Origin of the sequence: Pantoea sp. MT58, from assembly GCF_014495885.1 — a bacterium.
In the GTDB taxonomy this organism is placed as follows: Bacteria; Pseudomonadota; Gammaproteobacteria; order Enterobacterales; family Enterobacteriaceae; genus Pantoea; species Pantoea eucalypti.
In genome coordinates this window covers 1,428,090-1,485,760 of sequence record NZ_CP061083.1, presented here as the reverse complement: position 1 = coordinate 1,485,760, position 57,671 = coordinate 1,428,090, and the positions used below count along the sequence as shown (strand labels likewise).

40 protein-coding genes (1 of these 40 only partly in view) are annotated in these 57,671 nt (G+C 51.4%); 13 read left to right on the top strand and 27 right to left on the bottom strand.

What is annotated here, in order from left to right:
• Positions 1-34 precede the first annotated feature (34 nt).
• From IAI47_RS07030 to wbaP, 22 genes are all read right to left on the bottom strand, one after another.
• The gene (locus IAI47_RS07030) at positions 35-2,068 is read right to left on the bottom strand and encodes an HAD family hydrolase (protein ID WP_008926068.1); all 2,034 of its coding nucleotides are present in this window, start codon (positions 2,066-2,068) and stop codon (positions 35-37) included.
• Positions 2,069-2,075: 7 nt separating this feature from the next.
• The gene (locus tag IAI47_RS07025) at positions 2,076-3,266 is read right to left on the bottom strand and encodes a glycosyltransferase (protein WP_008926069.1); all 1,191 of its coding nucleotides are present in this window, start codon (positions 3,264-3,266) and stop codon (positions 2,076-2,078) included.
• A 64-nt stretch (positions 3,267-3,330) separates the two neighbouring features.
• Entirely contained in the window at positions 3,331-5,235 is a 1,905-nt protein-coding gene (locus IAI47_RS07020) for a hypothetical protein (RefSeq protein WP_187961246.1), read from the bottom strand.
• Between the two features lie 4 nt (positions 5,236-5,239).
• A complete protein-coding gene (locus IAI47_RS07015) occupies positions 5,240-6,643 on the bottom strand; it encodes an ABC transporter ATP-binding protein (protein WP_008926071.1) in 1,404 nt (467 codons plus the stop codon).
• The gene (locus tag IAI47_RS07010; protein ID WP_008926072.1) at positions 6,633-7,445 is read right to left on the bottom strand and encodes an ABC transporter permease; all 813 of its coding nucleotides are present in this window, start codon (positions 7,443-7,445) and stop codon (positions 6,633-6,635) included. The genes IAI47_RS07015 and IAI47_RS07010 overlap by 11 nt, the downstream gene beginning before the upstream one ends.
• An 11-nt stretch (positions 7,446-7,456) precedes the next feature.
• Positions 7,457-8,581, bottom strand: a complete 1,125-nt coding sequence (locus IAI47_RS07005) for a glycosyltransferase family 4 protein (RefSeq protein ID WP_187961245.1) — start codon at positions 8,579-8,581, stop codon at positions 7,457-7,459.
• 277 nt (positions 8,582-8,858) lie between these two features.
• On the bottom strand, positions 8,859-9,872 hold the full coding sequence (gene galE / locus IAI47_RS07000) for a UDP-glucose 4-epimerase GalE (protein WP_008926074.1): 1,014 nt from the start codon (positions 9,870-9,872) through the stop codon (positions 8,859-8,861).
• A 42-nt stretch (positions 9,873-9,914) separates the two neighbouring features.
• Positions 9,915-10,817, bottom strand: coding sequence for a UTP--glucose-1-phosphate uridylyltransferase GalF (galF, locus tag IAI47_RS06995; RefSeq protein ID WP_008926075.1), 903 nt, complete (start codon positions 10,815-10,817; stop codon positions 9,915-9,917).
• A 278-nt stretch (positions 10,818-11,095) separates the two neighbouring features.
• A complete protein-coding gene (locus tag IAI47_RS06990) occupies positions 11,096-12,436 on the bottom strand; it encodes a lipopolysaccharide biosynthesis protein (protein ID WP_008926076.1) in 1,341 nt (446 codons plus the stop codon).
• Entirely contained in the window at positions 12,433-13,656 is a 1,224-nt protein-coding gene (locus tag IAI47_RS06985) for a glycosyltransferase (protein WP_004571291.1), read from the bottom strand. The genes IAI47_RS06990 and IAI47_RS06985 overlap by 4 nt, the downstream gene beginning before the upstream one ends.
• Positions 13,657-13,660: 4 nt before the next feature.
• Positions 13,661-14,923, bottom strand: coding sequence for a colanic acid biosynthesis pyruvyl transferase WcaK (wcaK, locus tag IAI47_RS06980; protein ID WP_008926077.1), 1,263 nt, complete (start codon positions 14,921-14,923; stop codon positions 13,661-13,663).
• A gap of 161 nt (positions 14,924-15,084) precedes the next feature.
• On the bottom strand, positions 15,085-17,301 hold the full coding sequence (locus IAI47_RS06975) for a phage tailspike protein (RefSeq protein WP_008926078.1): 2,217 nt from the start codon (positions 17,299-17,301) through the stop codon (positions 15,085-15,087).
• Positions 17,302-17,383: 82 nt separating this feature from the next.
• Positions 17,384-18,418: a glycosyltransferase gene (locus tag IAI47_RS06970; RefSeq protein ID WP_008926079.1), complete on the bottom strand. Its 1,035-nt coding sequence runs from the start codon at positions 18,416-18,418 to the stop codon at positions 17,384-17,386.
• Positions 18,419-18,464: 46 nt separating this feature from the next.
• Positions 18,465-19,217, bottom strand: coding sequence for a glycosyltransferase family 2 protein (locus IAI47_RS06965; RefSeq protein WP_008926080.1), 753 nt, complete (start codon positions 19,215-19,217; stop codon positions 18,465-18,467).
• Between the two features lie 70 nt (positions 19,218-19,287).
• Entirely contained in the window at positions 19,288-20,205 is a 918-nt protein-coding gene (locus IAI47_RS06960; protein ID WP_008926081.1) for a glycosyltransferase family 2 protein, read from the bottom strand.
• A 74-nt stretch (positions 20,206-20,279) separates the two neighbouring features.
• Positions 20,280-21,458: an acyltransferase gene (locus IAI47_RS06955; RefSeq protein WP_008926082.1), complete on the bottom strand. Its 1,179-nt coding sequence runs from the start codon at positions 21,456-21,458 to the stop codon at positions 20,280-20,282.
• 33 nt (positions 21,459-21,491) lie between these two features.
• Positions 21,492-22,196 carry an SGNH/GDSL hydrolase family protein gene (locus tag IAI47_RS06950; protein WP_008926083.1) on the bottom strand — a complete coding sequence of 235 codons (705 nt, stop codon included), beginning with the start codon at positions 22,194-22,196 and terminating at the stop codon, positions 21,492-21,494.
• Between the two features lie 14 nt (positions 22,197-22,210).
• Complete coding sequence (locus IAI47_RS06945) at positions 22,211-23,347, bottom strand: EpsG family protein (RefSeq protein ID WP_008926084.1); 1,137 nt, start codon at positions 23,345-23,347, stop codon at positions 22,211-22,213.
• 278 nt (positions 23,348-23,625) lie between these two features.
• Positions 23,626-25,803: a tyrosine-protein kinase Wzc gene (gene wzc, locus IAI47_RS06940; protein ID WP_008926085.1), complete on the bottom strand. Its 2,178-nt coding sequence runs from the start codon at positions 25,801-25,803 to the stop codon at positions 23,626-23,628.
• 12 nt (positions 25,804-25,815) lie between these two features.
• The gene (locus tag IAI47_RS06935; RefSeq protein ID WP_008926086.1) at positions 25,816-26,250 is read right to left on the bottom strand and encodes a protein-tyrosine-phosphatase; all 435 of its coding nucleotides are present in this window, start codon (positions 26,248-26,250) and stop codon (positions 25,816-25,818) included.
• A 9-nt stretch (positions 26,251-26,259) separates the two neighbouring features.
• Positions 26,260-27,399, bottom strand: a complete 1,140-nt coding sequence (locus tag IAI47_RS06930) for a polysaccharide export protein (RefSeq protein WP_008926087.1) — start codon at positions 27,397-27,399, stop codon at positions 26,260-26,262.
• Between the two features lie 294 nt (positions 27,400-27,693).
• Entirely contained in the window at positions 27,694-29,127 is a 1,434-nt protein-coding gene (gene wbaP, locus IAI47_RS06925; protein ID WP_008926088.1) for an undecaprenyl-phosphate galactose phosphotransferase WbaP, read from the bottom strand.
• Between the two features lie 793 nt (positions 29,128-29,920).
• Between wbaP and IAI47_RS06920 the strand changes: the two genes are divergently transcribed.
• On the top strand, positions 29,921-31,492 hold the full coding sequence (locus IAI47_RS06920; protein ID WP_008926089.1) for a TerC family protein: 1,572 nt from the start codon (positions 29,921-29,923) through the stop codon (positions 31,490-31,492).
• A gap of 30 nt (positions 31,493-31,522) precedes the next feature.
• On the opposite strand, the gene asmA is transcribed toward IAI47_RS06920, so the two are convergent.
• The 3 genes from asmA to udk form a co-directional block, all read right to left on the bottom strand.
• Positions 31,523-33,346, bottom strand: a complete 1,824-nt coding sequence (asmA, locus tag IAI47_RS06915) for an outer membrane assembly protein AsmA (RefSeq protein ID WP_008926090.1) — start codon at positions 33,344-33,346, stop codon at positions 31,523-31,525.
• Positions 33,347-33,358: 12 nt separating this feature from the next.
• Positions 33,359-33,940, bottom strand: coding sequence for a dCTP deaminase (dcd, locus tag IAI47_RS06910; RefSeq protein ID WP_004571280.1), 582 nt, complete (start codon positions 33,938-33,940; stop codon positions 33,359-33,361).
• 83 nt (positions 33,941-34,023) lie between these two features.
• Complete coding sequence (udk, locus tag IAI47_RS06905) at positions 34,024-34,665, bottom strand: uridine kinase (RefSeq protein WP_004571279.1); 642 nt, start codon at positions 34,663-34,665, stop codon at positions 34,024-34,026.
• Between the two features lie 283 nt (positions 34,666-34,948).
• On the opposite strand from udk, the gene IAI47_RS06900 reads away from it, so the two are divergent.
• The 3 genes from IAI47_RS06900 (at position 34,949) to yegD (ending at position 40,496) form a co-directional block, all read left to right on the top strand.
• Positions 34,949-35,563: a phosphatase PAP2 family protein gene (locus IAI47_RS06900; RefSeq protein ID WP_008926091.1), complete on the top strand. Its 615-nt coding sequence runs from the start codon at positions 34,949-34,951 to the stop codon at positions 35,561-35,563.
• Positions 35,564-35,726: 163 nt separating this feature from the next.
• On the top strand, positions 35,727-39,068 hold the full coding sequence (locus IAI47_RS06895) for a diguanylate cyclase (protein ID WP_008926092.1): 3,342 nt from the start codon (positions 35,727-35,729) through the stop codon (positions 39,066-39,068).
• Positions 39,069-39,143: 75 nt separating this feature from the next.
• A complete protein-coding gene (yegD, locus tag IAI47_RS06890) occupies positions 39,144-40,496 on the top strand; it encodes a molecular chaperone (RefSeq protein WP_008926093.1) in 1,353 nt (450 codons plus the stop codon).
• Positions 40,497-40,868: 372 nt separating this feature from the next.
• On the opposite strand, the gene IAI47_RS06885 is transcribed toward yegD, so the two are convergent.
• Together IAI47_RS06885 and IAI47_RS06880 are read right to left on the bottom strand one after the other, a co-directional pair.
• Complete coding sequence (locus IAI47_RS06885) at positions 40,869-42,209, bottom strand: carbohydrate porin (protein ID WP_008926094.1); 1,341 nt, start codon at positions 42,207-42,209, stop codon at positions 40,869-40,871.
• Positions 42,210-42,415: 206 nt separating this feature from the next.
• Complete coding sequence (locus tag IAI47_RS06880; protein WP_008926095.1) at positions 42,416-43,375, bottom strand: aldo/keto reductase; 960 nt, start codon at positions 43,373-43,375, stop codon at positions 42,416-42,418.
• A gap of 240 nt (positions 43,376-43,615) precedes the next feature.
• Between IAI47_RS06880 and IAI47_RS06875 the strand changes: the two genes are divergently transcribed.
• From IAI47_RS06875 to manD, 9 genes are all read left to right on the top strand, one after another.
• Entirely contained in the window at positions 43,616-44,854 is a 1,239-nt protein-coding gene (locus tag IAI47_RS06875) for an MdtA/MuxA family multidrug efflux RND transporter periplasmic adaptor subunit (protein WP_008926096.1), read from the top strand.
• Positions 44,854-47,976, top strand: coding sequence for an MdtB/MuxB family multidrug efflux RND transporter permease subunit (locus tag IAI47_RS06870; RefSeq protein ID WP_008926097.1), 3,123 nt, complete (start codon positions 44,854-44,856; stop codon positions 47,974-47,976). Before IAI47_RS06875 ends, IAI47_RS06870 begins: the two co-directional genes overlap by 1 nt.
• Positions 47,973-51,044, top strand: coding sequence for a multidrug efflux RND transporter permease subunit MdtC (gene mdtC, locus IAI47_RS06865; protein WP_004571271.1), 3,072 nt, complete (start codon positions 47,973-47,975; stop codon positions 51,042-51,044). The genes IAI47_RS06870 and mdtC overlap by 4 nt, the downstream gene beginning before the upstream one ends.
• Before the next feature lie 54 nt (positions 51,045-51,098).
• On the top strand, positions 51,099-52,505 hold the full coding sequence (gene mdtD, locus IAI47_RS06860) for a multidrug transporter subunit MdtD (RefSeq protein ID WP_033743226.1): 1,407 nt from the start codon (positions 51,099-51,101) through the stop codon (positions 52,503-52,505).
• Entirely contained in the window at positions 52,502-53,890 is a 1,389-nt protein-coding gene (gene baeS / locus IAI47_RS06855) for a two-component system sensor histidine kinase BaeS (protein ID WP_004571269.1), read from the top strand. Before mdtD ends, baeS begins: the two co-directional genes overlap by 4 nt.
• A 6-nt stretch (positions 53,891-53,896) precedes the next feature.
• Entirely contained in the window at positions 53,897-54,604 is a 708-nt protein-coding gene (baeR, locus tag IAI47_RS06850) for a two-component system response regulator BaeR (RefSeq protein ID WP_004571268.1), read from the top strand.
• A 120-nt stretch (positions 54,605-54,724) separates the two neighbouring features.
• The gene (gene yegQ, locus IAI47_RS06845) at positions 54,725-56,107 is read left to right on the top strand and encodes a tRNA 5-hydroxyuridine modification protein YegQ (protein WP_033743228.1); all 1,383 of its coding nucleotides are present in this window, start codon (positions 54,725-54,727) and stop codon (positions 56,105-56,107) included.
• Between the two features lie 222 nt (positions 56,108-56,329).
• Positions 56,330-57,229: a lipid kinase YegS gene (yegS, locus tag IAI47_RS06840; protein WP_004571266.1), complete on the top strand. Its 900-nt coding sequence runs from the start codon at positions 56,330-56,332 to the stop codon at positions 57,227-57,229.
• 205 nt (positions 57,230-57,434) lie between these two features.
• Positions 57,435-57,671: the 5' end (the start) of a D-mannonate dehydratase ManD gene (gene manD / locus IAI47_RS06835; protein WP_008926100.1), read on the top strand. Its footprint extends 978 nt past the window's final position; only the first 237 of its 1,215 coding nucleotides appear in the window; its start codon is at positions 57,435-57,437; its stop codon lies beyond the right edge, outside the window.

The window sequence follows — 57,671 nt, the reverse complement described above, 5'->3', positions numbered from 1 at the left end:
GGCAACTTGTAAATATTTAATTAAACTAAAATAACTAACGCCGCTTAACCTTTCTCTTATAAAAAACCGCGAGATCGATTATGGATGCCAGCACATGGCGATGAATAAAGGTTAAATCTCTTCTCCTTCTAATTCCATCACTCCATTGATTGGCTATAATAAAATCTATCAATTCTCGACGCTTATTCCAGTCGAAAACGGATCTGAAAATATCCTTTAAGGTAGGAGTGTGATTTTTTGATACATAACCTCCTAAACCAAATGTTTCATTATGGTTGAGATTACTAAATGCATTATTTAGGGATTCATTAACCCCAGTAATTAAATCGCCCCATATTTTTAAGGAGACAGGCTTTAAATCATCACTAGTTATGAGATAGAGAGAAGTACCACTGACCCACTTTTTAAGTGCAAACAGAATACCATTCTGAAAATCTTGAGTAAAAGAAATCCAGGCTTTATTTTCCCCTTCATCGATTTTCCTGACAGCTTTGATGCTCTCCCCGATTCTCTCGTAGCCTACTACGCTACCTGAAGGAGAGTTAGTGATCATTTCAATAGGCGCAACAGAATCTAAATAATGAGGCAGATCTTGAGAGATATTTAAATCAGGCCCATAGGCATATTTTCTGCTATTATCAGGTTGTGGATTCAGGAATTTTGCCAGTCCTAAATAGATACCATGAAAATTAACTTCGGGCAGACATAGTGCTATATTATCCTGAATTGTCCCTCGCCAGCCGACATCGACAACGCAGACATTTTCAGAGGCATTATCAAGCCCTTTTATTTTTAAATAAGAGGTCAGCAACTCTCTTTTTTCATCGCGATGGGCTGTAAGAATTTTAATAAAATTCACATCAGAAAACAATGCCTGAACTCTGGAGTCTTGCCATGGATACCTTATGACTTCTTCAGCCGGGATTTGATACTTATAAAGTAATGAATTTAGTTTTCCCTTGTCAATGTCCAGCGTTTTGAAAAATGCATCCATTGACTGCGAAGAATAAAGATTCCATATCCTCATCATTTCTAGGGTAGAAACTTCATTAATTGATGCAGCAAAAGTAGCAAGTCGACTCACTTCAAGAATATTGAATTCTGGAAATTTTATGTCTGGAAGGTTACTTTTCAGACTTGATAAAAGTAAATTAAAAGCCTTAATGAAAAACTCACCTTCACGAGTAAAGAAGTAAATTTTTTTACAGTCAAACTCAATTGCTTTTTCAAGTATAAATAACGAATAGCCAACTATAAAGGGAGATACATTGACCCCATGTCGAAAGTTTTCATTATCTTTTACATGAGATTTATATTCTTCAGGAATCGAATTCAGAACACTATTAATTTCATTTTGAAAAAGCTTACCTTTATCATGGAAAAGTAACTCAAGTTCCATTCTCTCATTATGCGCTTCCTTTGGAACATAATGAATGCAGTTAATCCCTCTTTTACCTGGCTGGCTTACATCAGACCACTCATTATCGCCAATATGTAACCATTCGGATGGCTTTATGTCTAGTTTATCTTTAACATAGTCAAAGAGCCTGCCAGACCTTTTATTAAGCTTGATATCAGCAGAAGAAATGCCATCTGGAACATAAGCATCAAGACCATTTTTAGCTATCAACTTTCTTAAGCGGTCTTTTGACATATAAAAATCAGAAAGGAATAAAGTCTGTTGTGATGGGTTATTATTTAATAGTTCAACAATTTTCGCATCAGCAGATGTGAGGGCCATTTCCAGACCGAATTCATATTTGCAAAGTTCATCGGCAGCAACCTTTAAATCTTCTTCCGTATATCCTTTTATGAAAAACTCACACCACGTATAAATTACACTTTCAAACAAATATTCATCATCATATCCACTAGCAGTGGTTTCACGCCCGATATCTCTTTCAATTTCAACTCGTTTATCAAAAAGAGTTTTTATATTTTTAATACCATGAAATTTGAAAAACTTAAAATAAAAATATTTTGCAGTAGCATATTTGATAGTATCAGGATGGCATTTTCTTCTTAAAAGAGTATCCCAGACATCCACTGTTTTTAGTTTAAATTTCATTATGAAATTACCTTTTAACAATTCGGTATATTTTTTTTAATGGGCCTTGCAGTCCTAAAGGCAGCAGCATTGCCAATTTTCGCAATCTGGAAGGTGATACTATATGCAACGCTGCAAGCGTAGCTTGCCTCGTAATGGCAGCCTCAATCAACTGTCCTTGGTACATCTTCTCTGGGGGCCTGGAGTCAGGTACTCCCCCTTTTAAAAATTTCTCAAGAGCACAGGAAAATTGCTCTGTCTCAACAGACAGGTTTCGCGATTCCATGAAATCTATACCGGCTTGTGACATGTCATTACAACGAGCAGGGTCATTCAATAACTGAATAAGGGCTTCTGCAAGACTCTCAGGCGTCTGCTTAGCTAATAATGTGGCTGAGTCTGGCAAGTCGTAGAAATTATTTTCTCGCCATAATTCAACCACAGGTAAGCCTGATGCCATCATTTCAAACGGTATTCGAGAAGGATTGGAGGAACTAAGGCACAGACCTACCGTGCATTTATTATATAATTCATTACATTCATTGAGATTGATTAATCCAAGATTCTCATGTTCAAACCAAACATTCTCTTTAGCTTCGGAACCATAAAGATATATTTTTACATCTGGAATTCTATGTTTAACTATCCCAAGTGCTTCAAGCCCTATTCTTGAACAACGGCGAGGCTTATCAGGCTGATAAATAAAACATATAGCCTTTTCTTTCACTATGAGTGCATCTTTTTTATAGATGTCATGATTTGCACCAAACTCAAAATGGTAGCCTGCTACATTGAAACGCTCCCAAAGAGTATGTTTCAGCCAGCGGCCAATCGTTATAGGTGTAAGACCATACTGATAAGAATTTTCAGCCATAAGATATGCATCACCCATTGGATTAAACCAGGCTTCATAATCTTGAACCAAATAAGCTTTCTTGCATTCAAATGGAAGAGATGCCACAAAAGCGGCCGAGTACCAGACTGTCGCTATCGCCACATCGGATACAAGAGCATTTTTCCATCCATAGACAACGTGGCTAAACTTCATATTAAAAAGAGAAAGTATTTTATCTGCAGGGTTTCCTATACCATGTTCATCTTCTAGATATATGGTGCATTTATGACCCTTACTTTCAAGGTAATGTGCATGCTGCAGAATAGTACGATGCCCGCCCGAGCCTTTTATCAAGCTAGGTATAAACCAAGAGATGGTCGACATAATCAATTAAAGACCTAATAATGATGTAAAATAAGAAAAGCAAACGGATGCCCTTCGTCGTCATTTAAATTAAATTTTTAAGCTCAGAAATTGTGTTATCTCTTTCAATAATCATCTTTTCCATTTCTTGCATAGCCTCCCATCGTTCTTCAATGAGCCTTTGCTGTGCATGTATTACTAATTCAAGTTCATTAATACCGTTCATGCGCTCTTCAAGCATACCTCCCTGTGTTGATATAGTGTTATCTCTTTCTTTAATCATACTATTCATGTTTTTAATAGCATCCATGCGTTCTTTAAGTAAGATTGACCAGACATTACTGTTTAAAGATGGTATTAGATTATCATGAAAGCCTAAATGATTTTTCAAATAAATGATCTTTATCATCCAGTCAATTATGTCATGGTATATGAACAGAGTGAATACAAGGGGTTTTTCTTTCTTCCCTAAAAGCTCTTCATACGATACATTCAAAATATCTATGCCTTTTTCAAGCCCCTCTGAAAGGTAGTTAATGCTACTTATTTTATCCCCAGACATATAAAGTATCATAGCAATATTGTAATACGCCTGAAGAACTTTAGTTCCTATAGTTGGACTAAATTTATTAAAAGGATAGCTAATCGCCTTAAGATATAACTTCAAAGCTTCATTTTTTTTATTGTTTAACTTTAAAAGTTCTGCACCTAACACTGAGAGAGATATCAGCCATCTCATTTGATGAGCAGATTTCTTTTTTATCTTATCAACATCATGTACATAATGAATAACTTTATCAATAATAAAAGGTATATTTTGTTCGTCTGAAAAAGATTGATAACCGAGAATCGCTATAGCCGCAGCAAAATCAGGTAGCGTATCGTCATATTCTTTGAGGATTTTCTCAGCATATCTTTTAAGTGCAAATTTATTTTTATTTCGTGTTGGAAATTCTACCATTGCTTTAAGGAGCCAAGGATTATGATAATCTCTTTGAAACATAATTAAGTTCATTGGGGGTGAACTATATAAGTATGTTTTTTCTATATATTCAAATTTATCAATATCATTTAGTGGATCTTTCATTACAACGAAATAGCCATCAAGATCATTTTGAATGATATCGCAACCGCAAAAATTATTTGAAATCAGGCGTTCATTATTGGTATATGCAACTTCAACTTCAAAGCGGTTACCAGGTCTTAAATCTTGAAAACTGTCTGAGCTAAATATAATACGACCGCCAGGACTTAAATTTTCAGAATATTTAATTAACGCGTCCAGATTTGTTATTTCACTTGTGCCACTTAGTATAAAAATACAATCAAAATATTTCTTTTTCCCTCTTCCAATCCGTTCATTAACATCATTAATAAAACGAACCCCCTTAAAAAATGACTGGTCGTTTTTAAATTTTTTTATATCCCTAATTATAGAAGTTTGCGATATTAAATCAGAAAAATAATCGCAATTCTCGTATATTACTCCTACAGTTTCATTTGGTCTGACATACTGGGTAAGCTCGCGAAGAGAGTTTTCTTTTTTTATTGCACCATCATGATAGGGTGCCAGAGTTACAGATATTAATGGAATGCATGACTGAGCAGCAGGATATATTGCAAGCAAATCAGTAGTAATAATGTCATGTTTAAATCCATAATTTTTTATTATTGATTGAAACTCAACTGATTGTGATAGCTTCTGCGTTCCTTCATCTATGTTGACTAAAATCTTCTTATAATGATTGTAACATCGAAAATGATTTTCAATGAAATCATTGAATCCTATGTTATCATTTGAGGTTCTAAAGTTAATTATCAGGTAATCATAGTTATTGTCTGCATCAAAAGCTACAGCTTTTTTACAATCCTGGATATCAAATACAGTGTAACCAGCTGACAAAAAATAACTCGAGAATTCACTGCTGCAATTAATTAATACGTAACTACCAACACCATATATTTTATCAATGAATTCAGGGTTCAACATTTCATCACCACTTAGCAATCATTTTCAAATCAGCTATGCCGCCAAAGAAGTAGATATCTCTTAACACGTGAACATGGAAAAAGGCGGCTTCATCTCGCCAATGCAATATGCGTTGTGAAAAATAATCTGGTGTTTCTTCATAACTTACAGACGCCTGAATTTCATATAAGTTGCTACCCAGCGTGCACTCAAACTCAAGGTCGACGAAACCTTTGTAACCATTCTCGAATTTTTTCTGCCAGAATAATTCATCTTTAACACCTGAGCTAATTTTATACATATCTTGGTTTAGGGTACCCCAGGAATATATTTTTACCCCTTCCTTATTTCTAATTCGTATACCAATGTTAAGTTTATCGGTAGGTTGATAAACGGAGAAATGAACTCTTATCGTTATTTTTTCCCCCGGATTAAAGACATTGCTTACTTCATTTTGTGTATTAAATAATTCCACTCCATCTACAACAGCTTCGCCTTCACCAAAAGAAAGTTTATCAGATCGTAATAGATCAGACGTTACTGACGCATTTCCTGTGTCAGTATTTTGTAATTCCGTATTACCAGTAACGATTGTGGTAGATTCAGCATCAGACTTCGTTCTTTCTGCAATATCATTAGCAAGATTCGAGTAAAATTTATTTTCTTCATCATGAAGCAATCTTCTGTACTCCAACAGTACTTCGGAAGACAATCCCGTCATGATTTGATTTCCACGATCTAATAGAACTGATTTGTTTGTAAGTGTTCTAACAGATTCTTGGTCATGTGATACAAAAAGCAGTGTGACACCATTACTAGTAAGTTTTTCTATCTGTCGAAAACAACGTTTTTGAAATAATGCATCTCCAACAGCCAGTGCCTCATCAACGATGAGTATGTCAGGTTCGAGTTGAACTTGGACTGCAAAAGCAAGCCTTACCATCATGCCACTTGAATATGTTTTAACAGGTTGCTCCAGATGTGTGCCAATATCAGCAAAACCTGCAATAGCATCAAATTTATTATCAATATCACTTTTTGTAAGACCAAGTACTGCTCCATTGAGATATATGTTCTCCCTTCCTGTAAATTCAGGGTTAAAACCAGATCCCAACTCCAGTAATGCAGCTATACGTCCTTGAGTTGAAACAGTCCCACTTGTTGGTGTTAAAGTTCCGGTTATTATCTGTAATAGCGTACTTTTACCTGAACCATTACGACCAATAATACCAGCCGACTCACCTTTTTTTATTTCAAAGTTTATATCTTTAAGAGCCCAGAATTCATTGTAAAAGTTCTCGCTTGCATGCCCAAAAATACTTCTAAACTTTGGGTAAATAAACTGCTTTAAGCGGTCACGTGGATTGTCATATATTTGATAGCATTTACTTACATTATCAACAATTATTGCACTTTCATTAAAGGACATCTGCAAACCCTTTTCTTACTTTCTGGAAGAATGAATATCCAACTACACAAATAAGGCCACCAATAACTAAATTTATTACCAGCATTAACCAGTCAGGACTAACTCCCCAAAAAACTACTTTTCGCGCTTCTTCAATCATGAATGCAAGTGGATTTAACATGATCACTTTTTGAAATGTAACTGGCAACGCCGAAATCGGATAGAAAACGGGTGACATGAACATTAACACACTAATAATAATTCCAATTGTTTGTGCTATATCACGCACAAACACACCCAGTGCAGATAGGATCCAACTCAGCCCTAATATGGCAAGCATCAATGGTAAAACGATAATAGGAAGCAAAAGCAAAGTCAGATGAATATGTTGTTTGAAAACTAAGATAGCTAATAAAAGCACAAAAAAGCTCACTAGCGCATGAAACATAGCTGCAAAAAAATTTATAAAAGCCAGAACCTCAAGAGGGAAGACTACCTTTTTGACATAATTTACATTAGATGTAATTAAGCTCGGGGCTCGTCCAATACATTCAGAAAATAAATTAAAAATAATCAATCCAATAAATAAAACAATGGCAAAGTCTGTTTTACCTGCATTCGGGTCACTGCCCCACCTCGTTTTAAATACAACGGAAAATACAAATGTGTACACAACGAGCATCATTAAAGGATTAAACAAAGACCATGCTAATCCAAAAAATGAACCTTTGTATCTACCCATTACCTCTCTTTTAGACATTTGCCAAATAAGCCCTCTATTTTTCTGAAAGCTTTTAAACATGTTTTTAGTAGCAGATAACATTTTCGTTCCTGTCAATCGTGTAAATTATTACTTATTGCAAAGTTATAAACTTCAACCGTTTTACTAATAATTACTTCTTTTGAAAATTTATTCTTTATTTTTTCAGAAGAAATAATACCATATGCTTTACGTAAGTCTGGATTACTGGATAAAAGTGATAAACTATTGCTTAATTCATTAACAGAATGCTCTGCGAGAATCATGCCATTAACTCTATTCTCAATAATACTTCGACAACCTGGCATATTACCAACAATACAGGCTCTTCCAATTGCACATGCTTCTAATATAATACGTGGTATGCCTTCAGCATATTTAGTTGGAAGCACCATAATGTTACACTCTTTTAGAAGAGCATCTACATCATTCCTCGTACCCAACCACTCTATGAGACCTTCATTTTGCCATTCTTTTATTTGTTGCATGGAGATACGATCAGGGTCTTTTTCGTCAACAATGCCTGCAACATATAAAATTATATCTAAACCCTCTGCTTTTAACTTTCTAATACTTTCAACTAGAATTTCCAACCCTTTAGATTTTAGTAATCTACTGGCAAAAAGGACTTTAATACTCTCGGTTTGTATTTCTGGAGTATATGGGAACTTTTCAACATCTATACCTGCACCATCAATTACATGTAAATTACAGGAATCAATAACAACCATGTTTTCTAAAACACGCTTATCCGACTCATGTTCAAAGATCAATTGCACTCTTTTATTTTTGTAAATAACTATTCTGTATAATAAGGTTGCAACCTTTTTTAATAAATTCTCCCTTAAAAATACTCTTCCCAACCCAACCACGCTTATTATTTGTGGAATAGATTTAAATCTTGCAACCATACCCCCAATTATGTTGGGCTTTATTGTTATGGTATGAATCAAATCTGGCTTTATTTTATTAAAAAGCTTAAAAAAAGAGATGAGATTTATTACATTACTGAAAGGATTAATCGAAAATCTATCTATTTCGATGTGCCAGCAATGAATGCCAATATACTGCAGTCTCTTTTTTACTAATTCGTCATTAAAACAGGTTATAAGATGGACATCATAACCATCATTTACAAGTTTGCTTACACGGTCCAACCAGTGAAGCTCAAAATACCAGTCCGTGTTTACAAAATACATAATTCTCATTAAAGCCTCAGTTCATCAATGCTTTGGAACACGCTACCGCCCCTGGCTTAAGCTACCAAATCGCTATCATTCAACCCAGCGTTTAAATTTTAGCCAAAAATCCTCTTGTAGACCGGTTACTTGGAGACTTGTGATAACATTACTATTTTTGACAAATCCTAACATCGACCATAAGTAGGTTAAAGCGATAAATTATTCATAATCTTCCCGTTTCAAAAATGCAAAAAGCCTGTCACTTGACAGGCTTTTACTTTTGTTCAATAAGAGATTATTCAAACCCATCCGGGTTCTTACTCTGCCAGTTCCACGTATCGCGCATCATCTCATCGATGCCGCGCGTTACGCGCCAGTCGAGCGTACTGTTCGCCAGTGAAGCATCGGCCCAGAATGCAGGCAAATCGCCGTCACGGCGTGGTTTGATCTCAAACGGAATCGCTTTACCAGACGCCTTCTCAAACGCCTTGATCATCTCAAGTACAGAGAAGCCTTTGCCACCGCCCAGGTTAAAGGCGGTGTAGCCTTCCACTTTGTTGAGGTGGTCCAGCGCTTTCAGGTGCCCTTCTGCCAGGTCTACCACGTGGATATAGTCACGCAGACAGGTACCGTCTGGCGTATCGTAATCACCGCCAAACACGCCCAGCTTCTCCAGACGGCCAATGGCAACCTGCGCGATGTATGGCAGCAGATTGTTCGGGATACCCGTCGGGTCTTCACCGATTTCGCCAGACTCATGCGCGCCAACCGGGTTGAAGTAACGCAGGGCAATGGCCTTGAACTTCGGCTCTGCTTTAGCAAAGTCGCGCATCACGAACTCTGTCATCAGCTTAGAGGTGCCGTAAGGACTGGTGGTGCCGCCAATCGGGGTGGTCTCAACGTATGGAACCGGTGCATCTGCGCCATAGACGGTCGCTGATGAGCTGAAGATGAAGTTCCAGACGCCGGCGTTGCGCATCTCTTCCAGCAGCACCACGGTGCCTGCTACGTTGTTCTCGTAGTATTCCAGCGGCATGCGGGTTGATTCACCCACTGCTTTAAGGGCTGCGAAGTGGATGACGGCTGAAATGCTGTTTGACGCGAACAGATCACGCAAGCAGGCACGGTCACGGATATCGCCTTCAACGAAGGTCGCTTTTTTACCCGCCAGTTTCTCAACGCGGTTAATCGCTTCGCGAGAGGCATTGCAGAGGTTATCCAGAACCACAACATCATCACCGCGCTGCAACAGCGCCAGTACGGTATGGGAGCCGATATACCCTGCTCCGCCCGTTACTAAAATTGCCATGTGAGCTCCTTTCAATCTGCCGCGCAGAACGCGGCGAATTTATTACTTTTGTTTTGCGAGGATGGTCTGGATAGCTTCGCGGAACTCACGACCCTGCGCGTTACTGCGCAGTCCGTAAGAGACAAACGCCTGCATGTATCCAAGTTTACGACCGCAGTCGAAACTGTGACCGGTCAGCAGCGAAACATCAACGGTTTTGTTTTTGCTCAGGCTCGCAATCGCATCGGTCAGCTGAATACGACCCCATGCGCCTGGCTCAGTGCGCTCCAGTTCCGCCCAGATATCAGCAGAAAGAACATAGCGACCAACCGCAGCCAGGTCAGAGCTCAGTCCTGCAGTATCTTCTGGCTTCTCAACGAAATCGGTGATGGTGCTGATGTCACCTGGGTGTTCAATCGGCTCTGCAGTGGTGATCACCGAGTACTCAGTCAGATCGGACGCTGGCATATGCTGCGCCAGGACCTGGCTGTGGCCGGTCTCTTCGAAACGGGCAACCATTGCAGCCAGGTTATAACGCATGTGGTCCGCGGTAGAATCATCCAGCAGGACGTCTGGCAGCACCACCACGAACGGGTTATCACCGATCATTGGACGGGCACAGAGAATGGAGTGACCCAGGCCCAGTGGCTGTGCCTGACGCACGTTCATGATCGTTACGCCTGGCGGGCAGATAGACTGCACTTCGCTCAGTAGCTGACGCTTAACGCGTGCTTCGAGCAGTGCTTCCAGCTCGTAAGTGGTGTCGAAGTGGTTTTCTACTGCATTTTTAGATGCATGCGTGACCAGCACAATCTCTTTAATACCCGCGGCAACACACTCGTCAATGATGTACTGGATCATCGGTTTGTCGACGACAGGCAGCATCTCTTTCGGAATGGCTTTAGTCGCAGGGAGCATATGCATACCGAGGCCCGCAACGGGGATTACTGCTTTAAGCTTGGTCATATTTATTCCGTTTAATAAAATGAAGATGTGGGTCGATTATGCAGGATCGGCCGGAAGTCCAAGTATAATCTTTATCTGAAAAGCGGACAGTAACTCTCTGTCATATCTTGGAAATTCGGCATTTTGCCCATTGCCAGATACGGCATAAACTGAATAAAGACAATCAGTAATCGAATATGACGACTGTGATCTGCAGCACTATCCGTTGGATGCCTGAGACCAGCCATAAATGAAAACGGGCGACCCTAAGGTCGCCCGTTGATATATCTGTGCAGTAATCAGAGCCAGCCTTCAAACCACTCTGGCATCACAAACAGATTAAAGTGATTTACCAGCAACATCACACCGACAAATACCACCGACACCGCCACCCACTGACGGGCATAAGGAATAAACCGAATGCCAATCACCGGCTTTATAAAGAACGGATGCGCCAGTGCAGAGATCAGGATCTGCGAGATAGAGAGCGTCAGCGCCACGTAGAGCACGTTAGGCCAGATAAAGGTGGTCGCCAGTACGGCCAGCACCACAATACTCGCCACAATGTTCCAGTAAAACTCTACGTTGGTCCGCCCGTTAGCCTGTGAAATCGCCCCGGTCAGGCCGCCCATCGGTCGCAGCATGCCAAACAGCAGCATTAGCGGAATCAGATGATAAACCTGCTCATGCGACGCACCATAAAGCACACGGACGATGACCGGCGAGAAGATACCAATCACCAGGTACATCGCGCTGCTGAACAACATGATCCCCAGCGTGCCCTTCAGGAACAGCTTTTTCAGCTGCTCGGGATCGTGCTGCTTCTCAGCAAAACGTGGCAGTGCCAGACGGTTGATCACCGGCGTGACCAGCTTCAGCGGTTGCAGTACCAGCTCTTTCGCCAGCGAGTAGACACCCAGCATCTCGGCGCCCATCACTTTACCCACCACCAGCGCATCCGCCTGAGTACGCAGCTGATTAATAGTCTGCGAGCCGAGCTGATAGCTGCCGTAGCGAATGGCGCCGATAAAGGTCGCTTTGTCGAACTCCCACGTCGGACGCCATGACTTTTCGCCCAGCGCAATCATGCAAAGAATGCGGGTAAAGGCGTTGATAAACAGACCCAGAATCGCGGCTGCCACCGTGAGCGAGGTGAACTCCAGCATCGCCACGACACAGAGGAAGGCAAACAGCTTGGTGCCCATCTCAATCTTCGCCAGCGAGACCATCCGCTTGGTTTTGATGTAGTGCGCCTGATATTGGGACAGATGCCCCAGCACCAGGAAGTTCAGGCTGGTCAGCATGATCAGCCCGGTCAGCTCTGGCAGATGATAGAACCAGGAAACCGGGAAGGCGATCAGTAACATGATCAGACCGGTGCACAAGCTGAGTGAGACGTTCACCCAGTAGATAGTGCTCTGCTCACGACGAGTAATATTCTGGCGATGCACCAGATAACTGCTCATCCCCATATCCTGCAGCACACCCGCCACCGCCAGGATGGCGTTGATGATGGCTAACAGGCCCAGCTCGTGGGTTTCCAGTTTGCGGGCGAGAAAGCTCAGCTGTGCAACCTGCAACACTGCGGAAAAGCAGGTGCTGCCGAACAGCCAAATCGCCTGTGACTTAAATCCACTCACACCAGTCGCTCCAGAATCTGTGCCAGTTCGCCATAGGCGATATGCTGATTAAATTCAGTCTCAACTTTGTGACGTGCAGCTGCGACGACTGGCGCCACATCCACTTCGCCCTGAGAGAGCTTCAGCAGCGTTTCCGCCAGCGCCTCAGGATCGTCCTCTTCCACCAGCCAGCCAGACACGTTGTTCTCTATCAGTTCCGGAATACCACTGTGGAAGGTTGAGACGACCGGCAGGCCCACCGCCATCGCCTCCATCAGTGCAACCGGAATACCTTCCATATCACCATCTGCGGCGGTTTTAGACGGCAGCAGGAAGATATCGGCTTCGCTCAGCGCACGACGAATCTCCTCCTGCGGTTTGAAGCCCGGCATGCTGACGCAATCTTCCATCCCCTCGCGGGCGATGAAATCACGCATCATCTCATCCTGATCGCCATTGCCGATGATGGTGTACTGAAACTGACCGCCACGCTGCTTCAGGATGGCGCTCGCTTTGACCGCCACATCCAGCCCTTTCTTCTCGGTCAGACGCGCCACCGAAACGATACGCAACGGCGTCTGGAACGCCTGGCGCGGCTGGAAGTTAAACTTCTCCGGTTCAATGCCCATACGCGTCACGTGAATTTTTTCCGGCGGACAGCCCATCTCGATCAGCTTGTTTTCCCACAGATGGCTGATAGGCAGCATCAGCTCACTCTGGCGGAACAGATTGACGTAATCGAGTTTGTGCTCTTCCAGAATGTGACGACGGGAAATATCGGCGCCATGAAACACGGTCGCCTGTTTACCCTTGAGCACGCCCAGTTCACGCAGCTTGTTCGCCAGCGCACCGGCATAGCCGAAATGCACCAGGAACACATCTGCAGTAAAGGTCTGCTTTGCATTCGCCACAATCGACGGCAGCAGCAGCTTGCTGGACTGCGCGCCATAACGGCGCACATTCAGCGAACGCAGCAGCGACGGTTTGGTCACTTTTGGCAGCACCAGTTTGATACGCTGGTTCAGCTTATCGACAATTGAGATTTTCTCTTCCGGCAGCAGATAGTGCGTCTTCGCCGCCAGACCATACTCATCAAACGCGGCATGCCGGTTCACTAAATCGCCGGGAAAGACTGAAATGATCTCCACCTCGTAACCGGCATCAATAAAATGGGTTACCTGATTTAGTACGAATGTCTCAGAGGCAACCGGGAAACGCATGGTGAAAAAAGTCAGTTTCATCACATTACCCTAATACTTTGAGAATCTCTTCAGTGATCCGGTTGCCAATTTCCCTTTCATTCGCAACGGCCGTGTTGACCTTCAGCTTGATGTTGTCGTAATCGGCAAGGACCGTTTTTACCTTATCGATCAGCGAGCCATCCATCAGGCTTTTTACGTCGGTTGCCATCTGCGGCAGACCAAGCTGGTTCATCACACCCATCGACTTGTGCTCGTAGTTGATTGCCACAGCCGGGGTGCCAAAGTTCATGGAGATAATTGCCGAGTGCAGGCGGGTACCAATGGTCAGATGACAATGACTCAGCAGGATGCCCAGCTCCAGGTCATTAAACTCATCCATGATGACATGGTAATGTTCAGGCTGCGTCACATGGTCACGCAGTGTCAGTGCGACCATGCGATCATCTTTGGCATAGCTGTCGATGCCGGTACAGGTTGAGAACGCCACAACCTGATAGCCTTCCGCAATCATGGCGTTGATGACCCGGCCAAATGCTGCTTCATACTCTTTCTGTGTGACCCCCAGACGCTTATCAAACGGCGCCAGTTCACGTACGGTGATCGCGATGGTTTTACGACCATCGATAATGCCCTGCCAGTAGAGCAGGTTATGGCTTGGGTTTTCGACTTCACGCGCACGTACCAGGAAAGCAGTATCCACACCAGACGCCACTTTAGAGCTGGTCACGCCATCGCGCTTCATCAGATCAAGGCTGACCGATTCGCGCAGCACCAGGCTGTCGACCCGATCAAAGACAAAATTCGCCAGCGCATTAACGCGCGGGTTCTGGAAAGGCCCCACCGAGTGGCCAATCAGGTAGATCGGCTTTTTGGCCATCAGTGCACAGAGCGCATGGTCGAACTGAGTTACGCCATAGAGGTCAACGAAGAACGATCCGCCCACCTGAATAATCGCATCATATTTTTCCAGACTTTCCGTAAACGCTTTCAGGTGCGGTGGTACTGAGAAGGACTTAAAGATCCCGCCCTTGCCCAGATGCGCCATCATGATATCGGGCATCAGGCGGTTCGCGACTTTACGCTTAAACGAACCGACCAGACCTTTACCAGACTTGCTGTTGTGCAGATACAGCGCATCCTGCTGTATATCCTGCTGGAGCAGATAACCGGAGCTGGTTGGATAACGGCTTATAACGTCAATCTCTAAATCACTCCGTGCAGACCGCATTGAATCAATCAGTCCACGAAGAATCGCGCCATCCCCGCGGTTCCCACACGTGTGGTTACCCACCAATAAAATTTTCATAAAAACTCCGAATGAATTTTTTTTAATTCTGAAAGCCGCCCAGATCCGCAATGGGCAAAATGAACTCTGATTAAAAGTAATGCTTTACGGGATAACGCACCCAAAGGTAGTGCTCCTGTTAAAACCGGCCGCCTCCATTCTGGCGGCCGTTATAGACGCTGTTACGACTTAATCGCGAAGTAAGGCAGTGCAACCTGTTTCCCGTTGATCACCACGGAAACAAACCCTTCTGGCTTACTGGTATCAACCTGATCGGCAGAGATTGGACGTGAAGCCATCAGCAGATCGCCCTGCTCGTTGGCACCGATACCCGCTTTGCCGTTGTGCAGGCTGAAGCGCTGAGGCGCGCTTTTCGTCGCGTCACCTGACGGTGGATTGCCCTTCTCCATCTTCGCGTTAACACGTGCACAGCGTCCGGTCACAAAGCGATCTTTGCCGGTGGTTTTCACCAGCACGGCAGCCGACGGCGTCCAGCCCGCCAGTTTGACGTAGAGATGCACATCGGTGTCATGCTCAGCCACATAGCGCACATCCACAATCGGGCTGCTGCCTTCGGCTGACCAGCTCGCTTCCGAGCGGTCTTTCTTACGCTGCACGTGAATCACCGCACGACCGCCGGTCGTTTTGTCGCCGATCAGGTTCATCAGCGGCTTATCACCACTGCCGTTACTGAATTGTGACTGACCGAAAATCTCGATCTCCCATGAATCCCCTACTGTTGGTGAGTAGAGGCTGCCGAGATCAAACCAGGTTTCCTGATTCGTGTTGTTCTCTAAGCGCCAGCGTGAGGTGATGTAGTTGTACTTCAGGCTGCCATCCAGTGCGACGCCATAGGACTCGACGCGGGTCGACCCCATCTCCCAGATGCTGAGCAGCCGATCGCCCTGCATGGAGTTATCAATCCAGCTACCCGACTGGAGACTGGTCTGGCGCATATTCAAGCGGCTGTTATGGGCGATAAGCGGATTCTTACAATCTTCAATGCTCAGCGCATCGACAATCCACTGGCCATTGGATATATCGCCCGGGTTATCGCAGTGCTCAATCCAGCCATTATGAATAATTGACTGGGCGCAGCGTGCCAGATTGAGAACTTTTCCGCCGCGGCAATGCTGTGCATTGAAGTTTGACAGCTCAATTGCGGTGCTATGATCCCAGTTGCCCTGCTTCTGACCTGACCAGCCCGATTTAATCACATCGCCACTGCAGCGTGAGGCGTACCACTGGTCGATTTTACAATCGAGGGTATCCTGCAGGCTGATGGCGGTGCCGCCAACGTCGTTAAAGCGGAGGCAGGCACCCCGGAAAAATTGTCCGCCAGGACAGGTATTATTAAAAAAGCCCTGCTGGTTCGGATTTTTATCGCTGTTACCGTCAAAAATCAGGTTAGAAAGCTCGACCCGACGGGCATTCACCTCAAAGACGAACGCTGACTTACCGTCAGAAACGATCGTGGTCGCCGGGAAATAGCCGAAATTGACCATTGCCCCAGAGACGCGGAAGAGATTGAGATTCTTATCACCAGGGTTACAGGATGAGACCATAAAGGTCCCAGCCGGGAACTGGATGCAGATCTGCTGGTTAGCCTGTTGCGACCAGTGAAACATCGCCATAATGGCAGGCGCCGTATCAGTTTTGCCATCAGCAATCGCACCGAAATCAAACAGCGTCAGGCGATTAAAATCGTCTACCACGCGACGCCAGGAAAAGCCTTCACCGGAGAAGTTTACGCCGCCATCATTCTGCACGGGCTGGAAGCTGCCGACAAATTCGCCGCCACCGACTTCACGGCCTTCATGCCAGCTTTTCAGCTTAACCTTGGCCCCTTCAAACAGGGGACGGGTCTTGCGAAGCTCGGCCACAGACGCAATCTCACCAATCAGCTGATAACCCGCTGGCTGCGCCAGACGCTGACTGAAATCTGCCGCGCCCGGACGACTGACATCCGCAATGTTGAACAGCGTCTGACCGTTACTGTCTTCCACTGTCATCGAATGCGACGGATCAGCAATCAGTGCGGCATTGTCCTGAATAAACTGGGTAAAATTGCCTTTGTTCAACGCGATAGGCTGCGCAATCTCGGATACTTTGCCATTAGCGTCACGGAGAAAGACCGGGATCTGGTTGCCAGGCTTACTGGCATCCACACCCGCTTTACCAATCCAGAGTTTTCCTTCAAAGCTCTGCCAGAATTGCGGTGGCATCGCGTAGATATTTTCTGGCGTGAGGATCGGCACGTCACCTTTTGGAATAGCGGTGGCATCAACCGGCTTCAGGGCAATACCGTTACTTTTTGCAGCGTAGCTGGAAAAGGTGCTCACGGAGAGAGCCCCCACCAGAGCGGAGGCGGCGGTCTGTAAAACGTCTCTTCTTTTCATGCATCAATTCCCGTAGTCAATAAGGCCATTGGCCATAGCGGTGTCCCTGAGGCACGTCGCAAGTGAGCTTTTCCAGCTTCGTTTAAACTAATGACAGCCAGCTTTGCTTAATTTGTTTACCGTCGAATTTCAGCGCGGTTTGTTTGGTTTTATCGCTCATGGCAAAGAGCAGCGCGTCATCGGTGGCGAGCTGCTCCATTCGCGCCAGAAACGTGGCTTTATCATTCATCGGAACCAGGAAACCGTCTTCACCGTGATTGATGATCTCCTGCGGTCCGGTCGGGCAGTCATACGCTACAACGGGCAGTGACCAGGATTTAGCTTCCAGCAGCACCAGTGGCAATCCTTCATAACGCGAGGTCATCAGCGCCATATCGCTGTCACGGTAGTAGTCATTGATATTGCTAACCTTACCGACAAACTTCACGCTGTCAGTGATGCCCAGTACGGCGGCCTGATCGTGCAGCTGCTGACGCAGTTCACCATCACCGGCAATCACCAGCGTCCAGTCCGGATGGCTGCGTGCGAAGTCGCGCCAGATATCCAGCATCAGATCAAACCCCTTCTGGTTATCCAGACGGCCCACCGCCAGCGCCTGACGATGACGGGTCTGACGCTGAAAACCTTTGTAGACGACGGGGTTAGGAATTTGCTTGCTGGGAATGTGCCAGCGGCTGAACACCTGATGATCTTTGTCGGTCAGAACAATCACGCGGTCGTAGTAGCGCAGCAGCAGAAACTTGAGGAACTTGATCGGTTTGCTGAAAGAGTTAATGGCAATGTGCTCGCAGGCGTAGGCTTTGCCACGCTTCTTCTTCATTGCCAGCAGATTCCAGAAGGCAAACATGACGCTCAGACGCCCCATGCTGATCAGGAAGACGGTATCGAAACCCTCTTCGTGGATCCGGGCTACCGCGCTTTTAATGGGGTTGCTCTGTCCTTCGAAGCTGACAATCTGTCTGACATGTTCAAACGGATAAAAGGTCTTACCACTGCCTTCCAGCGAGTAGATGGTGACGTCATGTGTTTCGCCAAGACACTCTGACATGAAGTTACAGATGTTCTCAGTGCCCGCATACGAATAAGCATCTTTGATCACCAGGACAATTTTTTTCATGAAACGCTATCCACCTCAAATAATAAAGACAATCCTGCCGACAGGCTCAACGATGCTTAAGGGTAAACAGCACACCATTCACCATATACCAGGCGTAATAGTAATAGATTTTTAACGGATTGTTTTTATAGATAATTCTTAATAATTCAAGGTGCCACTGGGCCGCTTTGTTCTTGTTGCGCGAAAGGGAATCGCCTAATTCGTAATAGTTGACAAGAATCGTCTGAATTACGCGAGCCTGCTTATAGCGGGTGAATAATTCATACAAGAACAGGAAATCTTCATGGCCTTTGCGCTGGAAGAAAAGTCCCTGTGGCGGACGGCGGAAACAGACAGAGGAGAAGCAGACGCGATACTGCTTTTTCACAAAGTTTTCCTGCTGCAGATAAGGCTTTCCGTAGGTAATGTCGTGCTCAGCCTTGCGGGTTTTATAGTGATATTCGGTAATCACAAAATCATCACCGGCGGCGATAGCAGCTACCTGCTGGGTCAGCTTATCCGCATGCCACTCATCATCGCTGTCAAGAAAGGCAATAATCTCTTCAGTGGCCGCGCGCAATCCGACGTTGCGGGTCTCAGCTGCGCCCATGTTGACCGCGTTATCCAGAATGGTAATGCGCGGATCCTGACAATGCTCCCGCACAAATGCCAGCGAGTCATCAGTGGATTTATCGTTGACCAGATAGAGGTGCCAGTCGGTATAGTGCTGATTGATAACCGACTGCACAGCGCGTAACACGGTCTGACGGGCATTGTACATAGGCATAACAATGCCAACGGTTCCAACAGAAGTATTCATCTTCAACCCTGAATGTAAACGAAAAGAGAGGTGCTCCTGGTATCAGGAGCAGAGCGAGGCGCAGTGCGCGTCAGGAGATCGCTTTCTCACCGCCAAAACGTGCTTTGACCTTGTCTTTAACCCGGTTCATAAAATAAGCACGGTTGTCTTTATTGGTGAGGAAGAAGTAACGAGCAAAGCTCAGGCTCGCCATCAGCGACTTACCGTCCATTTTGTAGCGCAGCGGCAGCTTAAAAGCTTTGTAGGTGTGGATATCACGCGGGGTAAGATGCGGCTTCATGCTATCAAGCCAGAACATCGAGTAGTTCACCGATTCGCCTTTATGTTTTGAGCCAAATTTTGTGACCAGGTGGTAGTTCGCCAGCGGTGCGGCGATCATCACAAATTCATAGCCCATGCGGTCGGCACGAATGCAGAAATCATAATCCTGATGACGGATGTAGCGGGTATCGAACTGAATTTTCGCCGCATCTTCCCGTTTCAGCACAATCGTGCTGGTCTGGATAAAGCCATAACAGCCAAACAGATACTCAGCGACGGTTTCATTTTTGCCTGGTGGCTGCATTGGCATCACTTTCAGGAATGTGCCGTCCTGATAGATATTTACCTGGCTGAAAATAACGACATTCTTTTTGCCCTGGGCGTCCAGTTGAGCAATTTTTTCACTCACCTGCTGCAGTTTGTCCGCCGCCCACTCATCATCGGCGTCAAGAAAACTGACATAATCACCGGTCGCCAGCTCAATGCCTTTGTTACGCGCACCGGCCCCGTTGAGTTTGACCTCAGAAAGCACCAGATTGATGTCGAGATCCTGATAGCGTTCGCTGCGAACCACCTCTGCCAGCGCGGCGGCATCTGCAGACTTATCATCCACGATGATGACTTCGAAATTGCGATACGTCTGCGCTTTAACGCAATCCAGCGTGGTTACAATCGATTCTGACGCGTTGTAAGCGGGGATTACGATAGAGAAGCGAATGTCCTTCATTGCCAGCACCTCATTAAAAACATTTCCATTTCAAAGATATAACGTTTGGACGTGGCAGGGTAACCGGTGATGTCCTAAATTGCTGACGAGGCGTTGGCCGCCTCTTTTTTCTTCTGACTGCTGGTAATAAATGGTTTCTCAACATAGAGATAAGTCAGTCTGGCAACATAGAATGAGGCCACAAAAAACAGCGTGGAAAGCAGGGTATAGAAGAAAAAGTTATGTTGAATCAGTGATTCCGGAATCTTCTTGATGAAGTAGAGCACGATGCCGTGGATCAGATAAAGGCTGTAGCTGACCTCACCGACTGACATCAATGTTTTACTTTCCAGCAGGCCAAACAGCGAATTGCCGCTGCTGATAACGAAAAACACCACGGCCAGCAGACAGAGAAAAATCAGGTAGTAGAACGTACTGCTGGTAAAGAACAGCGCGATAACGGCCAGCGTAATGGCCACCACAGCCGCCAGACCAGAAGTACGTAAAGCCATAAAACGGTCGCGGTAGTGCCATGCCAGATACCCGGTAGCAAAACCCAGCACCGGACGAGGATCGGTATAAGCGGTCCCCCAGAGACGCAGTGCAATGGCGACGGCTAAAATCCCCCCGATCGATCCCATGATGAACAGCATTTTAAAGCGGCCGTTGGTGGCACGATTCAGCAGATAAATCAGCGGAATCGACAGATAGAGCAGCCATTCCAGACGCAGTGTCCACTCGACACCCGCATTGATATTGGCCGTCGGAATTGACCCGATATGGTAGTTGCCGACAAACAGGAACCAGCGCAGACCGTCAACCAGCATGGCGCCACTCGCCACGACATCACCACTGAACCAGCCAATCACTACGATCAGCAATGCAGAGAACCAGAACATCGGCACAATGCGTCGCACGCGGGACTTCAGCAGTTTGCGTGTGAGTTCAGCGGTGGTCAGCTTGTCATTGTCGAGCCAGCGATAGAACAGAAAAGCAGAGATCATGAAAAACAGGGCGACACCAAATTTACCGGAGTTGGCAAAGAAGTTTCCCTGAGACACCCATGCAAAATAGTCTTTATCGAAAATCCACTCATGGTCGAGAGAGTAGACGTAGTGTGCAAAGTGCGAAAAGGCGACAATGCTGGCCAGCAGTGCACGCAATCCAGAGATACTTTTAATACCATTGCCGTTATAAACACCGCGATGGAATGAAAACAACCGTAATACCATCAGTGCTATTACTAATGACAGCACCATCATTAATACGTACATATCGCCCTGCTCCTCGGGTTTTATAAAACCTGCTTAGTGAGTCGATTTAAAAACAGCGTCAAAATCCCGATTTAACAACGCGAATGTCTGCTGCGCTTTAAACTGGTAAAGATCTTTTGTCGGATGAATACAGTCAGGAGACATCTGGCTGCTCCACTCTTTTTTCTGCTTAATCAGCTCATACTGCTTCACGACAGGTACATGCTGCTGCTGCGCTACCGCATTGATCTGATAAACATAAGGCCAGACATTCCATTGCTCAGCACGGCCACACAGTGGATTTGGCTGCTGCAATACCACCTGCTTGCCGTGCGCTTTCGCTGTTTTCACCAGTTCCGTCAGAATGTGGTTAAACTCCTCAGGACTTTCCGCGCCATGGGAGCGGTTCTTACCCGAAAAGACGCGTGCATCATTGATGGCATAATTAATCAAAATGATGCTGGCATCCGATTGCGCCATACGCTGATCCCAGCTTTCCTTTGAATTAACCAGTTCTGAGACTTGGGCGCCCGGCGAACCATGATTTTCGATACGTATGCCCGGACCATACTTTTCCTGCAGCATCTGCTGCAGGTAGTTCATTTCATTTTCTTTTATGATGACATTGCGCCCGCCGGAGGATGTCACACCGGCAGTTGTCGAGTCACCATAGGCTGCGATCACAACCGGGGCTGGGGCGTCTGTCGCCTGGGCCAGTAATGGTGCAGTAACCAACAACAGGGGAAATAATCGAATCATTTTCAGCTCTCGTCTTAGTGAATTAACTTAAATTCACGCGCCACTTCATAGCCCATCACCGCCTGTTTAAGCGAAATGGTGTTGTAGTAGAGGTAATAAACCTGGAAAAAGATAAACATCGCAAACATCGCTGGCTTCCAGACTCTTTTAGACTGGTAGATCAACAAAGTCAGAACAATGGGTTCTACCTGTAACAGATAGTTTGAGAGACGAGCACCTGAGGGATAGTTATAGAAGAAAATCCTGATCGCTCCCCCAATAGCAAAGGTCAGGACCAACAGATAGTTCAGCCGCCAGGCAGGGTAATTGTCACGCTTCATCTGATTTGTCAGCATGAAGTAGACAAAGATGAACACCAGCATCACGTTTTTCAGGTTCGAAATCGAGAAAACGCTGCCTGTTTCGCCAGCAGCATTGTCATTGTTGTAGCCCGCTGCCCTTTCCCCTAATCCACCTAAGTGTCCGGCAATAGCGGTAACAAAGCCCATACCACCAACTTTTGACGCAGGAATACTCAGTACAATAATGGCAATCGGGAACCAGCGTCGTTCACGTATGAACAGGAAAGGTATCAGCGTGACAACCATGACCGCGGTGTTGTGACTGATAAATGAAAGAATAAAGAAGCCAAATGCCAGCCAGTAACGCTTCAGATAAAGCGTCCAGACAACCCCCAGGAAAAATGCGGAGCTCAGACCAAAGCGGATCTGGTTTACATCTTTGTTGATGAAGATATGTGCTGAATAGAGTACCAGAGCCAGAATTGGATAGGGTGACATCTTTTTAAAGAAGATAGCATTTGTCCCTACCGCCAGGATCGAGAATACAAACAGAAAGGCGCTGGCATTATGTGAAAACAGGCTGGTAATCCAGGCAATAGCAAAGATAAGCGGCTCATAACGGAAAAAAGCCACGGTATTTAAAAAGCCGTTGACCTCAATACGCCGGATAAAATCTTCAAAGAAGCTGCGATATTGATAATCGTCCATGCCGGTGCCAAGTCCGCGGATACCGCCGAACACAATCAGCATCACAGTCGCGATGCAGAGCAAATACGTCAAAATATGGGAGGTGCGTTCGTCTTTTTTCAGGGCTAGTTCAAATAGCGAAAGCAGCAGTAAAAACCCTGATACATACCAATATGGAGCCATGGTGTGATTCCTTAATTCCACAAGTTCTCATGCCAGCAATAATCACGCGTCGCCTTCCCGACGGCCTTTTTCAGTAAACCTGACAGGACGGTCACACATTGCGTGCAGGCAATGCCATGCTGGTGATGAATTCTGTTGATTGACGCTCGCCATGCGATTTATAGAGGTATCGCTTTTGTGGGTTTGGACAGAATAACCTGTGTAAATTGATGCGTGTCGTCATTCAAAAGGACGATAAAAAGGGGCGGTCAGACCGCCCCCTGGTTATTACTCAATGATCAGCTTTTGGTGGGCTTGCTGTAGTCATAGGCGTAGTAGTCATAGCCATGTCCATAAGCATTGGCAGCTTTACGCACCACGGCGTTGAGGATCACACCTTTAATCTCAATACCGTTCTGGGCAAAGCGTTTGAAGCTGACATCCACTTCTTTAGTGGTATTGGCTTCAAAACGCGCCACCATCAGTGAAGTACCGGCCATTTTACCGATAATTGACGCATCGGTGACGGCCAGGATTGGCGGCGTATCGATTAACACCAGGTCGTAGTTCTTGCTCGCCCAATCCAGCAGCTCACCCATACGACGATGCATCAGAAGCTCAGATGGGTTCGGTGGAACCTGACCACGTGGCAGGAAGTCGAAACCGTAGACGCCCTGCTGAATCAGCGCCGGGCTGAATTCCGTTTTACCGGAGAGCACGTTTGACAGGCCTGATTTGTTATCCGCGCCCAGCAACTCGTGGGTGTAACCACGACGCATGTCGCCATCGATAAACAGAACACGCTGACCCGCTTTCGCGACCAGTGTCGCCAGGTTGGCACAGATAAAGGTTTTACCAATACCCGGGCTGGCGCCGGTGATCATCAGGATGTTGTTTTTCGCTTCCATCATGGCGAAGTGCAGGCTGGTACGCAGGCTACGAATCGCTTCGATGGAGAGATCAGTCGGGTTACCCAGTGCCAGCAGTGTTTCGTGCGGATCGGTTTTCACCTTGCTGCCACGACGCGCCAGCGCTTCGGTATCCTTCTTACGCTGCCAGTCAGACAGTGGAACGCTGGCATAGACATTCATGCCCAGCTCTTCCAGCTGTTCCGGGTTCTCGATGCCGTGATGCAGCAGGGCTTTCAGCAGAACCAGACCCACTGATACGAACAGACCTAAAATCAGGCTTGCGGCGATAATCAGCAGCTTCTTCGGTGCAACCGGTGAATTCGCTGTCTGCGCGGTGTCGATGATGCGGACATCACCCACGGTGCTGGCTTTGCTGATGCTCAGCTCCTGCTGACGGTTCAGCAACTGCATGTAGATCTCCTGACCTGACTGAACGTCACGGGTCAGACGCAGAATTTCCTGCTGAGTCTGTGGCATGCCAGAAATTTTCTTGTTCAGCTGAGCCTGTTCACCTTCAAGCGTTTTGCGTTTTTCAAGCAGCGCGCGGTATGTCGGGTGATCTTTGGTAAACAGCTGAGACACTTCAGCTTCACGGAAGGTCAGTTCGTTCAACTGGCTCTGCACGCTAACAGAAGAGTCCAGGGCTGATTTCGCTTCCAGTGACAGGTCAACCGATTCGTTCTGACGACGGAACGTATTCAGTTTGTTTTCCGCGTCATCCAGCTTGGCGCGAACGGCAGGCAACTGAGTGCGTAAGAACTCCAGGCTTTTCTCGGCCTGCTCTGACTTGCGCTCAACGTTCTGTAACAGATAGTTGTTCACAATCTGATTCAGGACTTTGCTGATCTGCTCAGGATCTTCACCCAGATACTCCAGACCCAGAACGCCGGTATCTTTACCTTTGTCTGCCACAGTCAGGTTTGAGAGAACAGAATTAATCGCCTGCAGGTCATTCAGCTTGGTCACGGTGAAGCTGGTGCCTTCATCGGCATGAATCTCGCTCACCAGCATGCTGATGTCGCCGTGCGACTCCAGCTGGCCGACTTTACCTTTAAACAGCTCATCGCCATCTTTAGAGACGGTGTAGCTATCCGGACCGGTGACTTCCAGCTCGACCTTACGTTTTTCGACAGTGCGTGGGATTTCCAGACGCGAAATCGCGATATCAGCAGGTTTGTTGCCCATCAGGCGCGACAGGCCCTTGCCGATAACCGGGAAGTAGTTCTGCTCAACCACAGTATCCAGACCCAGATCGTCAACGGTTTTACCGATGACCATACGGGATTCCAGAATCTCGATCTCCGTATCGGAGGCTGGCGTTGGTGGCAGAATGCTGTCAATTTCGTTCAGCACGGTACTGGCATTCTTCTGCTCAACCTGAACTAACGCATCTGCGCTATAAATCGGTGTTGCAAACAGTGTGTAGAGTGTTCCCGCCAGCATGAAAAATGCGGTAACGGCAACAATGATCCAGCGATGATCAATTAGCTGTCCCACAAGATGCGCCAGATCCCATCCATTCGAATCCTCTCCCGGCGCAGTTCTGACCTTATTTTTTATATTCATGGATAATCCCAACTATCGGCTTAATACGTTGACCCATTTCTGGGTAGCGTTTTCCAGTAACCCGTAAATCTCTTCAAAGGCCTCACGGCTTTTTCTGTACGGATCCGCAATTTCTTTCTGATTGAGCCAGTGCCCAAGCAACATGGTTTTGCCACGTGCAGCCGGGTCGATGCGATTGACCTGTTCAATATGTCGCTTTTCCATGACCAGAATCAGGTCAGCCTGACGGCACATTTCGGCCGTCAGTTGCTGTGCCTGATGTCCTTCCAGTGACAGACCCTGTGCTGCCGCGACCTCGGATGCCATCCGGTCGGCCGCGTGGCCCACCAGCGCCCCCAGGCCAGCGGAGCGAACATCCAAATCGGGCAACGCACGTTTAAACAGGCGCTCTCCGGTAGGAGAGCGGCAGATGTTGCCAATGCAAACGACTAACACGGACGTAATCATGGTCAGACCTTAGTTCGACCAGTTGCGGATACGCTGTGCGGCCTGAGTCGCATCGTTGATACCAGCAATGGTTGGTATCAGTTGCGAAATCACACGGTTCCAGCGCGTCAGCGGTGTAGAGGTGACATAGACGATGTCATAAGGCTGGAGCTGGAAATCGGTTCCCATCACCATGGATGCCGCATCTTTGGTGTTCAACTGATAGATGTTGGCAATCTTGCTGCGATCGGTGCCGTGCAGTGGACGGATAACGAAGACACCGGTAGCGTCAGAGGTGGTTTGATCCATCCCCGCCGCATTGCCCAGCGCTTCCGCCAGCGTCATGCCACTGCGGTCCATTTTCAGGGTTGTCTGCTGCTTCACTTCACCCATTACGAAGATTTTCAGATCATCGTTACGCGGAACGTAGAGAATATCGCCCGGGTAGAGGAGGTGGTTCTGGCTCAGATCGCCGTTCTGCATCAGTGCCTGCAGAGAAACGCGCTGTTCACGACCGTTGTGCGTCAGCACGACGTTACGCCAGTCTGCATCCGCGGCCAGGCCGCCAGCGGCGTTGATCGCATCCAGAACCGTCAACGGTACGTTGGTGATGGGTTGCTGACCTGACGTCGTTACTGAACCGGTAACATAGGTTTTCTGCGATTTGAACGAGGCGATGCTGACATCAACCTGTGGGCTTTCAATGTACTGAGCCAGACGACGTGAAACTTCGTCACGGACTTCGCCGACGGTACGGCCCGCTACACGAACGCGACCGATGTAGGGATAGAAGATAGTGCCATCAGAATGCACCCAGTTACCGGTGTCGCTGGCGCTGCGGTACTGGCCTGCTGGCGTGGTCAATTCCGGGTGATCCCAGACCGTCACGGTCAGAACATCACCCACACCGATACGATATTCATAGTTCTGAATTTCGTTCTGCAGTGCTGGGTTCGTCTGAGCCACCAGAGGCTTAGGACGCATCTTTTCAACCAGTGAAGGCGTTAACGGGAAGACGTTGACGTATTTATCGATGTCAAAGTTGCTATCCTGCTGCTCGATAACATCTTTTCCTGATGTAGAAAGACGAGAACCGGGTTCGATCGTACACCCGACAAGGAATGTGGCGGATACCAGCAAGGGTATCAATTTCATTTTGATTGTAATCATTTAGATCTTCGCTATCAGTTATTTATTGATAGAGGCGAAACCGCCGCTGTGTAAGCGTCCAACAAAAAGTAAATCCTGGCTGACTAAAGCCTTAAGCACTGAACCTGTCGTTCATTATCCTTGCTCCACTTGTTATACGTAGTGGCCATCTACCAGGGTGTACCTGAAACGCCTTGCATCATAGCGGACTATAGATGCACTGCGATATCCCTGGTGATGGCCGCTATTAACGACACGCCTGACAACGGCACAACACCTCTGAGCGCGCGTTAGCACGCTCATTTCGACTCACGGTTAATAGGCACCGTCGCGTTTTAACACCACACCCACTGTTTTGAACAGAATCGCAATGTCATTCCACAGTGACCAGTTTTTTACGTACCACGAATCGAAATAGACGCGGGTTTCATAGTCAACGTCATTACGACCGCTGACCTGCCACAATCCCGTCATGCCCGGCTTAGCCATCAGGTAATAATCAACATCACCAGCATAACGACAGAGTTCATCTTCAATGACCGGACGAGGTCCAACCAGACTCATATCACCGCGCACCACGTTCCAGAGCTGAGGCAGCTCATCGAGGCTTGTTTTACGGATGAAGTGGCCCACTTTGGTAATACGTGGATCATTTTTGAGTTTGAAATCTTTATCCCATTCCGCACGTGCAACGGGATCGGTGCGCAACACCTCTTCCAGCACTTCTTTGGAATTGATGACCATTGAACGGAATTTCAGGCATTTAAATTTACGGCCATTCATGCCCACACGTTCGTGACCATAAATCGGCGGTCCACCATCACGGCCCACCAGGAAGCCCAGCACCAGCAGCGCTGGCATCAGCATCAGGATAATTGAGAGAGCACCTACGATATCAAATGCCCGCTTAAGGAAACGCGAGGTGCGTTTAGCCAGGTTATTCTGAACACGCAGAATCATCACCTCATGGCTAAAGATATACGCCATGTCTGTACCGTAAAGCGGAACACCACGCAGGGTCGGGATCACTGATACTGAACGGCAGTTATGCATCGCCAGCGATTTAAGCCAGATATCACGATACTGACTCTGCTCATACTCGACTGCCACGATAAACTGGGTTTCGCTGTTAGTCAGGCTCCAGAGCTCCTGCTCATCACGCAGCACCGGCACGCCATTCATGATCTCCTGCGGACAGGTTCCATCAACGTCGTAGAAAGCGATAACGTCGAAACCCATGACCTCTTCGCTTTGCAGTGCCTGCCAGGCTTCGTGCGCATTTTTGCTGCTGCCGATAATAATGGTTTGTTTCTTCCACAAGCCTTTTTTATTCAGCAGACGTTTAGAGAGCGCACGACAGGTTGGAATTAAAATCAGCGCCAGAACCCAGGTCAGTAACCAGACGAAACGCGACATCTGCCACTGCGACAGTGCGGTGATCGACAGATCGATGACAGAAAATATAAGAATGGTACGAAAAACTTCTTTTAATTCGAACCAGAAAGGTTTCCGGTAGGTATAGTGCCGAAGCCTTACCCAGAACCAGCCAATACAAATTACCGACAGACAAATGTGTGTGGCAATTTTTAAATTCATTTCTTTTTCAGAAATATCTGCCAGCGGCGAACCTGAGTGAAGATTAATTAGCATCATCGCCACAAATAATGCTGCGTTGAAACAAATTAAGTCTGAACATGCCAGCATTAATTTGGTAATAAGACTTTTAAACGTAAATTCTGTATCGCGCATATTTAACTCTTTATTTTATTTCCTTAAACCCGCAACGGCTATCGCCTGTTAAATCATTAAGCGACGAAACTTCTCCAGACTGAGCCGTTTCTAAGGGGAGCTCCTGCGGCGTTTACGCCAATGATCTTAACCATAAACCAGTATTATTGTGATGAATACCAACAGATTACTCTGACTTAACCACCGCCAGCGCTGCTCACTTTATCAACAAAAACACGATTCGGGCACGCTACCGCCCTTGGCTGTCGCTGCCAATATCGCTGTCATCATTCATATTGATCCCCGTAATGCAGTAACGTTACCGCATTGCATCGTGCAGACGTTCACCGGCGAATGACTCATTCGTCACATTGCGATTAATGTCGAATAGGCTCGCGAATTACGACTCTGGGGCAGAGTTTGCAAACTTGTTGCTATACTAGTTATTACTGGCTTGTTTACAAGCAGGTCCCGCTATCCCTGGACTATTTTAGGAAAAAGACTACCAGCGATTAGTATTGAGGCCTGACAGGCAGTGCAATGCTTTCTTCAAAATTAGGATTAATGCCATACTCGTGATGAGATAAATCGCATAAGCCCGACAGGTGAATATCTCATCCAGGGTTAAAAATGAGTCAGAATACTCTCTGCTGCACTCTGTGAATTTAATCAAAACGTCACACTCATATGTCCATATTTTGCACGATATATCGCCTTGATTGGGTCATCGCCCCCCTGCCCTGCCATTTGTACGTGGCTTCGCACTCCACTATCATCAGAGAAATTCAATTTAAAATATTCAGGTGAACATGACATGCTGGAGGTAATTGCAGATCCCTCGCTATGGGCGGGATTAGTAACGCTAATCGTTCTGGAACTGGTTTTAGGCATCGACAATCTTATCTTTATTGCCATTCTGGTTGAGAAGCTGCCTGGACCGCTTCGCGACCGCGCACGCGTGATAGGACTGCTGCTGGCGTTATTGTGCCGATTATTGTTGCTGGCATCGCTTTCCTGGCTGGTTACCCTGAAAGAACCCTGGATAACGCTGGGCGGACACCCCTTTAGTGCGCGTGATCTGTTGCTGCTGTCGGGCGGGATTTTCCTGCTATTTAAAGCCACTACAGAGTTGAATACGCGTCTGGAAGGACACGATGAGGCGTCCGGTCAACAAAAAGGCGGCGCTAAATTCTGGCCAGTGGTGGCGCAAATTGTGGTGCTGGATGCTATCTTCTCACTGGATGCGGTCATTACCGCTGTGGGCATGGTGAATGATCTGCCCGTCATGATGGTTGCCGTCACCATCGCTATTCTGCTGATGCTGCTCGCCAGCAAGCCGTTAACCCGCTTTGTGAACAAGCACCCGACAATTGTGATCCTCTGTTTAAGCTTTCTGCTGATGATCGGTTTCAGCCTGGTGGCGGAAGGCTTTGGCTTTGTCATTCCTAAAGGGTATCTCTACGCGGCCATCGGCTTCTCAGTTGTCATTGAAGCGCTAAACCAGCTGGCTCACTTTAATCGCCGCCGTGTGCTGTCGGCTGGCCGCCCTCTGCGCCAGCGCACGGCGGAAGCGGTATTAAGGCTGTTGCGCGGCGCGGCAGAACCGGCGGAGCTGGATGCAAAAACCTCATCACTGATTGCTGACAGCGATGCCAGCATGCTTTTCAATCGGCAGGAACGGGCAATGATTGCCCGCGTGCTGGGCATGGGCCAGCGTCACGTTAATAGCATCATGACCTCTCGCCACGACGTCGACCATATTGATCTCAGTGATGATCCGGCTGAGATCATGTCGCGTCTCGACCGCAATCAGCACACGCGCATTCTGATAACGGACCACTCCAGTGAACCACTGGGTGTGGTGCATGTTATCGATCTGCTGCACCAGTCGCTGCACAATAACTCTCTCGATTTACGCGCCCTTATCCGACAACCGTTGGTGTTTCCTGAGCGACTGACCCTGCTGCAGGCGCTGGAACAGTTTCGTCAGGCTCATACACATTTTGCCTTTGTGGTGGATGAGTTCGGTTCAATGGAAGGCGTGGTGACGCTGAGCGATGTGATGGAGACCATCGCCGGCAATCTGCCGAATGAGGCGGGTGAAATTGACGCCCGTTACGATATACAGATTCAGGGTGAAGGTCACTGGATTGCCAACGGCCATATGCCACTGGACGATCTGGCGCTCTATGTGAAATTGCCGCTGGATGAACAGCGTGACTACCATACGCTGGCAGGCTTACTGATGGATAAGCTGCAACACATTCCTCAGGAAGGCGAAGTGTTGCAACTGGGTGACTATCTGCTGCGAACGCTGCAGGTTGAAAATCATCGGATTCAGAAGGTTGAAATCCTGCGGCAGCCTGACGCAGATTACGAGGTATAGCCACTGCTCGGGGCGCAGGGAATGCGCCCGCTAGGGGCGCATGATTTTCTTCAGATTCTCTTTGTTCTCGCCCTCTTTCTGACGATCAATCCACTGATTCAGACGTGACCTGGCCTCACTCTGCAGACGGTTACGAAGAACGTCATCCACTGGCAGGGAATATTGCAGGCTGTTCCAGCCGCCATACATACGCAGTGGGATAGGCTGACTGGAAAGTGCCTTCACCAGCGCATCATCGCCACGCCAGCCGCTGATTTTCAGGCCCAGCGTCACATCCAGCTGTTGCTGCACCATGTCGACTTTGCCCGCGCCCTGTAATCCCAGATTCTGACCGTTACCATTGAGATCACTGAAGCTGAGTACACCTTTATTCAGCGCCACCTGACCGCTTATCGACTCAATACCCTCATCTGCGGCATCCTCGCTGCTGACCTTATCGCTGACCCGAGCCACAGCACGCTGCACCATTTGCTGGAGATTAAGCTGTGCCAGCTTCAGGTTGCTGGCGCTGATCGTCGCCCTGCCCTGCCAGCTTCGCTTCGCCCCCTCGACTGTCAGCGTATCGCCGGACAGTTCCCCGTCAAGGCTCAGGTTACCCTGCAGACTTTCCGGTAGTGCAAATGCTTTCAGCAATGGCTGGATTTGAATAAACCGGAGTTGCGGTTTCAGGCTGACCCGTGTCTCTGGCTGACGAATATCGATGCTGCCGGGAATCGAGAAGCTGCCATTACCCAGCTTGCCGCTAAGAGTATTCAGCGTCATGAGTCCCTGCTGATTACTGGCATTCACCGAAAGATCAGTCAGCGAGAGGCCGCGCCATACCGCATTGTTCGCCTGAAGTTTGAGCGCCAGATCCATGTCGTTGAGAGGAGAGTCCGCATTGGTACGTTCGCGCGGCGCGGCAATCACCGGCGAACGGGCCACGGTGGCGTGCTGCGCGCCAGGCGCTTCAGAGACGGGCGCACTGGTGAGTAAATTATCGAGATTCAGGTTGCTGGCTTTCAGATCCAGCGCCAGCTGCTGTGGCGGCAACACATGACCACTGCCCTGCCCGGTCAGGGTACTGTCATTCGCGGTGAGCTGCAGACCACTAAAGGAGAACTGCTGCCGGTCACCATTCCATTCGCCCTGCAGGCTTAACGACCCTTTAATCCCCTGAGACGGAATGTCGGCGCCCGATAAGCTGTAATCGAGCTGCTGCAGCTGGCCGGTAAGACGGTGCGGATATTGCGCAGCATCCAGCTGGCCTTTGAGATTCAGCGTGGCGTTGCGCTGGTTGCGCATCAGCGTCGTGCTCAGAGACAGTGTCGCCAGCTTGTTCGCGTCCTGATCCATCGTAATGTTGAGGTCGCGGAAATTATATTCGTCGCCGCCTGGCTGTTGCCAGATCAGCAGACTGTCGGCTACCCGCAGTTTAGCGATATCAAATGACCAGCCGGTGGATGGCGAGGCAGGCTCCGCATCACGGGGACCCTGAGGGGCATTTCTGGCAGGCTGCGCGCTACTGTCGGGCGTTACCCGCACTATCGCATTTTTCAGCAGCACCTGGCTGACGCTGAGCTGATGGGATAATAGAGGCCAGAGATCAACATCGAGACGCATGTTCTCCGCTGAGACCAGCGGCTGAGTCGCCCCCGGCGCGGTGAGGCTCATCCGCCCAGCCAGGATGCTGAGCTGAGGCCAGACGTGCCAGCGCAAATCGTTACTGACCTCAAGGCGATAACCACTGCGTTGTTCAACCTGTTGCACCATATAGGCACGGAAGTCGTTGGGATTGACCAGCAGCACCAGCGCGCTCAATCCCGTTACGACCACCACCAACAGGATGGCCAGCGTGGTTATCACTCTTTTCATTACATCCTCAGATCAGTCTTTATCAATACGGCTGGCATCAGCACCCTGCTGACCCCGATATTTTGCATCTTCACGCCGGTTATAAGGTCGCGCAGCCGGGCCTGAAAGCGGTTCAAAACTCAGCGCGCCGATTAACATACCCGGACGCAGAGCCAGCGGCAATTTACCTGAATTGTAGAATTCCAGCACGATACGACCCTGCCAGCCTGGATCAATGCGGTGCGCTGTAACATGCACCATCAGCCCGAGGCGCGCCAGCGATGAACGGCCATCCAGCCAGCCGACCAGGTCGTCAGGCAGCGTCACGGACTCCAGCGTTACCGCCAGCGCCAGCTCACCAGGATGGAGGAAAAAGGCTTCACCATCAGGCAGCACAATCTCATCGCTCATGACCCGATCCAGTGCCGCGCTCACTTCCTGTTTCGGGCCACTCAGGTCGATAAAGGCCGCGGTATGGCCGCTGAAGGTGCGGAACTGATTACCCAGGCGCACATCGACGGTTGCCCCATTAATGCGCTCGACAGGCGGGCGTGGCTCAATGGCCAGTTTGCCATTGTCCAGCCAGGCTTCAATATCGCGATCGCATAATCTCATTGCGGAAACTCCATGGCATAAGTGTAGCGAACCAGTGACAGCGTGCCTGCCACCGGTCTGCACCCCGTCCGGATGGACGTGGGTTATTCAAAAAACTGGTTGATTTTCGCCTTCAGGATATCAATGGCGATACGGTTTTTTCCGCCGCGCGGCACAATGATATCGGCGTACTGTTTTGATGGCTCGATAAACTGCAGAAACATCGGACGCACGGTCTTCTGATACTGACTCATTACCGAATCCATTGAGCGGCCGCGCTCATTGACGTCACGTTTCATACGGCGCATCAGACAGATATCAAGCGGCGTATCCACGAAGATAGAAAAGTTAAGTTCCTGGCGCAGACGGGCATCGGTTAACAGCAGAATGCCTTCAAGAATAATGACCTTTTTCGCTTTCAGGTGCTGCGTTTGCTGAGTGCGGGTGTGCTCAACGTAGCTGTAGACCGGCAGCTCAATGTCCTGCCCGGCTTTTACCGCCTGCAGATGCTGCAACAGCAAATCATGATCCATCGCACTCGGATGGTCATAATTGGTTTTAACCCTCTCTTCCATGGTGAGGTGACTTTGATCTTTGTAATAAGCATCTTCCGGGATAACCCCGATATGCTCGTCACCTACCTGATCACGGATTTCACGATAGAGCGTGCTGGCAATTAAACTTTTACCGGATGCGGAAGCGCCGGCAATGCCTACAATCACGCACTGATGAGACTTGTCAGTCATACTTTTTTAAGACCTGATAACTGGAGCCTGCCACTGGTCACACATTACGCGGGCAGCGGACGGGCCGAAATGGAGAGGGTGTGTTCGCGCTAAGTATAGGGATTTCGGCCTTTTGATGCCAGAAAAATGGCACCGGCGTCTTTTCAGACTTTCTCCTTTGGACGCCACTCATTTCACCGATAAACTAGCAGCACACCATATTATAAAAAAATGGCCTGTGCGGCACGCTGTTGTCTGAACGCGTGTCGTTAACATGACGACCAAATGATGCATCAGGAGTGGTATGCACTGGAAGACTTTGACCTATTTTGGCGACAGCATGCTGTTGATTCCGACAGCGGTGATTATTGCGCTGATTTTGCCGTGGAAAAGTGATAACCGCCTTACGGTCTTTTACTGGATTGTGGCCTTTGGCCTGGCTGGCCTGACAGTCAGCATCTCAAAGATTCTGTTTCTCGGGTTTGGCATCGGCAGTGCCCGCTTTAATTTTACCGGCTTCAGCGGTCACAGCGCGATGTCCGCTACCCTGTGGCCAGTGATGCTGTGGCTGATTTCCGGACGCTGGTCAGCAAAATGGCGCATTGCCGCGATTGGCGTGGGTTACCTGATTCCTCTGATGGTTGGGTTCTCGCGTCTGATCATCCACGCTCACTCGAAAAGTGAGGTTGCCACCGGTTTGCTGCTGGGCTTCACGTTGAGTACCGCGTTTCTGATCTCTCAGCGCCGCACCGCGCTCAAAGGCTTTAGCTGGCCACAGATCGGTGCTGCACTGTTAGTGCCGTTTCTATTAATGGGTCATGGCCGTGTCGCCACGACGCAACAGTTTCTGGAACGCTTCTCAGCCAGCCTCGCGGGGCTGGAGAAGCCCTATACCCGCGCCGATCTTTTCCGCCAGTAATCAATACGCTGATCATCAATTTCTCTGTGCCCGTCAATTCACCGAATAACGGGCAATATTGATTTCACCCCTTTTTTCTTTGCCGAATGTGCTAGCATGCAGTCAGAGAATGACTGGTGCCTGATTCGCCGTAGCGGAGCGTTGCACCCTGACGGAAGTCCGCATGACGATAGAGATCCTGTCCCCGCAAAAGAGCACGCCAAACTGCTGGCTTTCGGCGCTGTTCCTTGGCTGTATAGTGTTTGTCCTGACACTGTTCTGTCTTGAACTGATCGTGGTCAGCGGGAAAATCTCCCCGCTCTGGTTCCCGACGACATTAATGACTGTGGTGGTTTTCCGCTGTCCGTCACGACAGCTACCCCTGCTGCTGACTGCCTGTGTGCTGGGCACCGCCGCGGCCAACGCCATCATCATCGGGCCCGCCTTTTCAAACATTAAATTCGCCCTGTTAAACCTTATTCAGGCCGGTGTCGGTGGCATGCTGCTGCGCGCGCTGCTGGATCGGCGCGCGCCACTGAACTCTCTGCATGACTGGGCCCGGATGGTGTTATCGGTGGGTATCGTGACACCGGTTCTGGGCGGACTGCTGGCGCTATGGACGCTGCAGGTCAGCGGCCATGCTTCGTTTCCCTTCTTCTATACATGGGTGATCTCAGAAATCATCGGCATGCTGGTGTTAGGCCCGATGCTGCTGCTGCTGCCCTGGCCGCTGCGACGGGCCCAGTTCAGCGAGCTGGGCAGGCAGTTGCCAGAAACGTTGATGACGCTGCTCCTGACCCTGGGTGCCAGTTATCTGTCGCTGCGTTTTCTGCCCTGGCCCTTTACCTTTATTGTCGTAATCCTGTTCTGGTGCGCGGTGCGCCTGCCCAAGCTGCAGGCGTTTGTGCTGTTCTTCATCAACGCCAGTTTTATCTCGATGCTGCTGGCTTTGGATGCGGTCAGCGTAGTAAACAACAACAGCGCGCTGGGCCCGGTCTCCAGCTGGTTACCTTTCCTTCTGGTGTTGATCCCCAGCCACATTATGTCGCTGGTGATGGATGCGTTCCGGCGTGAAAAACTCCACATCACCGACAGCGAAACCCGCTTCCGTCACGCCATGGAATACTCTGCAATCGGTATGGCGCTGGTGGCGCCTCAGGGTAAATGGCTGCAGGTTAACCGCTCGCTGTGCGATATCCTTGGCTATCCGGCCGAAGAGCTCAAACGCCTGACATTCCAGCAAATTACGCATCCCGATGATCTGAGCCTTGATCTGCAACATGCCAGCCGATTGCTGGAAGGTGAGATTGATACGTACACGTTTGAGAAGCGCTATTTTCGTAAAGATGGTGAGATTGTCTGGGCACGCCTCACGGTATCGCTGGTGCGCGATGGCAGCCAGGAACCGCTCTATTTTATCGCGCAAATTATTGATATCTCTGAGCTGAAGCAGAGTGAGCAGGTGAATCGCCGGCTGATGGAGCGCATCACGCTGGCCAACGAAGCCGGTGGCATTGGCGTGTGGGAGTGGAACCTGCTGACCGGTGAAATGTTATGGGACAAGCGCATGTATGCCCTGTTTGGTCTCGCCTCTCATGAGTCGCCCAGCTATGACCTCTGGATCCATCTGCTGCATACCGCAGATCGGGAGTATGCTGCGCTGACGGTGCAACAGGCGATTGAGCTGCGCAGTGCTTTTCACATGGAGTATCGCGTGGTTAATGCCGAGGGCCAGCGCTGGGTGCGCACCCAGGCAAACCGTTTACTGAGTAAAGAGGGCCGCATTGAGCGCATGCTGGGGATCTGCCAGGACATCACCCCGCTTCGTAATCTGAACGAAGCGCTGTTTCAGGAGAAAGAGCGCATGGCGATAACCCTGGACTCAATCGGTGAAGCGGTTATCAGCACGGACAAAGAGATGCGTGTCGCCTTTATGAATCCGGTGGCGGAGAAGATGAGTGGCTTGTCACAGGAGCAGGCTGCCGGGCAGCCGCTCAGTGAGCTGCTGCACATAACTCAGGGACGTAACGGCCCGAAAGTGGAGAATCTGCTGTTGTGCCAGTTGCCACCGGAAAAAATCACCCCCAGTCTGGCTGAAGATCTGGTGCTCCACACCCCGGATGGCGGCCACATCGATATTCATTACAGCATCACGCCACTGCGTTCAGAAGCGGGCGTGGAACAGGGTGCCGTCATGGTTATTCAGGATGTGAGTGAATCACGTAAACTGATGAAGCGCCTGAGTTACAGCGCCCTCCACGACACCCTGACCCGCCTGCCTAACCGCGCCAGCTTTGAGCTTCAGCTTAAACGTCTGCTGTTTGATGCCGCTGAACATCAGCATCAGCATGTGCTGGTGTTTATCGACCTGGATAAGTTTAAAGCGGTCAATGACACCGCAGGGCATGCTGCAGGCGATGCATTGCTGCGCGAGCTCTCCGATCTGATGCAGCACCATCTGCGCAGCAGCGACTTCCTGGCCCGACTGGGCGGCGATGAGTTTGCGCTTCTGATGCCTGATTGCGATGTGGGTCAGGCACATGACGTGGTGCAGCGCATCGTCGCTGCAGTCAACGATTACCGCTTCCAGTGGCTGGGTCGCCTCTATCATGTGGGCGCCAGTGCGGGAGTGACACAAATTTCAGCAGAAAACTGTCAGAGCAGCGACGTCCTTTCTCAGGCGGATATCGCCTGTTACAACGCCAAACGCAGTGGGCGTGGACGACTGATGATTTATGAGCAGCATAGCTTACCGCTGCCGGGTAACCATCAGGGAATGGATGCCGCGATGATTGATGCGCTGCAGATTGAACTGCCCGCCTGGTCTGTTGCGCCACCTAAAACCCCGCAGGCCGCCTTTATCTGGCTGCTTGATGTACAGCTGTTAACCGCAGATGGATTACTGCTGGATGAGACGTTGCTGCGCAATAACCTGCACGATGAGACGCTGCGACGTCGTCTCGATAACAATATTCTTGCGGTTTTTTTCCGCCACGACGTGGAAAAGCTCAATCAGAAAGGCATTCCGGTGATTTTGCCGCTTGATGCCGGGATACTCAGTGATGCCGCCTTTGTGGAGCAACTCTGTCAGCGCTTTGTCGCGGCCGGTCTCTCTGAAAGCCACTGTGGTTTCGCTTTCCCTGCGGCCAGCGTGTTGAGCAAAGGCGATCAGCTCTATTCCGCACTGCTGCAACTGCGGCAGTGTGGCTGCCGTATCGTATTGCAACATTTTGGCCGAAATCTGGACGCGTTTACTCTGCTGAGTAACGAGGTGGTCGATTACCTGGTACTGGCACCTGAACTGGTTGCTAACGTTCACAATAATCTGATGGATGAGATGCTGCTGACCATTATTCAGGGCCAGGCAACGCAGCGTAACATCGCGGTGCTGGCCGGTCCGGTTTCGGTCCCTGCTGTGCTCAGCACGCTGGCTACCCTTGATGTGGATGGCGTCTGGGGCAGTGCCGTGGCCGAGCGGCAGTCATTACGCGCACTGGCCGAAGATCGAATCTTCGCTATCCGTTAATTCCAGCGCGACCTGCTTGCTACCCTGATGAAGCTGCGCTAAAGTCGCCCCCTTTTTTCCGGCATGGGGGCGAAAATGTTCATAGGATTCGATTACGGTACGGCTAACTGCTCAATTGCAGTCAGCGAAAATGGCACGCCACGTCTGTTAACGCTGGAAAATGATCAGCGCCTGCTGCCGTCGATGATCTGTGCGCCTACCCGCGAGTCGATCAGCGAATGGCTCTATCGCCATCATCAGGTGGCAACACCTGATAGCGAAACCACCGCGTTGTTGCAGCGCGCCCTGCGTTATAACCGCGAAGAAGATATTGAGGTTCAGCCCAACAGTGTGCAGTTTGGCCTTACCGCGCTGCAGCACTATATGGTCGATCCCGAAGATGTCTGGTTCGTTAAATCCCCCAAATCCTTTCTCGGTGCCACTGGCCTGAAGCCGCAGCAGATTGCTCTGTTTGAAGATCTGGTCTGCGCCATGATGCTGCACATCCGCCAAAAGGGCGAAAGCCAGCTTGATCACGCTATCGATCAGGCTGTGATCGGGCGTCCGGTCAACTTCCAGGGATTGGGCAGTGAAGAGTCTAACCAGCAGGCTGAAGGCATTCTGCTTCGCGCAGCACACCGTGCCGGTTTCCGCGACGTGGAGTTTCAGTTTGAACCGGTGGCAGCCGGACTCGATTTCGAAGCCACACTCAAACAGGAAACAACCGTGCTGGTTGTGGATATCGGCGGCGGAACCACCGACTGCTCGATGTTGCTGATGGGGCCAAAGTGGCGTGATAAGGCCGACCGCCGCGAAAGCCTGTTGGGCCATAGCGGTTGCCGCGTTGGCGGTAACGACCTGGATATCATGCTGACGTTTAAGACCCTGATGCCGCTACTTGGCCTGGGTGGTAATACCCAGAAAGGCACCGCCTTGCCAGCCCTGCCGTGGTGGAACGCCATCGCGATAAATGATGTGCCGGCACAGAGCGACTTCTACAGCCCGGCCTGCGGAAAGTGGCTGCGGGATTTAGTGCGGGATGCTGAACAGGGTGATGTGGTGGCTCGACTGCTGAAAGTCTGGCAGCAAAAACTCAGTTATCGCCTGGTGCGTGCGGCGGAAGAGAGCAAGATTGCGCTGTCAGCTAATCCGGCACATACCGCCTCGCTCGACTTTATTGCCGCGGCATTAGAGACAGAAATTGGTGTGGAGCAGCTGCAGGACGCCATCAGTCAGCCGCTGGAGAAAATTCTGGAGCAGGTGCAGCTGGCCTTAGCCACCAGCCAGATTAAACCGGATGTCATCTACCTGACCGGCGGCAGTGCGCGTTCACCGTTACTGCGCGCGGCACTGCAGCAGACGCTGCCGGATACGCCGATTGCGGGCGGCGATGATTTCGCCTCCGTCACCGCAGGGCTGGCCCGCTGGGCAGAAGTGATGTTCCGTTGATCTTTGGCAGCCCTGCTATGTAAAAAAATGGCACCTTTAAGTGCCCTTTCAGACTGCTGACAAATTCAAATCAGGGTGCAACTGGCAGCGACGGAATAACTCAACAAGCAGGGAACACGGTCAGAGGAGGAAAGCGTCCCGCGCCATGGACGGCGGGGGCCGAGCGTGCCAGGGATTGGTGTAAGCGACTTTCCGATCTGACCGTGTTTACTGCACTGGCTCGATCTCACAGCTAACCGAGCCAAACTTCGTCATCAATCTCAAACGGCAACTGCTTATCGTTTTTGTTTGCAGACAACGATGAGCACGCTCCCACCGCTTTACGTTTGGGAGCAGTCTGCCTGATACATCTGAGCCCTTTTGGGCTGTAAATCAGAAGGCAATATTGGCGCTGATACCGCCGATAAACGCATCTTTCACTTCGCTTACCGCGCCTGGCGCCACCACATACTGCAGGTTTGGTCGCAGTGACATCCAGTTCGTCACTTTGGCGTTGTAATAAACCTCATAGTTGTACTCTGAACCTTCCTGAAGCGGCAGATAGGTCGGGCTGTCAAAGCGGCTCTCGCCATTCGCCTGATTCTGCTGACGCAGAGCGCGGGTGTAGTCGCTGTTCACATGAATACGCGACGCGCCCACGCCGATCTCATCCTGAGGACGGGCATCAAACGGTCCTGTCCAGGTAAACGCGATAGACTGGTAGTTATCCGTCTTCGAGGTCTTGTGATCGTTCATCACCGCCTGAACCCGCACGCCCAGACCACGATTCACATCGCCATCCTGCGCGGTCAGCTGTTGCTGTAACAGCAGATAGCCGCCATAGGCATGCGCCTGATCCTGATAGCCGCCATTGCGCCAGCTGCCATAAACATCGCCATCCACCGACGAATAGTAATAACCGATGCGGTAGTTACCCGGTAATTTCTCCGGCCCGAACGTCGGTTTCCAGCCCAGTTCCACCGGCACCAGATTGCCCTCGGAATTGCTGGTATCCAGACGGAAGCCATCTCCACGATCATAGTTAGCTCGGTTCTGATTGTAGAAACCAACCTGGAAGAAGACCTCCGGGGTGATATTGAACTTAATCCGACCGCCCCACTGCGATACCGGCCAGTTGAACCAGCGGTCGCCGCGCCAGTTACCTGCCTGTCCGCTGCCCAGTGCCAGGTTCTGGAACAGGTTGCCATCGAAATTATCGAAGTCTTCACCCACCGTCACGCGTCCGGCTTTCAGATCGACCACATCGTTAAACAATCCTTTGCGTAACCAGAACTGTGTCAGACGCCAGGTCTGGCCGCGACCATACACCTCCTGCACGGAGGAGAGCATCCCGGTGCGTTGATCCGCGACCTGCTCAGAAACATTCTGTCCGTTACGATTCGTCACGGTCATCTGAAATTCGGCATCCTGCCAGTCCAGCAGCTTTTGCAGGTCGAAATTGGTACCGAACGTCCACTGGTCGCTGTAGCGCATGGTGGTGTTGGTATTTGCGCCACCCCCTAAATTTGCGGCGCTCTCCATGGTGTAGTTGACGTCAAACTTGATGCCGTCATCCTGCAATTGCGTTCGGTAGCCGCCCCAGTCACCAAACATCCATTCGGAGTCCGGACTCAGCGCGTCAGCAGCCATGGCTTGTGAAGAAAAAATGGCCAGGATCAGGGTGCCCGTTGCCATACTGGCAGCGGAAAAGGTGGGTGCTTTTCTGTTTTTCATCTTGTTTATTCTTATGTGAGTTACGGGAAGTGACGCGCAGAGGATAGTGCTGGGTAAACGCTGTTTTTTATAAATACGTGCGCATAATTTCCCGTAACATCCGTTTATTAATGCAAGTGTGATCGGGATCTCTGATTGATTATTCTTTGGGCGGGCTTACTTCCTGCACAGCCATACCGTAAAAAGGGGCGCTGGCGCCCCTGAAGTTAACGGCTCGCCTGGTTCAGTTGCGCGATCTGCGCGGGGGTCAGCGTCAGTTGCATCGCACCAGCCAGATCGTCGAGTTGTTTAATCGACGTCGCACTGACAATCGGGGCGGTGATGCCAGGACGGGCAATCAGCCATGCCAGTGCCACCTGAGCTGGCGTCGCCTGATGGGCTTCACTGATGGCATCCAGCGCATCCAGGATCCGCAGACCGCGCGGGTTAAGGTATTTCTCCACCACGCCCTGCCCGCGTGCGCTTTTACCGGCATCTGCTGCATCACGATATTTGCCACTGAGAAAACCGCTGGCAAGCGAGTAGTAGTTGATCACGCCTAAACCCTGCGCCATGACAACGGGCTCCAGTTCCGACTCATAAGGCTGGCGGTCAAACAGGTTATATTGCGGTTGCAGCGTTTCATAACGCGCCAGCCCTTGCGATTCACTCACCTTCAACGCCTCCTGCAGACGCGCTGCGCTGTAATTGGAGGCACCAATGGCGCGCACTTGACCTTCACGGATCAGGCTGTCAAAGGTGCTCAGCGTTTCCGTCAGCGGCGTATCCTGATCGTCGCGGTGTGCCTGATAGAGATCGATATAGTCAGTCTGTAAGCGGCGAAGTGAATCTTCGACTGCCTGACGGATATATTGCGGCTTCAGCCCGGTCTTCTCAGGCGACATTTCCATGCCAACTTTGGTTGCCAGCACGATCTGGTCACGTTTTCCGCTTTTTTTCAGCCACTCTCCAATAATGGTTTCGGATTCACCGCCTTTATTGCCTGGCGCCCAGCGGGAGTAGACATCGGCGGTATCGATGAACCACAGCCCTCGTTCAACCAGCCCATCCAGCAGAGAAAACGAGGTGGGTTGATCCACCGTCCAGCCAAACACATTGCCGCCAAACGTCAGTAACGGCACCGTAATCCCACTGTCACCCAACTGCCGGGTTTGATTCTGACTCATTATCTGCTCCTTAATTTGCCTGACAAACTGCCTGTTTCTCAGCATAGCAAAGTGTTTTCACGCCTTTATGACGATTGTGCTGCGATTAATGTAATAACAGGCATAATTACCCGGCCCTGACAGATATCCTTATTTCCTTCAAATTTTGCCTGTCAGAGGCGACTACACTCTGTCGTTTGCAGGCTACCCATTTGATGCCTGCGCCTGGGACTACGTCACTGCTGGAGAGCATCAACAATCATGAGCACCCGACACCCTGTTATGAAGAAAACACTGATCGCACTGGCCCTGATTGCTGTGGCCGCTGGCGGCTACTATGCCTGGCAGCGCACTTCCCAGCCACAGAGCAACAGCCAGACGGACTCGCCCGGGCCTCGAGGTGGCAAGGGCAGCGGTGACGGCGCTCGTCGGCCACTCGCCCCTGTTCAGGCAGCGACGGCTACCAGCCAGAGCGTGCCGCAATACCTTAGCGGATTGGGTACCGTCACGGCGGCTAACACGGCCACGGTGCGCAGCCGGGTCAATGGCGATCTGCTGGCGATCCACTTTACCGAAGGCCAGCAGGTCAACGCGGGCGATCTGCTGGCAGAAGTCGACCCACGTCCTTACCAGGTGGCGTTAACCCAGGCTCAGGGCCAGCTGGCGAAAGATCAGGCGACGCTGGCCAATGCCCGTCGCGACCTGGCGCGCTTCGAGAAGCTGGCAAAAACGTCGCTGGTATCGCAGCAGGAGCTGGATACCCAGCGCTCACTGGTGAATGAAACGCTGGGCACCCTGAAAGCGGATGAGGGTGGCGTCGCCAGTGCGCAGCTCAATCTGACCTACAGCAAAATCACTGCACCGATTGCCGGCCGTGTCGGCCTGAAACAGGTGGATGTCGGCAACTACGTCACCAGTGGCGACACCACCGGTATCGTCGTGATCACCCAGACGCACCCGATTGATGTGGTCTTTACCCTGGCGGAGAACAGCATCAGTTCCATTCTCAAGGCACAGAAAAGCGGCCAGCCGCTGCTGGTGGAGGCCTGGGATCGCAGTAATGAGAATTTAATCGCCAGCGGCAAACTGCTGAGCCTTGATAACCAGATTGATGTGACGACCGGCACCATAAAAATCAAAGCGCGGTTTGATAATCAGGACGACGCCCTCTTCCCTAATCAGTTCGTCAATGTTCGGCTCAAGGTCAACACCTTGCAGAATGCCGTTGTGATTCCGCCTGCCGCATTACAGATGGGCAACGAAGGCCACTTTGTCTGGGTGGTCAACAGTGACAACAAGGTGAGCAAGAAAAGCGTGATTGCCGGCCTGCAGGATAGCCAGAAAGTGGTGGTCAGCGCCGGTCTGGAAGCCGGTGAACGGGTCGTGACCGATGGTCTGGATCGTCTGACCGAAGGCGCGAAAGTCGAGGTGGTCGCGCCGCAGAGCAACGCACCGCGCGCCACCCGCGCCGCCCTGCCGTCAAAAGGAGAGCGTGAGTAATGCAGGTCATGCCTCCCGATCACAGTGGCGGGCCGTCACGCCAGTTTATTCTGCGTCCGGTCGCCACCACGCTGTTGATGATTGCGATTTTGCTGGCCGGAGTGCTGGGCTACCGGTTCCTGCCGGTCTCGGCACTGCCGGAAGTCGATTATCCGACCATCCAGGTGGTTACGCTTTATCCTGGTGCCAGCCCGGATGTGGTCACCTCCTCCATTACCGCCCCACTAGAGCGTCAGTTTGGTCAGATGTCGGGGCTGAAACAGATGGCATCGCAAAGCTCCGGCGGTGCCTCGGTGGTAACACTGCAGTTTCAGCTGACGCTGCCGCTGGATGTGGCCGAGCAGGAGGTGCAGGCGGCCATTAACTCCGCCACTAATCTGTTGCCCAACGACCTGCCCAATCCACCGGTCTACAGCAAAGTAAACCCTGCCGATCCGCCCATCATGACGCTGGCCGTCACGACGCGCAGCATGCCGCTGACGCAGGTGCAGGACATGGTGGAAACGCGGGTCGCGCAGAAAATTTCGCAGGTCAGCGGTGTCGGCCTGGTCACACTGTCAGGCGGTCAGCGCCCGGCAGTGCGGGTAAAAATGAATGCGCAGGCGCTGGCGGCGCTGGGTCTGACCAGTGAAACGGTGCGAACCGCCATCAGCAATGCCAACGTTAACTCCGCCAAAGGCAGCCTGGATGGTCCGACGCGTTCTATTACCCTGTCAGCCAATGACCAGATGAAATCCGCGGAAGATTATCGCCAGCTGATTATCAGCTACAAAAATGGCGCGCCGGTGCGTCTTGGTGACGTGGCGACCATTGAACAGGGAGCAGAAAACAGCTGGCTTGGCGCCTGGGCCAATCGCGATGCGGCGATTGTGCTTAATGTCCAGCGTCAGCCTGGCGCTAATATTATCGCCACTGCAGATAATATCCGTGCCATGTTGCCCGCCCTGACCGAAACGCTGCCCAAATCGGTAGAGGTGAAACTGCTCACCGACCGCACCACCAATATTCGCGCGTCGGTAAACGACACGCAGTTTGAGCTGATACTGGCGATGGCGCTGGTGGTGATGATTATCTATCTGTTCCTGCGTAACGTGCCCGCCACGCTGATTCCGGCGGTGGCGGTGCCGCTGTCGCTGATCGGCACCTTTGCGGCGATGTACTTCCTCGGTTTTTCCATTAATAACCTGACGCTGATGGCGCTGACCATTGCCACGGGTTTTGTGGTCGATGATGCCATTGTGGTGATTGAGAACATCTCGCGCTATATCGAAAAAGGGGAAAAGCCGCTTACCGCCGCGCTGAAAGGTGCCGGTGAGATCGGCTTTACCATTATCTCCCTGACCTTCTCGCTGATTGCGGTACTGATTCCACTGCTGTTTATGGGCGACGTAATTGGCCGTCTGTTCCGCGAATTTGCCGTAACACTGGCCGTAGCGATTCTGATTTCCGCAGTAGTGTCACTCACCCTGACGCCGATGATGTGCGCCCGGATGCTGAGCGCAGAGTCGCTGCGTAAACAGAACCGCTTTTCACGGGCCAGCGAGGCGATGTTTGATCGTATCGTGGCCGCCTATGGCCGTGGCCTGAAACGGGTGCTGAATCACCCCTGGCTGACATTGTCGGTCGCGCTTGGCACCCTTGTGCTGACGCTGCTGCTGTGGATGGTGATCCCGAAAGGCTTTTTCCCGCAGCAGGACAACAGCATTATTCAGGGTACGCTGCAGGCACCGCAGTCGGTCTCCTACGCCAGCATGGCAGAGCGCACCCGCGACGTTGCCTCCATCATCATGAAAGATCCGGCGGTTGAGAGCATGACCTCGTTCGTCGGCGTCGATGGCACCAATGCCTCACTGAACAGCGCGCGACTGCAGATTAACCTTAAACCTCTGGATCAACGCGACGACCGCATTCCGGCTATTCAGCAACGCCTGCAACAACAGGTCAGTCAGCTGCCGGGCGTGCAGCTCTGGCTGCAGGCGGTGCAGGATCTCACCATCGATACCCAGGCGAGCCGCACGCCGTACCAGTTCACGCTGCAGTCCGGCTCCCTGTCGTCGCTCAGCACCTGGGTGCCGGCCCTGCTGACCCGGCTCAGTACCCTGCCACAGCTGCGTGACGTCAGCAGTGACTGGCAGGATCAGGGGCTGGAAGCTTATGTCAACGTTGACCGCGACAGCGCCAGCCGCCTCGGTATCAGCATGGCCGATGTCGATAACGCGCTGTACAACGCGTTTGGGCAGCGACTCATCTCCACCATCTATACCCAGGCAAATCAGTATCGTGTGGTGCTGGAGCAGGATAATAACGCCACACCGGGGCTGGAGAGCCTGGAGGCAATTCGCCTTAACAGCAGTGATGGCGGCAGCGTTCCGCTGAGCGCCATCGCCCGTATTGAACAGCGTCACACGCCGCTCAGCATTAACCATCTGGACCAGTTCCCGTCGGCGACCTTCTCCTTCAACGTGGCTGATGGCTATTCGCTGGAAGATGCGGTGAAGGCGGTGTCGCAGGCGGAAGCGCAGCTGGGCATGCCCGCGGAGCTGATGACCCAGTTCCTGGGCAGTACGCTGGCGTTTGAGGCGGCGCTCAGCAGCACCGTCTGGCTGATTGTGGCAGCCATCGTGGCGATGTACATCGTGCTGGGCGTGCTCTATGAAAGCTTTATTCACCCGATTACGATTCTCTCAACACTGCCCACTGCCGGTGTCGGCGCGCTGCTGGCGCTGATGCTCAGCGGCAATGAGCTGGATATCGTGGCAATTATCGGCATCATCCTGTTGATCGGCATCGTGAAAAAGAACGCCATCATGATGATCGACTTTGCGCTGGCAGCCGAACGTGAACAGGGCATGAAGCCGGTAGATGCCATCTATCAGGCCTGTCTGTTGCGCTTCCGTCCGATTCTGATGACCACACTGGCAGCCCTTCTCGGTGCGCTGCCGCTGATGCTCAGCACCGGCGTCGGTGCCGAATTGCGTCATCCGCTGGGAATCGCCATGGTCGGTGGCCTGATTCTGAGTCAGGTACTGACGCTGTTCACCACACCGGTGATCTATCTGCTGTTTGACCGCCTGGCGCATGCTACCCGCCGACGCTTTGGCCGTACGGAGGCCGCAGAGTGAAGTTTTTTGCCCTCTTCATCCATCGGCCCGTCGCCACGACCCTGCTGACACTGGCCATCGCCCTGGCCGGGATGCTGGGCTTCCGTCTGCTACCGGTGGCACCGCTGCCGCAGGTCGATTTTCCGGTCATCGTCATCTCGGCCTCGCTGCCGGGCGCCTCACCGGAAATCATGGCATCGTCGGTGGCGACACCGCTGGAACGCTCGCTGGGACGCATCGCGGGGGTCAGTGAAATGACCTCCACCAGTTCGCTGGGTAGCACCCGCATCATTCTGGTGTTTGATTTTGATCGCGACATTAACGGCGCGGCGCGCGACGTGCAGGCCGCCATTAACGCCGCGCAAAGCCTGCTGCCCACCGGCATGCCGTCGCGTCCAACCTACCGGAAAGTTAACCCTTCTGATGCGCCGATCATGATCATGACGCTGACCTCAGATACCTACAATCCGGGTCAGCTTTATGACTACGCCTCTACCCAGCTGGCGCAGAAGCTGTCACAGATTGAAGGCGTGGGCGATGTCACCGTGGGCGGCAGTTCGCTGCCTGCGGTGCGCGTGGCGCTGAATCCCCAGGCACTGTTTAACCAGGGCGTATCGCTGGATGCGGTGCGCACCGCTATCTCCAATGCCAATCAGCGACGACCGCAGGGCGCACTGGATGACGGTCAGCAGCGCTGGCAACTGCGAACCAATGACGCGCTGCAGACTGCCCGGGAGTATCAGCCGCTGGTGGTGCATTACAACAACGGCGCGGCGGTCAGGCTGTCGGATGTGGCGACGGTAGAGGATTCGGTTCAGGACGTGCGCAACGCCGGAATGTCACGGGGTAAACCTGCGGTTCTGCTGCTGATCCGCAAAACGCCTGAAGCGAACGTCATTGATACGGTCGATCGGATTCGCGCTGAAATGCCGCTGCTGCATGAAGTGATCCCTGCTGCCATCGATCTTGAGATTGCTCAGGATCGCTCGCCCACTATTCGCGCCTCGCTGCATGAAGTGGAGCAGTCGCTGATTATCGCCGTGGCGCTGGTGATTCTGGTGGTGTTTGTTTTCCTGCGCTCGGGCCGCGCCACGCTGATCCCGGCCGTTGCCGTGCCGGTTTCGCTAATCGGCACGTTTGCCGCGATGTACCTGTGCGGCTTCAGCCTGAATAATCTGTCACTGATGGCGCTGACCATTGCTACCGGTTTTGTGGTGGACGATGCGATTGTGGTGCTGGAGAACATTGCCCGTCACGTGGAAGCCGGCATGAAGCCGCTGGCTGCCGCGCTAAAAGGGGTGCGGGAAGTCGGCTTTACCGTGCTGTCGATGAGCCTGTCGCTGATTGCGGTGTTCCTGCCGCTCCTGATGATTGGCGGGCTGATTGGCCGCTTCTTCTCTGAGTTTTCCATTACGTTGTCGGTGTCGATTCTTATCTCGCTGTTTATCTCGGTCACGCTGACGCCGGTGATGTGCGCTTATCTGCTGAAGCCGCACGCGCCGCGCAGCCAGCCACGTCAGCGCGGGGTGGGCCGGCTACTGATGGCGATTCAGCAAGGCTACGGTCGGTCGCTTAACGTGGTGCTGAACCATGCACGCTGGGTGCTGCTGCTGTTTTTCGCCACCATCGCCCTGACAGGCTGGCTATTCGTTCATATCCCGAAAACCTTTATGCCGGAACAGGATACCGGGCGACTCTCCGGCTTTATCTCTGCCGACCAGAGCATTTCCTTTCAGGCGATGCGCAGCAAGCTGCAGGATTTTATGGAGATTGTCGGGGCCGATCCGGCGGTGGACAGCGTGGTGGGCTTTACCGGTGGGATGCGGACCAACAGCGGCTCGATGTTTATCTCGCTGAAGCCACTGTCGGAGCGTAAAGAGAGTGCCCTTGAAATAATCGCCCGGCTGCGCACTAAGCTGGCGAAAGAGCCGGGGGCCAATCTCTATCTGAATGCGGTGCAGGATCTGCGCGCAGGGGGGCGGGAATCGAATGCTGCTTATCAATATTCATTGCTGTCGGACGATCTCGGCGCACTGCGGACGTGGGAGCCGAAAATCCGCGAGGCGTTCTCCGCGCTGCCGCAGCTGGCGGACGTGAACTCCGATCAGCAGGATAAAGGCAGCGAAATGGCGCTGACCTACGATCGTGAAAGCATGGCCCGGCTTGGCATTGATGTCTCTCAGGCCAATGCCCTGCTGAATAACGCTTTTGGTCAGCGTCAGATTTCCACTATCTATCAGCCGCTTAATCAGTACAAAGTGGTGATGGAGGTCGATCCGCGCTACACCCAGGATATCAGCGCCCTTTCACAGATGTTTGTGATAAATAGCGACGGTAAAGCCATCCCGCTGTCGTGGTTCGCCCACTGGCAGCCGGCGAATGCGCCGCTGTCGGTGAACCATGAAGGGCTGTCAGCCGCCTCGACGATCTCTTTTAACCTGCCAGAGGGTGTGTCGCTGTCACAGGCATCGGAAGCAATTGAACGGACCATGACCGCGATTGGTGTGCCCTCCAGCGTGCGCGGCAGTTTTGCCGGTACGGCGCAGGTGTTTCAGCAGTCGCAAAGCAGCCAGCTCTGGCTGATGCTGGCAGCCATTGCGGCGGTCTATATCGTGCTGGGCATCCTCTACGAAAGCTATGTGCATCCGCTGACGATTCTCTCTACCTTGCCCTCGGCGGGTGTCGGGGCGTTGCTGGCGCTGGAACTGTTCGATACGCCCTTTAGCCTGATTGCGCTGATCGGTATTCTGCTGCTGATTGGCATCGTGAAAAAGAACGCCATCATGATGGTCGATTTTGCGCTGGAGGCCGAGCGTAACGGCCAGCTGAGTGCGCGAGAGGCGATTTTCCAGGCATGCCTGCTGCGCTTCCGGCCAATTATGATGACCACGCTGGCGGCATTGTTTGGCGCGCTGCCACTGGTGCTGAGCAGCGGCGACGGTGCCGAACTACGTCAACCGCTGGGAATTACCATTGCAGGCGGGCTGGTGATGAGCCAGCTGCTGACACTCTACACCACGCCGGTGGTCTATCTGATGATGGATAAATTGCGGCGCAAAAAGCGTCCGCTGACCGCCGCCGCGCAATAGCCGTAATGAGTGTGTCGGCAGGCACGGCGCGTGATGCTTTTATCGGGGGGATCGATGACTACGCAAAGCACTAACGTCCGCTGGCAACTGTGGATCGTTGCCATCGGCTTCTTTATGCAGACGCTGGATACCACCATCGTCAATACCGCGATCCCATCGATGGCGCACGATCTGGGAGTCAGTCCGCTGCACATGCACTCGGTGATCGTCTATTACGTGCTGACAGTGGCGGTAATGCTGCCGGTCAGTGGCTGGCTGGCGGATCGTTTTGGCGTGCGCAACGTTTTCTTCTGCGCGATTCTGCTGTTCAGTATCGGCTCGCTGCTGTGCGCCATGTCCGGCACGCTGGATCAGCTGGTGCTGTCGCGCGTGGTTCAGGGGATTGGCGGCGCCATGATGGTCCCCGTGGGTCGCCTGACGGTGATGAAAATCGTGCCGCGTGAGCAATATATGTCCGCCATGACCTTTGTCACCCTGCCCGGCCAGATTGGCCCGCTGCTGGGTCCGGCACTGGGCGGTGTGTTAGTAGAGTACGCCAGCTGGCACTGGATCTTTCTCATCAATATTCCGGTCGGCATCGCCGGCGCTATCGCCACTCTGATGCTGATGCCCAACTACAGCATGCAGACGCGGCGCTTTGATTTCGCCGGGTTTATCCTGCTGGCCGCTGGCATGGCAACCCTGACACTGGCGCTGGATGGCCAGCGCAGCAGTGGTGGCTCACCGCTGTTACTGGGTGCCATGATTCTCGTTGGCCTGTTCTCTCTGCTCTTCTACCTGATACATGCACGCGGCAATGATAATGCGCTGTTCAGCCTGAAACTGTTTGATAACCGCGTTTATGCCATTGGTCTGCTGGGCAGTTTTACCGGCCGCATCGGCAGCGGCATGCTGCCCTTTATGACCCCTATTTTTCTGCAGATTGGCATGGGCTACAGCCCGTTTCACGCCGGTCTGATGATGATTTCAATGGTGCTGGGGAATATGGGGATGAAGCGCTTAGTGGTGCGCATCGTCAATCTTTACGGCTACCGCAACGTGCTGGTGATGTCGACGGTGGCGCTGGCGCTGGTGGTCCTGCTGTTCCCCCTGGTGGCGCTCATGGGTTGGGTCTGGCTACTGCCGCTGGTGCTGTTTCTGCAGGGCATGGTCAATGCCATTCGCTTCTCTTCAATGAATACCCTGACGCTGAAGGAGCTGCCTGATGAGCTGGCATCCAGCGGCAACAGCCTGTTGTCGATGATTATGCAGCTGTCGATGAGTGTTGGCGTCACCGTCGCCGGGCTGTTGCTGGGCGCATTTGCTCATGAAAACATGGCGAACAGCACCGCGAATCACTCAATGTTTATTTATACCTACCTTTGCATGTCGCTGATTATTCTTCTGCCCGCGCTGGTGTTCTGGCGCGTTCCGCCACAGACGAATGCCAACGTTGATTTGCGACGCCGGAGAGAAAAATGAGAGTTAACCTGCGACTGGGCATCGGTGCCAAACTGTTTATGGCGATTTTCGCTACCTGCATGCTGGTCCTGATCACCATGCACTGGGGCGTTCGGATGAGTTTCGAGCACGGCTTTGTCGACTACATTAAACGCGGCAACGAGCAGCGGTTAAACCTGCTCAGCGATGCCCTCGCCGATCAGTATGAGCAGCACGGCAACTGGGATTTCTTGCGCCATAACGATCGGCTGGTCTTTACCATGCTGCGCTCGCTGGAGCAGAATCCCGACAGCAACAGCCAGCTACCGCCGCACGGCTGGCGGACCCAGTTCTGGATTCTTGACCAGCAGTATAAAGTGCTGGCCGGACCAAAATCGCCGGTGCCACCCGAAGGCACACGACGCAACATCACCACCAGCAACAATAAAGTGGTCGGCTGGGTGATCGGCTCGCCGCCGGAGCGGCTGACGCGCAGCACCGATATTAACTTTGATCAACAGCAGCGGCGCACCAGCTGGATTATCGTGGGGCTTTCAACGCTGCTGGCGGCACTGGCGACGTGGCTGATGGCGCGCGGTCTGCTGGCGCCGGTCAAGCGACTGGTCGACGGCACCCATCATCTGGCGGCCGGTAATTTTGCTACCCGCGTGGAGGTCAGCAGCCGGGATGAGCTGGGCCAGCTGGCCGGTGACTTTAACCTGCTTGCCAGCTCGCTGGAGAAAAACGAGAGCATGCGGCGCGCTTTTATGGCCGACATCTCCCATGAGCTGCGCACGCCGCTGGCGATCCTGCGCGGTGAACTGGAAGCGATGCAGGATGGGGTGCGCAAACTGACGCCGGAAGCGATCGCCTCGCTGCAGAGCGAGGTGGTGGTGCTGACCAAGCTGGTGGACGATCTGCACCAGCTGTCGCTGTCGGATGAGGGTGCCCTTGCCTACCGCAAACAGGCCACCGATCTGGTTCAGTTGCTGGAGGTGACGGCGGGCAGCTTTGCCGAACGCTATCGCGCACACGGCCTGACGCTGAAACTGAATCTGCCCGAAAACGCCCCGTTCTTTGGCGATCCCGACCGGCTGATGCAGTTATTCACCAACCTTCTTGAGAACAGCCTGCGCTACACCGACAGCGGTGGCCGCGTTGAAGTGACACTGAAGTATGAAGCGCCCCACTGGTGCATCGATTTTGATGACAGCGCACCTGGCGTGGATAAAGAACATCAGGTGCAGATTTTTGAGCGTTTCTTCCGCACCGAAGGCTCGCGCAACCGCGCCAGCGGCGGCTCGGGTCTGGGACTGGCCATCTGTAAAAATATCGCTGATGCACATGGTGGCGATATTCATGCGTCGCACTCTGATTTAGGTGGACTGAAAATCGCGCTACACTTGCGCTATGTTCCCCTTGTGTAAACGCTTATGAGCCAGGAAAACCACGACCCGCTGATTCTGGTGGTCGAAGATGAGCCGAAACTGGCGCAGCTGATGATCGATTATCTGCACGCCTCAAACTACCGTACCCATCACATCGCCGACGGCAACGCGGTGCTGGAGTATGTGCGTCAGACGCCACCCGACCTGATGCTGCTGGATTTAATGCTGCCCGGCACCGATGGCTTAACGCTTTGCCGTGAAATCCGTCGTCATTCCGAGCTGCCGATTATTATGGTCACCGCGCGTACCGAGGAGATCGATCGGCTGCTGGGATTAGAGCTGGGCGCGGATGACTACATCTGCAAACCCTTCAGTCCGCGTGAAGTGGTCGCACGGGTCAAAACGATTCTGCGCCGGGTCAGGCGTTCAGCGGAAGAGCCGCAAAGCGCCTCGTTGCTGCGGGTCGACGAAAGCCGCTTCTTCGCCAGCTGGCGCGAAAAGCCACTGGATCTAACTCCGGCGGAATTCCGCCTGCTGAAAACGTTGTCGCTGGAACCGGGCAAGGTCTTTTCACGTGAACAGCTGCTCAACCATCTTTATGATGACTACCGCGTGGTCACGGATCGCACCATCGACAGCCATATCAAGAATCTGCGGCGGAAGCTGGAGAACCTCGACAGTGAGCAACCTTTTATCCGCGCTGTTTACGGGATGGGCTATCGCTGGGAAGCCGATGCCTGTCATTTGATCTAGTTTGATCCCGATCAATTTACTTCCCTTTTCTCACTGCCTACAATTCCGCACCCTTTGCAGGGCTTAATGGTCCTGCACCTGTCGCCTGAAGCGACATACTGACCTGACATCAGTGAGAAGATCATGAAACCCGAACTGCTTTCCCCTGCTGGCACGCTAAAAAACATGCGTTACGCCTTTGCTTATGGGGCCGATGCCGTCTATGCCGGCCAGCCGCGCTATAGCCTGCGGGTGCGCAATAATGAATTTACCCACGAAAATCTTGCGCTGGGCATCAATGAAGCGCACGCGCTGGGAAAAAAATTCTATGTGGTGGTGAACATTGCGCCGCATAACGCCAAGCTAAAAACCTTTATTCGCGACCTGGCGCCGGTGGTGGAGATGCAGCCTGACGCGCTGATCATGTCCGATCCCGGTCTTATCATGCTGGTGCGCGAGGCTTTTCCGACGATGCCGATTCACCTGTCGGTGCAGGCCAATGCGGTCAACTGGGCCACGGTAAAATTCTGGCAGCAGATGGGGCTGAGCCGGGTAATCCTGTCACGCGAGTTATCGCTGGAGGAGATTGGCGAGATCCGCCAGCAGGTGCCGGAGATGGAGCTGGAAGTCTTCGTTCATGGCGCGCTCTGTATGGCCTATTCCGGTCGCTGCCTGCTGTCAGGCTATATGAACAAGCGCGACCCGAATCAGGGCACCTGCACCAATGCCTGCCGCTGGGAATATAAAGTGCAGGAAGGCCAGCAGGATGAGGTGGGGAATATCGTCGGTATTCACACGCCTGTCGCAGTGCAGGATGTCACGCCTGTGCTGGGCATCGGTCAGCCTACCGACAAGGTGTTTCTGCTGGAAGAGAAGATGAAACCTGGCGACGTGATGAGCGCGTTCGAAGATGAGCATGGCACCTATATCATGAACTCGCGGGATCTGCGCGCGGTCGCGCATGTTGAACGGCTCAGCGAGATGGGCGTTCATTCGCTGAAAATCGAGGGGCGTACCAAGTCCTATTACTACTGCGCCCGCACCGCCCAGGTGTATCGCCGGGCGATTGATGATGCCGCTGCCGGGAAGCCGTTTGATCCGTCACTGCTGTTAACGCTGGAAGGTCTGGCCCATCGCGGCTATACCGAAGGCTTCCTGCGCCGCCACACGCATGACAGTTATCAGAATTATCAGCAGGGTTTTTCCGTGTCCGATCGCCAGCAATTCGTCGGCGAATTTACCGGCGAGCGTCGGGGTGAGTGGGCTGAAGTGGCGGTGAAGAACAAGTTTATGCTGCACGACAGCGTGGAGATCATGACGCCCGAAGGAAACCTGAATTGCCAGCTTGATGCGCTGCAGAACGCGCGCGGCGAACCCACAGAGGTTGCGCCGGGTGATGGCCATCGTGTCTGGTTGCAGGTGCCGCAGGAAGTCGATCTGCGTTTTGCACTGCTGCTGCGCAACTTCGATCATGGTGAAGATACCCGGGATCCACATAATCGTTTACCAACGGAAACATTTTGAGGAAATCAGAACAGGATCACAGACCCCTGTTCAGCGCTGCTTTATAGTCCTGCCTGCTGCTAATGAGTAACAACAAACGGCAGATTTACCTGGAACCACCTCATTTACCCGCCCGGCTCCCCCGTGCGGGTTTTCTTTTTTCTCTCTTTCGCCAATTATTTACTGCTGGCAGCTATGTTATAAATTCCCCTTCTTACTCTGTAGATCTTCAAGGAACGCAAAATGGATAATAAACCGCTAACGCTACTCATTCTGAATGGGAAAGGCGCGGGCAATGATGATCTGCGCGAAGCCATTACTGCCCTTCGTGAAGAAGGCTTCGATATTGCGGTGCGTGTCACTTTTGAAAAAGGTGATGGCGACAGGTACGTCAAAGAGGCGATTGCGCTGCAGGCGGAGACGGTGGTAGCAGGTGGTGGCGATGGCACCATCAACGAAATCGCGACGGCGCTGGCGGCATCGAATGCCGATCATCGCCCGGTGCTGGGCATCCTGCCGCTGGGAACGGCCAATGATTTTGCCACCAGCGTGGGCATCCCGGAAGAGATGGAACCGGCATTACGCTTGGCGATCCAGGGCAAAGCCAGCACCATCGACCTGGCCAGAGTGAACCAGGATCACTACTTCATTAACATGGCGACGGGTGGATTTGGCACCCGCATCACCACGGAAACCCCGGAAAAGCTAAAGTCGGCACTGGGCGGTGTTTCCTATTTTATTCACGGCCTGATGCGCATGGATACGCTGAAACCTGATACCTGCGAGATCAGCGGTCCCGATTTCAACTGGCAGGGTGATGCGCTGGTCATTGGTATTGGTAATGGACGTCAGGCGGGCGGTGGTCAGCGACTCTGCCCTTCGGCCCTGATTAACGATGGCCGGCTGGACGTCAGCATTGTCACCGCACAGGAGCTGCTGCCGACCCTGTTGCACTCACTGACGGGCGACGATGACAATCCGGGCATCGTCACCGCACAGCTGGAGTCACTGACCATCCGTTCTCCGCATGAAATGACCTTTAACCTTGATGGCGAGCCGCTTTCAGGACGGGAATTCGTGATTGAGGTGATGGCAGGCGCATTAAGCTGTCGCCTGCCACCACAGTGTGAACTCCTTTCCTGAGGCTGAGTAAGGGGGCGAAAGCCCCCTTTTAATGCCGGTCTGAATCTCTGTTTGTAAAAAGCGCCTCTTTCATTCCCCTTTATGCCGCGCCTGGCTACCCCTGAAACACTCTGTGACTGGGTTCACAACTCTGCCAGACCAACTTGTATGGTAGTATTAAAGTGCGTACTTTTTCATCATTGAACGCTGACTGAAAGGCACCAGGATGAAAATTGTTAAGGCGGAAGTATTTGTAACCTGCGCAGGCAGAAACTTTGTCACCCTAAAAATCACCACCGATCAGGGGCTGACCGGCATTGGCGACGCCACGCTGAATGGCCGTGAATTACCGGTCGCCTCCTACCTGAAAGATCACATCTGTCCGCAGCTGATTGGCCGCGATGCCCATCAGATCGAAGATATCTGGCAATATTTCTACAAAGGCGCTTACTGGCGTCGCGGT

What these genes read in the sequence shown, in the direction of transcription:
- IAI47_RS07025 (WP_008926069.1), bottom strand. Translation starts at nt 3,266, where the DNA reads ATGTCGACCATCTCTTGGTTTATACCTAGCTTGATAAAAGGCTCGGGC.
- wbaP (WP_008926088.1), bottom strand. Translation starts at nt 29,127, where the DNA reads ATGCGCGATACAGAATTTACGTTTAAAAGTCTTATTACCAAATTAATG.
- IAI47_RS06920 (WP_008926089.1), top strand. Translation starts at nt 29,921, where the DNA reads ATGCTGGAGGTAATTGCAGATCCCTCGCTATGGGCGGGATTAGTAACG.
- IAI47_RS06955 (WP_008926082.1), bottom strand. Translation starts at nt 21,458, where the DNA reads ATGTACGTATTAATGATGGTGCTGTCATTAGTAATAGCACTGATGGTA.
- IAI47_RS07020 (WP_187961246.1), bottom strand. Translation starts at nt 5,235, where the DNA reads ATGTTGAACCCTGAATTCATTGATAAAATATATGGTGTTGGTAGTTAC.
- IAI47_RS06950 (WP_008926083.1), bottom strand. Translation starts at nt 22,196, where the DNA reads ATGATTCGATTATTTCCCCTGTTGTTGGTTACTGCACCATTACTGGCC.
- IAI47_RS06895 (WP_008926092.1), top strand. Translation starts at nt 35,727, where the DNA reads ATGACGATAGAGATCCTGTCCCCGCAAAAGAGCACGCCAAACTGCTGG.
- galF (WP_008926075.1), bottom strand. Translation starts at nt 10,817, where the DNA reads ATGACCAAGCTTAAAGCAGTAATCCCCGTTGCGGGCCTCGGTATGCAT.
- baeR (WP_004571268.1), top strand. Translation starts at nt 53,897, where the DNA reads ATGAGCCAGGAAAACCACGACCCGCTGATTCTGGTGGTCGAAGATGAG.
- asmA (WP_008926090.1), bottom strand. Translation starts at nt 33,346, where the DNA reads ATGAAAAGAGTGATAACCACGCTGGCCATCCTGTTGGTGGTGGTCGTA.
- baeS (WP_004571269.1), top strand. Translation starts at nt 52,502, where the DNA reads ATGAGAGTTAACCTGCGACTGGGCATCGGTGCCAAACTGTTTATGGCG.
- IAI47_RS07010 (WP_008926072.1), bottom strand. Translation starts at nt 7,445, where the DNA reads ATGTTATCTGCTACTAAAAACATGTTTAAAAGCTTTCAGAAAAATAGA.
- IAI47_RS06930 (WP_008926087.1), bottom strand. Translation starts at nt 27,399, where the DNA reads ATGATTACAATCAAAATGAAATTGATACCCTTGCTGGTATCCGCCACA.
- IAI47_RS06985 (WP_004571291.1), bottom strand. Translation starts at nt 13,656, where the DNA reads ATGAAACTGACTTTTTTCACCATGCGTTTCCCGGTTGCCTCTGAGACA.
- wcaK (WP_008926077.1), bottom strand. Translation starts at nt 14,923, where the DNA reads ATGAAAATTTTATTGGTGGGTAACCACACGTGTGGGAACCGCGGGGAT.
- IAI47_RS06960 (WP_008926081.1), bottom strand. Translation starts at nt 20,205, where the DNA reads ATGAAGGACATTCGCTTCTCTATCGTAATCCCCGCTTACAACGCGTCA.
- dcd (WP_004571280.1), bottom strand. Translation starts at nt 33,940, where the DNA reads ATGAGATTATGCGATCGCGATATTGAAGCCTGGCTGGACAATGGCAAA.
- IAI47_RS06975 (WP_008926078.1), bottom strand. Translation starts at nt 17,301, where the DNA reads ATGAAAAGAAGAGACGTTTTACAGACCGCCGCCTCCGCTCTGGTGGGG.
- udk (WP_004571279.1), bottom strand. Translation starts at nt 34,665, where the DNA reads ATGACTGACAAGTCTCATCAGTGCGTGATTGTAGGCATTGCCGGCGCT.
- IAI47_RS07005 (WP_187961245.1), bottom strand. Translation starts at nt 8,581, where the DNA reads ATGTATTTTGTAAACACGGACTGGTATTTTGAGCTTCACTGGTTGGAC.
- IAI47_RS06875 (WP_008926096.1), top strand. Translation starts at nt 43,616, where the DNA reads ATGAGCACCCGACACCCTGTTATGAAGAAAACACTGATCGCACTGGCC.
- galE (WP_008926074.1), bottom strand. Translation starts at nt 9,872, where the DNA reads ATGGCAATTTTAGTAACGGGCGGAGCAGGGTATATCGGCTCCCATACC.
- IAI47_RS06900 (WP_008926091.1), top strand. Translation starts at nt 34,949, where the DNA reads ATGCACTGGAAGACTTTGACCTATTTTGGCGACAGCATGCTGTTGATT.
- IAI47_RS06970 (WP_008926079.1), bottom strand. Translation starts at nt 18,418, where the DNA reads ATGAAAAAAATTGTCCTGGTGATCAAAGATGCTTATTCGTATGCGGGC.
- IAI47_RS06935 (WP_008926086.1), bottom strand. Translation starts at nt 26,250, where the DNA reads ATGATTACGTCCGTGTTAGTCGTTTGCATTGGCAACATCTGCCGCTCT.
- mdtD (WP_033743226.1), top strand. Translation starts at nt 51,099, where the DNA reads ATGACTACGCAAAGCACTAACGTCCGCTGGCAACTGTGGATCGTTGCC.
- IAI47_RS06870 (WP_008926097.1), top strand. Translation starts at nt 44,854, where the DNA reads ATGCAGGTCATGCCTCCCGATCACAGTGGCGGGCCGTCACGCCAGTTT.
- wzc (WP_008926085.1), bottom strand. Translation starts at nt 25,803, where the DNA reads ATGAATATAAAAAATAAGGTCAGAACTGCGCCGGGAGAGGATTCGAAT.
- IAI47_RS07015 (WP_008926071.1), bottom strand. Translation starts at nt 6,643, where the DNA reads ATGTCCTTTAATGAAAGTGCAATAATTGTTGATAATGTAAGTAAATGC.
- yegS (WP_004571266.1), top strand. Translation starts at nt 56,330, where the DNA reads ATGGATAATAAACCGCTAACGCTACTCATTCTGAATGGGAAAGGCGCG.
- IAI47_RS07030 (WP_008926068.1), bottom strand. Translation starts at nt 2,068, where the DNA reads ATGAAATTTAAACTAAAAACAGTGGATGTCTGGGATACTCTTTTAAGA.
- yegD (WP_008926093.1), top strand. Translation starts at nt 39,144, where the DNA reads ATGTTCATAGGATTCGATTACGGTACGGCTAACTGCTCAATTGCAGTC.
- IAI47_RS06965 (WP_008926080.1), bottom strand. Translation starts at nt 19,217, where the DNA reads ATGAATACTTCTGTTGGAACCGTTGGCATTGTTATGCCTATGTACAAT.
- IAI47_RS06945 (WP_008926084.1), bottom strand. Translation starts at nt 23,347, where the DNA reads ATGGCTCCATATTGGTATGTATCAGGGTTTTTACTGCTGCTTTCGCTA.
- IAI47_RS06885 (WP_008926094.1), bottom strand. Translation starts at nt 42,209, where the DNA reads ATGAAAAACAGAAAAGCACCCACCTTTTCCGCTGCCAGTATGGCAACG.
- IAI47_RS06880 (WP_008926095.1), bottom strand. Translation starts at nt 43,375, where the DNA reads ATGAGTCAGAATCAAACCCGGCAGTTGGGTGACAGTGGGATTACGGTG.